At 67.5% G+C, this 56,646-nt stretch carries 49 protein-coding genes (2 of these 49 running past the window's edge); 24 read left to right on the top strand and 25 right to left on the bottom strand.

The window, feature by feature from the left end:
• The 3 genes from JTE92_RS00480 to JTE92_RS00470 all read left to right on the top strand — a co-directional run.
• Positions 1 to 1,225 carry the 3' end of a response regulator gene (locus JTE92_RS00480; protein ID WP_371136892.1) on the top strand. 3,140 nt of this gene lie to the left of the window's left edge, so only the last 1,225 of its 4,365 coding nucleotides appear in the window; its start codon lies beyond the left edge, outside the window; the stop codon is at positions 1,223 to 1,225.
• Positions 1,226 to 1,769: 544 nt separating this feature from the next.
• Entirely contained in the window at positions 1,770 to 2,243 is a 474-nt protein-coding gene (fur, locus tag JTE92_RS00475; protein WP_232353397.1) for a ferric iron uptake transcriptional regulator, read from the top strand.
• Between the two features lie 55 nt (positions 2,244 to 2,298).
• Entirely contained in the window at positions 2,299 to 2,586 is a 288-nt protein-coding gene (locus JTE92_RS00470; protein ID WP_063237737.1) for a hypothetical protein, read from the top strand.
• A gap of 4 nt (positions 2,587 to 2,590) precedes the next feature.
• On the opposite strand, the gene JTE92_RS00465 is transcribed toward JTE92_RS00470, so the two are convergent.
• Positions 2,591 to 3,517, bottom strand: coding sequence for a DMT family transporter (locus JTE92_RS00465; protein WP_063237736.1), 927 nt, complete (start codon positions 3,515 to 3,517; stop codon positions 2,591 to 2,593).
• Between the two features lie 532 nt (positions 3,518 to 4,049).
• Between JTE92_RS00465 and JTE92_RS00460 the strand changes: the two genes are divergently transcribed.
• Positions 4,050 to 4,370, top strand: coding sequence for a PadR family transcriptional regulator (locus JTE92_RS00460; protein ID WP_063237734.1), 321 nt, complete (start codon positions 4,050 to 4,052; stop codon positions 4,368 to 4,370).
• A gap of 81 nt (positions 4,371 to 4,451) precedes the next feature.
• Here the strand turns inward: JTE92_RS00460 and JTE92_RS00455 are convergent, their stop codons facing one another.
• On the bottom strand, positions 4,452 to 4,838 hold the full coding sequence (locus JTE92_RS00455) for a hypothetical protein (RefSeq protein WP_063237733.1): 387 nt from the start codon (positions 4,836 to 4,838) through the stop codon (positions 4,452 to 4,454).
• A 437-nt stretch (positions 4,839 to 5,275) separates the two neighbouring features.
• Between JTE92_RS00455 and JTE92_RS00450 the strand changes: the two genes are divergently transcribed.
• A complete protein-coding gene (locus JTE92_RS00450) occupies positions 5,276 to 5,626 on the top strand; it encodes a four-helix bundle copper-binding protein (RefSeq protein ID WP_063237732.1) in 351 nt (116 codons plus the stop codon).
• Positions 5,627 to 5,868: 242 nt separating this feature from the next.
• Positions 5,869 to 7,275 carry a class II fumarate hydratase gene (fumC, locus tag JTE92_RS00445; RefSeq protein WP_063237730.1) on the top strand — a complete coding sequence of 469 codons (1,407 nt, stop codon included), beginning with the start codon at positions 5,869 to 5,871 and terminating at the stop codon, positions 7,273 to 7,275.
• A gap of 49 nt (positions 7,276 to 7,324) precedes the next feature.
• Here the strand turns inward: fumC and JTE92_RS00440 are convergent, their stop codons facing one another.
• Complete coding sequence (locus JTE92_RS00440) at positions 7,325 to 7,660, bottom strand: hypothetical protein (protein ID WP_063237729.1); 336 nt, start codon at positions 7,658 to 7,660, stop codon at positions 7,325 to 7,327.
• A 169-nt stretch (positions 7,661 to 7,829) separates the two neighbouring features.
• Here JTE92_RS00440 and JTE92_RS00435 point away from each other — a divergent pair, with 169 nt between their 5' ends.
• Positions 7,830 to 8,753, top strand: coding sequence for a LysR family transcriptional regulator (locus tag JTE92_RS00435; protein WP_063237728.1), 924 nt, complete (start codon positions 7,830 to 7,832; stop codon positions 8,751 to 8,753).
• A gap of 98 nt (positions 8,754 to 8,851) precedes the next feature.
• Positions 8,852 to 9,325, top strand: coding sequence for an aminoacyl-tRNA deacylase (locus tag JTE92_RS00430; protein ID WP_063237727.1), 474 nt, complete (start codon positions 8,852 to 8,854; stop codon positions 9,323 to 9,325).
• A gap of 52 nt (positions 9,326 to 9,377) precedes the next feature.
• On the opposite strand, the gene eutC is transcribed toward JTE92_RS00430, so the two are convergent.
• From eutC to tssH, 11 genes are all read right to left on the bottom strand, one after another.
• Positions 9,378 to 10,199, bottom strand: coding sequence for an ethanolamine ammonia-lyase subunit EutC (gene eutC, locus JTE92_RS00425; protein WP_063237725.1), 822 nt, complete (start codon positions 10,197 to 10,199; stop codon positions 9,378 to 9,380).
• Positions 10,200 to 10,230: 31 nt separating this feature from the next.
• Positions 10,231 to 11,613 (bottom strand): ethanolamine ammonia-lyase subunit EutB, encoded by a 1,383-nt coding sequence (locus JTE92_RS00420; RefSeq protein WP_063237724.1) that lies wholly within the window; start codon positions 11,611 to 11,613, stop codon positions 10,231 to 10,233.
• 126 nt (positions 11,614 to 11,739) lie between these two features.
• Positions 11,740 to 12,948: a DotU family type IV/VI secretion system protein gene (locus tag JTE92_RS00415; RefSeq protein WP_063237723.1), complete on the bottom strand. Its 1,209-nt coding sequence runs from the start codon at positions 12,946 to 12,948 to the stop codon at positions 11,740 to 11,742.
• Positions 12,927 to 16,793 carry a type VI secretion system membrane subunit TssM gene (gene tssM / locus JTE92_RS00410; protein WP_063237722.1) on the bottom strand — a complete coding sequence of 1,289 codons (3,867 nt, stop codon included), beginning with the start codon at positions 16,791 to 16,793 and terminating at the stop codon, positions 12,927 to 12,929. The genes JTE92_RS00415 and tssM overlap by 22 nt, the downstream gene beginning before the upstream one ends.
• Positions 16,794 to 16,806: 13 nt before the next feature.
• Entirely contained in the window at positions 16,807 to 18,129 is a 1,323-nt protein-coding gene (tssL, locus tag JTE92_RS00405; protein ID WP_063237721.1) for a type VI secretion system protein TssL, long form, read from the bottom strand.
• The gene (gene tssK, locus JTE92_RS00400; protein WP_063237720.1) at positions 18,129 to 19,472 is read right to left on the bottom strand and encodes a type VI secretion system baseplate subunit TssK; all 1,344 of its coding nucleotides are present in this window, start codon (positions 19,470 to 19,472) and stop codon (positions 18,129 to 18,131) included. Before tssK ends, tssL begins: the two co-directional genes overlap by 1 nt.
• 3 nt (positions 19,473 to 19,475) lie before the next feature.
• Positions 19,476 to 20,003: a type VI secretion system lipoprotein TssJ gene (gene tssJ, locus JTE92_RS00395; RefSeq protein ID WP_306431061.1), complete on the bottom strand. Its 528-nt coding sequence runs from the start codon at positions 20,001 to 20,003 to the stop codon at positions 19,476 to 19,478.
• A gap of 127 nt (positions 20,004 to 20,130) precedes the next feature.
• Entirely contained in the window at positions 20,131 to 20,616 is a 486-nt protein-coding gene (locus JTE92_RS00390) for an Hcp family type VI secretion system effector (RefSeq protein WP_063237719.1), read from the bottom strand.
• Positions 20,617 to 20,739: 123 nt separating this feature from the next.
• Positions 20,740 to 22,257 (bottom strand): type VI secretion system contractile sheath large subunit, encoded by a 1,518-nt coding sequence (tssC, locus tag JTE92_RS00385; RefSeq protein ID WP_063237718.1) that lies wholly within the window; start codon positions 22,255 to 22,257, stop codon positions 20,740 to 20,742.
• 49 nt (positions 22,258 to 22,306) lie between these two features.
• The gene (gene tssB / locus JTE92_RS00380) at positions 22,307 to 22,864 is read right to left on the bottom strand and encodes a type VI secretion system contractile sheath small subunit (RefSeq protein WP_063237717.1); all 558 of its coding nucleotides are present in this window, start codon (positions 22,862 to 22,864) and stop codon (positions 22,307 to 22,309) included.
• Positions 22,865 to 22,882: 18 nt separating this feature from the next.
• Complete coding sequence (tssH, locus tag JTE92_RS00375; RefSeq protein WP_063237716.1) at positions 22,883 to 25,654, bottom strand: type VI secretion system ATPase TssH; 2,772 nt, start codon at positions 25,652 to 25,654, stop codon at positions 22,883 to 22,885.
• 446 nt (positions 25,655 to 26,100) lie between these two features.
• Between tssH and JTE92_RS00370 the strand changes: the two genes are divergently transcribed.
• From JTE92_RS00370 to JTE92_RS00345, 6 genes are all read left to right on the top strand, one after another.
• Positions 26,101 to 26,658 carry a TagK domain-containing protein gene (locus JTE92_RS00370; protein ID WP_116386887.1) on the top strand — a complete coding sequence of 186 codons (558 nt, stop codon included), beginning with the start codon at positions 26,101 to 26,103 and terminating at the stop codon, positions 26,656 to 26,658.
• Positions 26,642 to 27,181, top strand: coding sequence for a type VI secretion system baseplate subunit TssE (gene tssE / locus JTE92_RS00365; RefSeq protein WP_063237714.1), 540 nt, complete (start codon positions 26,642 to 26,644; stop codon positions 27,179 to 27,181). The genes JTE92_RS00370 and tssE overlap by 17 nt, the downstream gene beginning before the upstream one ends.
• A 15-nt stretch (positions 27,182 to 27,196) precedes the next feature.
• The gene (gene tssF, locus JTE92_RS00360) at positions 27,197 to 29,077 is read left to right on the top strand and encodes a type VI secretion system baseplate subunit TssF (protein ID WP_063237713.1); all 1,881 of its coding nucleotides are present in this window, start codon (positions 27,197 to 27,199) and stop codon (positions 29,075 to 29,077) included.
• 2 nt (positions 29,078 to 29,079) lie between these two features.
• Positions 29,080 to 30,114: a type VI secretion system baseplate subunit TssG gene (gene tssG, locus JTE92_RS00355; protein WP_063237712.1), complete on the top strand. Its 1,035-nt coding sequence runs from the start codon at positions 29,080 to 29,082 to the stop codon at positions 30,112 to 30,114.
• Between the two features lie 7 nt (positions 30,115 to 30,121).
• Positions 30,122 to 31,180, top strand: coding sequence for a type VI secretion system protein TssA (tssA, locus tag JTE92_RS00350; RefSeq protein WP_063237711.1), 1,059 nt, complete (start codon positions 30,122 to 30,124; stop codon positions 31,178 to 31,180).
• A gap of 1,100 nt (positions 31,181 to 32,280) precedes the next feature.
• Positions 32,281 to 33,318, top strand: a complete 1,038-nt coding sequence (locus tag JTE92_RS00345; RefSeq protein ID WP_063237710.1) for an AI-2E family transporter — start codon at positions 32,281 to 32,283, stop codon at positions 33,316 to 33,318.
• 50 nt (positions 33,319 to 33,368) lie between these two features.
• On the opposite strand, the gene JTE92_RS00340 is transcribed toward JTE92_RS00345, so the two are convergent.
• The gene (locus JTE92_RS00340; protein ID WP_232353398.1) at positions 33,369 to 34,094 is read right to left on the bottom strand and encodes a FadR/GntR family transcriptional regulator; all 726 of its coding nucleotides are present in this window, start codon (positions 34,092 to 34,094) and stop codon (positions 33,369 to 33,371) included.
• A gap of 131 nt (positions 34,095 to 34,225) precedes the next feature.
• Here JTE92_RS00340 and JTE92_RS00335 point away from each other — a divergent pair, with 131 nt between their 5' ends.
• The 4 genes from JTE92_RS00335 (at position 34,226) to JTE92_RS00320 (ending at position 39,129) form a co-directional block, all read left to right on the top strand.
• Complete coding sequence (locus JTE92_RS00335; protein WP_063237709.1) at positions 34,226 to 35,008, top strand: (Fe-S)-binding protein; 783 nt, start codon at positions 34,226 to 34,228, stop codon at positions 35,006 to 35,008.
• Positions 35,005 to 35,742 carry a LutC/YkgG family protein gene (locus JTE92_RS00330; RefSeq protein WP_063237708.1) on the top strand — a complete coding sequence of 246 codons (738 nt, stop codon included), beginning with the start codon at positions 35,005 to 35,007 and terminating at the stop codon, positions 35,740 to 35,742. The genes JTE92_RS00335 and JTE92_RS00330 overlap by 4 nt, the downstream gene beginning before the upstream one ends.
• A complete protein-coding gene (locus JTE92_RS00325) occupies positions 35,739 to 37,184 on the top strand; it encodes a LutB/LldF family L-lactate oxidation iron-sulfur protein (protein ID WP_063237707.1) in 1,446 nt (481 codons plus the stop codon). Before JTE92_RS00330 ends, JTE92_RS00325 begins: the two co-directional genes overlap by 4 nt.
• 244 nt (positions 37,185 to 37,428) lie before the next feature.
• A complete protein-coding gene (locus JTE92_RS00320; RefSeq protein ID WP_063237706.1) occupies positions 37,429 to 39,129 on the top strand; it encodes a lactate permease LctP family transporter in 1,701 nt (566 codons plus the stop codon).
• A gap of 97 nt (positions 39,130 to 39,226) precedes the next feature.
• Here the strand turns inward: JTE92_RS00320 and JTE92_RS00315 are convergent, their stop codons facing one another.
• The 3 genes from JTE92_RS00315 to JTE92_RS00305 form a co-directional block, all read right to left on the bottom strand.
• Positions 39,227 to 40,366: a CaiB/BaiF CoA transferase family protein gene (locus tag JTE92_RS00315; RefSeq protein ID WP_063237705.1), complete on the bottom strand. Its 1,140-nt coding sequence runs from the start codon at positions 40,364 to 40,366 to the stop codon at positions 39,227 to 39,229.
• 17 nt (positions 40,367 to 40,383) lie between these two features.
• Entirely contained in the window at positions 40,384 to 41,358 is a 975-nt protein-coding gene (locus JTE92_RS00310) for a Bug family tripartite tricarboxylate transporter substrate binding protein (protein ID WP_063237704.1), read from the bottom strand.
• 219 nt (positions 41,359 to 41,577) lie between these two features.
• Positions 41,578 to 43,377, bottom strand: coding sequence for an acyl-CoA dehydrogenase family protein (locus JTE92_RS00305; RefSeq protein WP_063237703.1), 1,800 nt, complete (start codon positions 43,375 to 43,377; stop codon positions 41,578 to 41,580).
• Between the two features lie 132 nt (positions 43,378 to 43,509).
• Here JTE92_RS00305 and JTE92_RS00300 point away from each other — a divergent pair, with 132 nt between their 5' ends.
• From JTE92_RS00300 to JTE92_RS00285, 4 genes are all read left to right on the top strand, one after another.
• Entirely contained in the window at positions 43,510 to 44,445 is a 936-nt protein-coding gene (locus JTE92_RS00300) for a LysR family transcriptional regulator (RefSeq protein ID WP_063237702.1), read from the top strand.
• Positions 44,446 to 44,864: 419 nt separating this feature from the next.
• Complete coding sequence (locus JTE92_RS00295) at positions 44,865 to 45,194, top strand: FeoA family protein (RefSeq protein ID WP_063237701.1); 330 nt, start codon at positions 44,865 to 44,867, stop codon at positions 45,192 to 45,194.
• A 13-nt stretch (positions 45,195 to 45,207) separates the two neighbouring features.
• Positions 45,208 to 47,067, top strand: coding sequence for a ferrous iron transport protein B (feoB, locus tag JTE92_RS00290; protein ID WP_063237700.1), 1,860 nt, complete (start codon positions 45,208 to 45,210; stop codon positions 47,065 to 47,067).
• A 13-nt stretch (positions 47,068 to 47,080) separates the two neighbouring features.
• On the top strand, positions 47,081 to 47,395 hold the full coding sequence (locus JTE92_RS00285; protein ID WP_063237699.1) for a DUF6587 family protein: 315 nt from the start codon (positions 47,081 to 47,083) through the stop codon (positions 47,393 to 47,395).
• A gap of 433 nt (positions 47,396 to 47,828) precedes the next feature.
• Here JTE92_RS00285 and JTE92_RS00280 read toward each other — a convergent pair whose 3' ends face one another.
• Positions 47,829 to 49,133: a hypothetical protein gene (locus JTE92_RS00280; RefSeq protein WP_084254479.1), complete on the bottom strand. Its 1,305-nt coding sequence runs from the start codon at positions 49,131 to 49,133 to the stop codon at positions 47,829 to 47,831.
• 782 nt (positions 49,134 to 49,915) lie between these two features.
• On the opposite strand from JTE92_RS00280, the gene JTE92_RS00275 reads away from it, so the two are divergent.
• Positions 49,916 to 50,560, top strand: coding sequence for an OmpW/AlkL family protein (locus tag JTE92_RS00275; RefSeq protein ID WP_063237697.1), 645 nt, complete (start codon positions 49,916 to 49,918; stop codon positions 50,558 to 50,560).
• Between the two features lie 79 nt (positions 50,561 to 50,639).
• Here JTE92_RS00275 and JTE92_RS00270 read toward each other — a convergent pair whose 3' ends face one another.
• Positions 50,640 to 52,139 carry an AMP nucleosidase gene (locus JTE92_RS00270; RefSeq protein WP_063237696.1) on the bottom strand — a complete coding sequence of 500 codons (1,500 nt, stop codon included), beginning with the start codon at positions 52,137 to 52,139 and terminating at the stop codon, positions 50,640 to 50,642.
• Positions 52,140 to 52,327: 188 nt separating this feature from the next.
• Here JTE92_RS00270 and JTE92_RS00265 point away from each other — a divergent pair, with 188 nt between their 5' ends.
• On the top strand, positions 52,328 to 52,717 hold the full coding sequence (locus tag JTE92_RS00265; protein ID WP_063237695.1) for a GNAT family N-acetyltransferase: 390 nt from the start codon (positions 52,328 to 52,330) through the stop codon (positions 52,715 to 52,717).
• A gap of 65 nt (positions 52,718 to 52,782) precedes the next feature.
• Here the strand turns inward: JTE92_RS00265 and JTE92_RS00260 are convergent, their stop codons facing one another.
• From JTE92_RS00260 to JTE92_RS00240, 5 genes are all read right to left on the bottom strand, one after another.
• Entirely contained in the window at positions 52,783 to 53,535 is a 753-nt protein-coding gene (locus JTE92_RS00260) for an NADPH-dependent F420 reductase (protein ID WP_063237694.1), read from the bottom strand.
• Between the two features lie 126 nt (positions 53,536 to 53,661).
• Positions 53,662 to 54,705 (bottom strand): MBL fold metallo-hydrolase, encoded by a 1,044-nt coding sequence (locus JTE92_RS00255; RefSeq protein ID WP_063237693.1) that lies wholly within the window; start codon positions 54,703 to 54,705, stop codon positions 53,662 to 53,664.
• 237 nt (positions 54,706 to 54,942) lie between these two features.
• Positions 54,943 to 55,911 carry a Bug family tripartite tricarboxylate transporter substrate binding protein gene (locus tag JTE92_RS00250; RefSeq protein WP_063237692.1) on the bottom strand — a complete coding sequence of 323 codons (969 nt, stop codon included), beginning with the start codon at positions 55,909 to 55,911 and terminating at the stop codon, positions 54,943 to 54,945.
• Positions 55,912 to 55,972: 61 nt separating this feature from the next.
• Positions 55,973 to 56,320: an AtuA-related protein gene (locus JTE92_RS00245; RefSeq protein WP_063237788.1), complete on the bottom strand. Its 348-nt coding sequence runs from the start codon at positions 56,318 to 56,320 to the stop codon at positions 55,973 to 55,975.
• A gap of 28 nt (positions 56,321 to 56,348) precedes the next feature.
• Positions 56,349 to 56,646 carry the 3' portion of an acyclic terpene utilization AtuA family protein gene (locus JTE92_RS00240; RefSeq protein ID WP_063237691.1) on the bottom strand. Its footprint extends 1,064 nt past the window's final position, so 298 of the gene's 1,362 nt are visible here — the last part of the coding sequence; its start codon lies beyond the right edge, outside the window; it ends in the stop codon at positions 56,349 to 56,351.

The following is a 56,646-nucleotide window of genomic DNA, read 5'->3' as shown; positions in this document are numbered from 1 at the left end:
GGTCGAGAACGCGCTGCTGAACCTGGCGATCAACGCGCGCGACGCCATGCATGGCCAGGGCCGCCTGACCATCGAGGCGCGCAACACGTGGCTCGACGAGGCGCTGGAAGAGCCGCCGCACGGACGCGCGCCGCGGCCGGCGGCGCAGTATGTGCTGCTGGCGGTCACCGACACCGGCACCGGCATGACACCCGAGGTGCAGGAACATGTGTTCGAGCCGTTCTTCACCACCAAGCCCGAAGGCCAGGGCACGGGCCTGGGCCTGAGCATGGTGTATGGCTTTATCCGCCAGTCGGACGGCCATGTGAAGATCGTGAGCAAGCCCGGCCGCGGCACCACGGTGAAGCTCTACCTGCCGCGCGTGAACATGGCCGAGGATCCCGATGCCGAACCCGATACGGACCGCGCGCGCGGCGGCGGCGAAACGGTGCTGGTGGTCGAAGACGACGAGGACGTGCGCGCCACGGTGGTCGAGATGCTGGCCAGCCTGGGCTACCACGTGCTGCGCGCGCGCGATGCGCAGGGTGCGCTGGCCATTGTCGAGCGGGGCGTGCACATCGACCTGCTGTTCAGCGACGTGGTGATGCCAGGGCCGTTGCGCAGCACCGAACTGGCCGACAAGGTGCGCGAGCTGCTGCCGGGCATCGCGGTGCTGTTCACCTCGGGCTACACCGACAGCATCATCGTGCATGGCGGCAGGCTGGATCCCGGCGTGGAACTGCTCAGCAAGCCCTATAGGCATGAAGCGCTGGCGCGCAAGGTCCGCCATGTGCTGGCCAACCGGGAACAGCGTGCCGCGGCGGCGGCGGGTGTGGCGGCCGCCCGCCGTGCGCCGAGTGATCAGGGCACGCGCGTGCTGTGCGTCGACGACGACGCGCTGGTGCGCGCCAGCACGGCGGAACTGCTGCGCGCCTGCGGCGCCGAGGTGACCGAGGCGCAGAGCGACATCGAGGCGCTGGCCCTGCTTGCCGCCGGCAGGTTCGACCTGCTGCTGACCGATGTCGCGCTGCACGGCGGCGCCGGCGGCTCGGGTGTGGACCTGGCGCTGGCCGCACGCCAGCGCCAGCCGCGGCTGCGGGTGGTGTTTGCCACCGGCTATCCGCTGGCGCTGACACCGGCCCAGCACCAGGCACTGGGCGACGCGGCGGTGCTGCGCAAGCCGTATGCGCCGCAGGCGCTGCTGGATCTGCTGCAAGGCGCCGGCCCCGGAAGCCCGGGGCGATAGGCCGCTTCGATGCCTAGGCAACCGCAATCCAAAAAAAATACATCCGCCTGCTAAAATTTTCCTTGTAATGAGATCGATTCCCATTTAACATTCGATCACTGCCTGACGCACGGTGCTTCACCAGCCAGGCAGCCCGGCCAGCACCGAGGCCGCCGCGGCAGGCGGCAGTGCCCCGAAATACTGGCAGGCACAGAAATTTCCGGACGCCGCAACGTGGCCATCCCACGCGGCATCCGACACCGACTTTTGTGGGGACCGCTCCGTCACGCGGAGCGTTTGGCAGTAGCCAGTCTTCGGAAGATCGGGAAAGCAACCAGACCCCGCTTTCCCGATCGCGTCTTCCGGAGGCAAGCCAGGCCGCCTTTTTATTCAGCGCGTCGTGCAGGCACGGCGCGCCGCCAGGAATGCCGGCGCTGCGCGCGGCCGGGTCCTGGCGCTCCAGCCTGACTATCCGCCAAGCCATCGACGCCGCCCGTGCGCGGCGCCGGGCACGGTGCCGTCCTGCCCGACGCGGGGCAACAGCAGCATCCCAATGTCATCCGCCATGTCATCCGAACGGTCCAGCCCGATCCACCTCAAACGCGCCGGCCTGAAGGCCACCTCGCCGCGAATGCGGATCCTTGAAGTGTTCCGCACCAGCGCACAGCGCCATCTCAGTGCGGAAGATGTCTATCGCATCCTGCTGACCCAGGACGAGGATGCGGGTTTGTCGACCGTGTACCGGGTGCTTAACCAGCTGGTGCAGGCCGACATCCTGCTGCGCCACACCTTCGAGTCCGACCATGCCGTGTTCGAACTCAACGAAGGCGGCCACCATGATCACCTGATCTGCGTTGCCTGCGGCCGCGTGGAAGAGTTCCGCGACGAAAGCATCGAGCAGCGCCAGCGCCAGGTAGCCGCCGACAACGCCTTTATATTGCGCGAGCACATGCTGGTGCTGTACGGCGTCTGCCCCGGGTGCCGTGCCAGTGAACCGGACGAGACGCTCATGTCCGCGGCTCGGCCCACGCAAGCCTGAGCACGCCCGAGGTCCGCATTTGGAGCATCGATGCCGCGCCCTGACGGAGCCATTCATGGAGCGCCTGACCAAGCCGCTATCCGAACTGAAACGCCTGCTCAGCGTGTACCTGAGACAGGAACCCGGCTGCCATGACTGCCAGCTGCGGGCGGTATGCGTGCACCGGCCCGACCACACCGGCTGCAACTGGAGTGCCGAGGTCGATTTCCCCGAACGCACCGAAGCCGACGCCATCCGTCATTGGCGCCAGGCGCGCCGCGTCGTGATGATGGTGCGGGAGCAGTACAACGTCGCCGCGGGAGCGGGAGCCGGAGCGGCGGCGCCCTCAAGGGCGGCTTGCTGACCGCTCAGCGCTTCGCGGCCGCCCGCGCCGCCGCAGCCGCTGGCACGTCGGCCGCCACTGGCCGCAACACCAGCCACACCGCCAGGCCGATCAGCGCGCCGCCCACGGCGTGGGCCCACGACAGCGCTTCGCTCAGGAACAGCGCGCCCCAGACAATGCCGAACGGCGGAATCAGGAAGGTCACGGTCAGCGAGCGCACCGGGCCAAGGTCGGCAATCAGCCGGTAGTAGAGGATGTAGGCCAGCGCCGTGCAGAGCACGCCAACGCCCGCCATGGCCCACCACACCCCGGCGCCGGCATCGGGCAGCGTGTTATGGCGCCACAGCGCAGCCGCGCAAAACGGCAGCAGGAACAGCGTCGCGCCGACCATGCTGCCGGCCGCGACCAGGCGGCTGTCCAGGCCGCCGCGCTCGGTGATCCAGCGCCGCGCCAGGAAGCCGGACAGGCCGTAGCAGGCGGTCGCCGCCAGGCAAGCCAGCGCGCCTAGCAGCAACTCGGTCGAGAACGTGACCGGGCCGGTACGCGTCAGCACCGCCACGCCGGCCACCCCCAGCATCACGCCCAGCACCTTGGCGAGGGTGAGCCGTTCGGAAAAGGCCAGCGCGCCAATCACGACGCCCATCAGCGGCGTTATGGCATTGAACACCGCTGAATAGCCCGCCGGCAGCCACAGCGCCGCCACCGCGTACATGGTGAACGGAATGCCCGAATTGATGACGCCCAGCATAAGGACCGCCGGCCATTTGCCGCGCATGTCCCAGCGCAGGCCCAGCAAAGGCAGGCACGCAGCCAGCGTGACGGCGGCGATGAGCACGCGCAGGAAGGCCGCCGGCATCGGACCGAGCACCGGCGCGCCGATACGGATAAACAGGAAGCTGGCGCCCCAGATGGCGGCCAGCGCAAGCAGGCGTACAAGATCGGCGGGTTTCATGGAAGGCGTGGCGTGCTGCGTCACTGCAGCAAGATGGGGTATCGCGATTGGACGTCGGTGGCAGGACGGATGCAAGCCGGATCCGGACGTCTGCATTTTTTCATATGCGATGCATGCCACACCTGCGTCGTCGCTTTTTCGCTGCAGTTGACGGATCTACCTCACCTTGATACGCCATTTTGGGCACAATGACGAACAATTTCCCCGCGTTCCTTTCGAACTGCCTGCACCCATACCCCACCGTAGGAGGGGGGCTGAAACAGACAGATGACAATCAGTATTCAATTAAATTAAACTCTGGTCTGCGCCAGAGTTAATTGACCCCTCCGACGCATTCCCGACAAGCCGCCAGGAACCCTGGCGGCTTCTTTTTTTTGCTCGCGCCGATAAAGCGGACGATCAGTCGTATCTGACGCGATAAAATCCCGGCACCGGCACCGCTGCTGCGTTTGCCGGCACAACGTCTGCAAACCCGAACATCCAGCACGCCACCGCGTCAACCGCCGGGACGGCTGCCGCGTTGCCAGATTTCATGAAACGACAGTTCCTGGGCCTGCTTGCCCGCGTCTACGTCCTGCAATTTGCCCTGGAAGTCCCCGCCACGGTGGCCATGCTCGCCGACATGCTGCTGCAGTATGGCTTCCAGGTCGACATCGGCACCGTGCGCCCCCTGCTGCGCACCCTTCAGATGGAGGGCTATCTCGAAAGCGTGTTGCGCGACGGCATCGGCCGGGTCTACCAGCTGACCGAGCGTGGCCGCGAGGAACTGGCGGCCAGCCGCCAGCACATCGACGAACTGCACCGCCGCCTGCACGCCGAGCTGCCCACCCCCGACACGCCGCGCGAAGCCTGATCGGTCCGCACGCTCCCTGCGCCCCAACCGAGACTGAGCGTACCCGTTTCTGCGGGGGCGACCACGCGGGCCGGCGGTCCGTCAATGCAGCGTGCCGCCGGGCTTGCCGGGCACGGCGCCGGCAGTTTCCGCAGCGCTGCCCTCCGGCTCGAACGGGACATGGCGCCCGTCGCTGGACTGGTAGCCAAGCTGGGCGTCGGCGCCCAGCATTTTTTCCCAGGCGATCATGGCCTGCGCCACGGCTTCCGGCGCGCCCTTGAACACCACCACGTCGTTGCCGCAGCTGGGGCATTCCCCGCCGAACACGGCGTCGATGCCGGGCAGGCCCGGCACGTCGAGGGTGTCGAACTGCTTGAACGCAGTCTTGCAGTGCCCGCAGACCAGCTGCGCGGGGCGCAAGGCCTCGATCTTCGCGCGCGCCTGTGCCGCACGCTCTTCGGGGGTGCCCCGTCTCTTTGCCTCGCCCATGATGTCCTTCCTTCCCTTGCTGCCGGTGTGCTTGCCCCGGCGCGGCCACGGCGGCCGCGCGGGTGCGGTGTGTTATTGGGTGGCCGCCTGGCGGCCTGTCGCATGCCCGGCCGGAGCCTGGGCGCGCGGCATTTTTTCTGCGGTTTCCTGTTAGATGCGGTTCGGGGGACGGTGGTGCCCGACGACCGCACCGGGTGCCGGGCACGATACCCGCGCCCTCTCATCCGGAACGCCTCGCGCAGGCGGCATTGTAACCAGCACGGCGCTGCAAGTACCGGGCCCGCAGGATCGACTTTCGCCTGCTATTGTGGATAACGATGCCCCGTGACGGCGCCTTTGCGGCGCCCGCATCACCGCGGGCATGCACGGGACCGCGCCCGCCGGCCACACGCCGGCATTCACGGTTCCATCCACCTACCCCCGAAGGAGGATGCTCGATGATCCGACCCACCGTGCAGGAAAACGCCGCCCGCTACGCCGACTGTATCGCCGCGTGCAACGCCTGTGCCGCCGCTGCGCTGAAATGCGCCGCGGCCTGCCTGGAAGAGCAGGAGGTGCGCAAGATGGCGCGCTGCATCGCGCTGGACATGGACGTCGCCGGCATCGCGCAGCTTGCCGCCTCCTACATGCTGCGCAACAGCGAGTTCGCGCCGCTGGTCTGCGAGGACTGCGCCGAAGTCTGCAAGTGGTGCAAGGAAGAATGCGAGCGCCATGACGCCGAGCACTGCCAGGAGTGCGCGCGGGCCTGCGCGGTCTGCATGGAGCAGTGCCTCAAGATGACGGCATAGCCGCGCCCCCCGGCCCGCCGCGCCGGCCGCATTGCGCTCATTGCGGCTATCCCGGCGGACAGCATGGACTTGCCCGCGCGCTGCGCGCCTGCGGCGTAATCTGGCGGACTGCACGCACGGTCGGTGCGCGGGCCTGGCTTCAGACAGCGTGACTTGCCGGCGCCCGCGCTTCGCCACGTTCCTTCCATCCGGCAATACGGGCGCCCGCAGCGGCGTCCCTTGCCCTGCAAAGGAGTCTGTCCATGTCCAAGCCTTCCGCCAGCAACACCCGCATCGAGAAAGACAGCCTGGGCGATGTGCCGGTGCCCGCCGACCACCTTTGGGGTGCGCAGACCGAACGCTCGCGCCAGAACTTCCGCATCGGCGACGAGAAGATGCCGCCGGCGCTGGTCGAGGCCTTTGCCATCCTGAAGCTGTGCGCGGCCCGCGCCAACCGCGAACTGGGCGTGCTCGAGCCCGAGCTGGCGCACGCCATCGAACAGGCGGCCACGGAAGTGATCGAAGGCCGCTGGCCGCAGGAATTCCCGCTGTCGGTCTGGCAGACCGGATCGGGCACGCAGACCAACATGAACCTCAACGAGGTCATCGCCAATCGCGCGATCCAGCTGCTCGGCGGCGAAGTCGGCAGCAAGAAGCCGGTGCATCCGAACGACCATGTCAATGCCAGCCAGTCAAGCAACGACAGCTTCCCGACCGCGATGCACATCGCCGCCACGCGCGCGATCCAGCAACAGCTGCTGCCCGCGCTGGAGCAGTTGCAGCAGACCTTCGCGCGCAAGGTGGAAGCCTTTGCCGAGATCGTCAAGGTGGGCCGCACGCACCTGCAGGACGCGGTGCCGCTGACGCTGGGCCAGGAGTTCTCGGGCTACATGACGCAGGTCGCGGATGCGCAATCGCGGCTGCAGCAGGCCATGCTGCGTGCCATGCCGGTGGCGCAGGGCGGCACCGCGGTCGGCACCGGGCTGAACGCGCCACACGGCTTTGCCGCGGCCTTTGCGCGCGCGCTGGCCGACTACACCGGCCTGCCGTTCGAACCCGCGCCCAACCGCTACGCGCTGCAGGCCTCGCATGACGCGCTGGCCGACCTGTCGGGCGCGCTCAACACCACCGCCTCGTCATTCCTGAAGATCGCGCGCGATTTCATGCTACTGGGCTCGGGGCCGCGCGCCGGCTTCGCCGAGCTGATCCTGCCGGCCAACGAGCCGGGCTCGTCGATCATGCCGGGCAAGGTCAATCCGACCCAGGCGGAGGCGCTGGCCATGGTGTGCTGCCGCGTGATCGGCAACCACACCACGGTGACGCTCGCTAACGGCCTGGGCACGCTCGAGCTGAATGCGTACAAGCCGGTGATCATCTACAGCCTGCTGCAGTCGGTCAGCCTGCTGGCGGGGGCAGCGTCGAGCTTTGCCGAGCATATGGTCGAGGGCGTCGAGGCCGACCGCGAGCGCATTGCCGAGCTGCTGGAACGCTCGCTGATGCCGGTCACGGCGCTCAACCCGCATATCGGCTACGACAAGGCCGCCGAGATCGCCAAGCTGGCGGTGCAGCGCAACCTGTCGCTGCGGGAAGCCGCGATCGCGTCCGGACATGTGACCGAGGAGCAGTTCCGCGAGTGGATCGACCTGGCCGGCATGACGCGGGAAGTGTGAGCCGCGTCAGGGCGACGGCGCAGCGGCGTGTTGATGGCTGCTGCGTGGCTCAGCCAGGCGCACCGGCCGGCGCAAGGCAGCGCTGGCGCGCCAGCGCCTCGCGCGAATAGCCATGGCGTACGCGCAACTGGTGTTCGACCGCGTCCGCCTGGTCCAGGCAAGCGAACATCAGGTCATCCTTGAAGCGCTGCGATACGCCTTTGAGGCGTGGCGCTTCGTAGGCCACCTGGCGCGCGCGGCAGCGCAGGAACAGCAGCGTTTCCTGGGTGGCGGCAATCAGCTGGTCATGCTCGATCCGCTTGCATTCGACCAGGTCCTGGGCGGAGGCGCTGGCGCCGGCAACGAACAAAAGCAGGCACAGCCAGCGGCGCATCAAGCGGTGCATGGAAAACGGGGCGCATGGGGCCGGTTGATAGTGTGGATCGCATCATTGCCCAGAGCCGCGTTCAGTGCAAGCGATGCGCAGCGTGGACAGCCGTCGCAGGCGGTCGAAATGGGGGGCACACCGCCCGGCATGGCAATATACGGCCGGCCCTTTTTCTTTCCTTCCCGCCATGGACCTCAACGCCTTGCGCCTGTTCGTCGACATCGTCGATGCCGGCAACCTGAGCGCAGCCGCCCGCAAGCTCAAGATGACGCGCGCCAATGTCAGCTACCGGCTGAAGGCGCTGGAAGAAGAGCTGGGCGTGCAGCTGCTGCGGCGGACCACCCGCCATGTCGAGCCCACGCCGGTGGGTGCCGGGCTGTACGAGCACGGGCGCAATATCCTCGGCGAGGTGGCGGCCGCGAATGCGCTGATCAGCAACATGGGCAAGAGCCTGCAGGGCCATGTGCGGCTTTCGGTCCCTACCGGCCTCGGCCATACGCTGCTGTCGCCGCTGCTGGTGCAGTTCAAGCAGCGCTATCCCGACATCACGCTCGATGTCGTCTTCGACAACCGCGTGCACAACCTGGTGTCCGAGGATGTGGACGTGGCGCTGCGCATCATTTCCACGCCGCCCGATTCGGTCATCGCCACCGAGATCGGCGCGGTGGACTGGGTCATCTGCGCCTCGCCCGCTTACCTGGCAAACCACCCCGCGCCCCAGGCGCTCGCCGATTTGCAGGGGCAGGCGATCGTATGCGCCTCGCCGGTGGGGCAAAAGCTGAAGGTCGCGGGAACGCGCCCCGGCAGCGACGCGCAGGAAACCCGCGAACAGGTAGTGCTGGAGCCGACGCTCAGTTCCGATAACTTCGGCTTCCTGAAGGAAGCGGTGGTAGCCGGCCTGGGCATCGGCATCACGCCGATCTATGCGATCGGCGAGGAACTGGCAAGCGGCGGGCTGGTGCAGCTGCTGCCGGATTACCGCATCAGCGTGTTCGGCAGCCGGCTGTACATGCTGACCATGCCAAACCGCTACCAGACGCTGGCGACGCGCTACCTGCTGAACTTCCTGAAGACGGAGCTGCAGGCGGTGTGGCCGCGGCTGCACCGCTAGCGCTGCAAGGCGGAGCGGGGGCCGTTGGGCACGGCGCCAGGCACTATATTAAGAGCACAAGGATAACCGTAGGCGTATCCCTGTCCTGAGGAGCAACCATGGCCCTGTCTAGCACGCTCGCAAACTGCCTGAGCAGCAAGAATACCCAGTACGACATTATCCGCCACCCCTACACCCTCAGCAGCATGGCCACTGCCGAGGCGGCGCACGTTCCCGGAGACCGTCTGGCCAAGACCCTGTTGCTCGAAGACGAGCGCGGCTATGTTGCCGCCGTGATCCCTTCGAGCCATCACCTGCAGCTGGCTGCCATCTGCGAACAGACCGGCCGCGACCTGGTGCTCGCGCATGAGGACGAAATCCGCGAGATCTTCAAGGATTGCGACCTTGGCGCGATCCCGCCGGTCGCCATGGCGTATGGCATGCAAACCTATGTCGACGACAGCCTGATGCAGCAGCCCGAAGTGTATTTCGAGGGCGGCGACCACCAGGAGCTGGTGCACATGACACGGGACCAGTTCATGGACCTGATGTCGGATGCCATGCCCGGGCACTTCTCACGCCGCATGATGTAGCGCGGCTACGTTGCGCTGCGGCCACCGCGGATTCGTCCCCGGTGGCCGTTTTTCATGGACGGTTCTGCAATGGTGCGGCCTGCGGCGTCCCTGCGGTCAATGCATGCTCGCTGTCGTCCTTCAGGTCCACGCCCGAGCGCCCAAGCGCCACGGCGCCACGCAGCAGGAACGCGAGCCGTTGCGCGGCCTGCTCATAGGACAGTCCTTCGGGCCGCACATTGGAGATGCAGTTGCGCTCGGCATCGGTACGGCCGGGTTGCGGAGCGTAGGTCAGGTAGATGCCGAGGCTGTCGGGCGAACTCAGCCCGGGCCGTTCGCCGATCAGCATCACCACCTGGCGCGCGCCCAGCGCGGCGCCAATGTCGTCGCCGAGCGCGACGCGCGATTGTTCCGCCACCACCACCGGTCCGATACGCCATGCCTGCGGCAACCGCTGGCGCGTCGCTTCCAGCACCGCCACCGCATGCGTTTGCGCGGCCAGGGCCGAAAGTCCGTCGGCGATCACGAACACGACATCGGGTGCCTGCTGCGGTCGCGCCGCGGCCAGGCGCTCCCTGCTCGCGTCATCCAGGCCCCGGCCGAGGTCGGGGCGCCGCAGGTAATGGATGCGGTCGGGCGCTGCACTGTGGACCACCACGTGGCCGAGCCCGGCCTGCCGCAGTGCGCCGGCGACGGCATCGGTGTCCAGCGGCAGGTGCACGGCATCACGCGCCTGGGCATGGGCCAGCCCGAACGCCAGCACGGCATCGGTGGTCTGGCTGTGGCCGGTGCGGCCCAGCGCGATGCGCGCGCGCGTGAACTGGCGCAGGCGCTGCCATGGATCGGCGTCGCGCGTATCGGAGGCATGGGCGGAGGGTGAAGGAGGCTCGGACATGGCGTGTCGTGACGAATGCTTCGGGACTGGCTTACAGGCTGTCCGCCATCTGCAGCAGCGGCTGGCGCCCGGACGGCTCCAGCAACCGGCCGGCGCCATCGGCGATGCCCATGCGCTGCAGCCATTGCTCGAACTCCGGCGCGGGGCGCAGGCCCAGCACTTCGCGCAGGTACAGCGCATCGTGGAACGACGTGCTCTGGTAGTTCAGCATGATGTCGTCGGCACCGGGCACGCCCATGATGAAGTTGATGCCGGCCACGCCGAACAGTGTCAGCAGCGTATCCATGTCGTCCTGGTCGGCCTCGGCATGGTTGGTGTAGCAGACGTCGCAGCCCATCGGCACGCCCATCAGCTTGCCGCAGAAGTGGTCCTCGAGCCCGGCGCGGATGATCTGCTTGCCGTCGTACAGGTATTCCGGTCCGATAAAGCCCACCACGGTATTGACCAGCAGCGGGGAGAACGCGCGCGCCACGGCGTAGGCGCGCGCCTCCATGGTCTGCTGGTCGACGCCATGGTGGGCGTTGGCCGACAGCGCGCTGCCCTGCCCGGTTTCGAAATACATGAGGTTGCTGCCGACCGTGCCGCGCGCCAGGCCCTGCGCGGCGTCGTGGGCCTCGGCCAGCAGCGCCAGGCTGATGCCGAAGGCCGTATTGGCGCGTTCGCTGCCCGCGACCGACTGGAACACCAGGTCGACCGGCGCGCCCTGCGCGATCGCGCGCAGCGTGTTGGTGACGTGGGTCAGCACGCACGACTGCGTCGGGATCTCGAAGCGGCTGCGCAGCGCATCGAGCATATGCAGCAGCGAGACAATGGCGCCCAGGTTGTCCGAGGCCGGATTGATGCCGATGGTGGCGTCACCGCAGCCATACAGCAGGCCATCGATGACGGAAGCGGCGATGCCCTTGGGATCGTCGGTCGGATGGTTCGGCTGCAGCCGCACCGCCAGCCGCCCCGGCAGGCCGACCGTATTGCGAAAGCGCGTCACCACCCGGCATTTGCGCGCCACCGCCACCAGGTCCTGGTTGCGCATCAGCTTGCTGACCGCGGCCGCGATCTCGGGGGTGATGCCGGGCGCCACGCGCGCCAGCGTGGCGGTGTCGGTCTCGTGCCGCAGCAGCCAGTTGCGCAGGTCGCCGACCGTCGTGGCGGCGATCGCGGCAAACGCGGCGGCATCGTGCCGGTCGACGATCAGGCGCGTGACCTCATCCTCTTCATAGGGCACCAGCGCCTCGTGGAGGAACCGGGCCAGCGGCACGTCGGCCAGCGCCAGGCGCGCGGCCATCCGTTCCTGCTCGCTGGCGGCGGCGACGCCGGCCAGGGCATCGCCGGTGCGCGCCGGGCTGGCCTTGGCCAGCAGCGTGCGCAGGTCGTCGAAGACATGGCGCTGGCTGCCGATGGTGTGGGTATATGCCATGGGGATTGCCGTTCCGATATCGAGGCCGATGCCCCTAATATAGTCACCGTTGGAGCACCTGGCTGGCGTGGCGATTCAAGAAGCGCTGCAATGCCCCTGCCGGCTGGCGGGCAGCCGGCGTCGCGCCTAGCGGATGCCGGCGAAGACCTCTACCCGGCGGTTCCGCATCCGGCCCTCGGCAGTCCGGTTGTCCGCCACCGGTTGCGCGGCACCCCGCCCAACGGCTTCGGCCCGCACCTGCGCCGGACTGATTGACCGCAGGTAGCTGGCCACCGCCTCGGCACGCGCTTCCGACAAGGCCTGGTTCGACCGGTACGCGCCGCGGGCCACCGGCGAATCGTCGGCGTGCCCCACCACCGTGATCCAGTCGGCCCGGCCGTCCAGCAGGTCAGCCAGCTTGTCGAGCTGCTCGGCCAGCGCCGGCGGCAGGTTCGCCTGCCCGGGCGGAAACGACAGGCCGTCCCGGAAGACGAGGTGCAGGCGGCCGCCGCGCACATCGGCATGGACGGATGCGCTGGCGAGCTGCTGTGCAAAAGCCAGTTCGATGTCGCGCGCCAGCGAGTCCGCCGCCGGAAAGAGGGCTTGTGCCAGCCGCTCTACCCTCGCTACCCGCTCTACCTGCCTTGCCAGCGCATCGGCCGCGGCGTCGCGGCGCGCCGCCAGCACCATCGCAGCGATGCCAACGATGGCAAGGACCGCTGCCATGGCGGCAAGCAGCAGTGGCCAGGCGCCTGCGGGTGCAGTCACTCGCGGCGGCACTTCGGGCGGCACTTCTAGCTGCACTTCGGGCTGCACTTCCCGGCGCGATGCCGCTTGCAGCGCCATGATTTCGCGGGCAGCCGATCGAAGCCGGGGCACCAGTTCGGCCGGTGGCCGCCCGTTCCCATCCGCGAGCCCGCGTCCGACCAGGTATGCAATGACTTCCAGCGCGTCAGCATGAGCGCCGGCTCGCTGCTGCAGCCGGGCGACCAGTGCGCGGCTGCGGCTGCCGCGATCCGCCTCGCCGTAGTGCGCCGCAAGCAGGCCACGGCGCAGCCAGGCCCCGCGGCAGGCACCGGAGCGTCCGCGCACGCGGCGGCCCGCCTGATCCAGCGCCGCGCACAGGCAATAGTGGACCGCCTCCACATCCTCCGCCGGCAACGCCGCCGCGCGACAGGCCTGCCGGAAGTTCGCCAGGCGCGTGTGCGCGGCTTGCTGCAGCGTCTCCAGGCGCGCCGCGGAATCGAGCTCCGGCGTCAGCTCGTCGAGCACCCAGATCACCGGCTGCGCCAGCCGGAGCAGGTGGTTGCCATGACCCATCGCGGCGTGCGTCATCATCCCGAACGCCCCGGGCATTCAAAGCCCTGCAGCAAGCCCGTCGTCCACGGATTGGCGAGGCTGCCGGTATTGATATCCAGTCGCGCCTTGCGGCCGTCGAAGTCGTACTCCGCCACGAAATGGCTGGCGCTGGCCGATCCGGCCAGCTTGCCCCGGGCGACTACCCGCATCAGCGCCCACGGGCCGCTGGCGGCCAGCGTCGAAGTCTCCGGGCGGATGCGCGGGCTGGCGCTGATCTGCGCGCCCTGGCCGCCGCGCGGACCGGGCCAGGTGATCTTCAGCGGCACCACCGGGCCATGCATGTAGCGCTGCCCTTGCCCGTCGAAGTCCAGGTTCAGCTCGACGATCTCCGGATCGAGCCCGACGACCTTCAGGTCGACCTTCCACGCCATCGTCTTCGCGCCCGGATCGCGGAAGAACACCTCGCGGATGTCCCTTGCGCGCTGGAACGGCACCAGGCTCGGCCCGGCCACCGGCGGCACGTCCGGCGCGGTCAGCTTGTAGCGCCAGGGGGAGATGGTGGTATCGACGTGCGGCGCCAGCACCTTCTGGAAAAAATCATCGAGCACGCCGCCGGCAGCAAAGATCCGCGCGAAGTCTTCCGGATCGACGTCCTGTGCCGACGCGGGCGCGAAAGGGTACTTGCCCTCGATGCCGCTGCGGCACCCTTCGCCGATCACCGCATCCATCTGCGCCACCAGGATCTCGCCGATTCCCTTGTTGACATCGCGCGTGCCCTGCACCACCAGGTCGGCCAGCACTGCGGCGAACGGCGCGGGCAGCCTGGCCGCTTCCATGCGCAATTGCGCGCCGGTGTCCGCTGGCGGCGGCAGGTTGCGGGTATTCAGGGCGTTATGGGCCACCACCAGGGTGGTGTAGTAGGCGTTGACCATGCCGGCAAGCGCATCCAGCCGCGGCTTGGCGCCTGCTGCCTGCGCGTCGGGCGCCGTGGCATCGGCCTGTCCGGTCACGACCTCGCGCAGCGCGGCAAAGCGGTTGTCGACCAGTTCGCGCTCCTGGAGCGCTTCGGCGCGCGCACTCAGCGCCTGTACCGGTCGGGGTATCTTGTCGAGCACGGACAGCGCCTTCTGCGCCAGCGACGGATCCTGGGGCGCGAGCAGCCGGGAGGGCATGGAAAGCGTGGTCTCCTGCACCGCGGCGCGGCCGAGCCGGGCCAGCGGCGAGTCCGGCGCGGCGAAATTGCGCAGGACCTCCAGGTCGAAGGCAAGGTTGTTGCCGGTCACCGGGCGAATGTCGCCAAGGAACGCGCTCCAGCGGCGCGCGTATTCCTCCAGGTACAGGCGACGGATCTCGCGCGTCAGCGAATCGTTATCGCTCGGCTTGCCGGCAGCCGCCTCAAGCGTTTTTTTTTGCGCCCCGCCATCGTGGCCCGTGCGCACCATCACCCAGGCGTCGACCGCCTGTGCCTTGCCCACGAATTCCGGCAAGCGCGCATTGAAGACATCGTGATAACCGGCATAGGTAAAGAGCCCGGGGATGCCCCGCTCCAGCGGCTCGCCGCTGGCCCGCGCAAATACCGTTCCGGCCTGCGGCCCGACCGCCCGCACCAGCGTGAAGTCCTGTGGCGCAGCTTCCAGCATGGCCGCCCTGGCGCGGTCGTAGAGCCGCTCGATCGAGGTGTTGCCGTCGAGGAAATCCCGCGCCGAGCGGATCAGCGCTTCGTTTCTGGCATAGGGCGACTGCAACGGCCGGCTGCCGTCCAGCAGGCCATCCAGGTGTTCCAGCACGGCGACCCTGCCGCCAAAGGCGACCGAGCCGTTGCCGGTGGCCCAGTCGCTCTGCACCCATGCCCGTAGCTCCGGCGCGCTGAACCTGCCCTTCTCGTGCAGCATCAGGTAGACGCGCAGCGTGTCGTAGGCCTGCCTGGCATCGCGCGCGGCGATCGCGCTTTCGAGCACCGCCTCGACCCGGCGCACCAGGTACGGCACCAGCAAGTTGTCCTGCAGCCTGACGTGGGTCTGGGTCGCGGCATCGAGGACCGGTGGCGCGCTGTAGAGGCCATAGCGCCATTCCAGCGGCGGATCGGCCAGCGCCAGGCCGGCATAGGCAGGCAGGTCGCGCGCGGCCGACAGCACCTCGGACATCGCGCCCGGCTGCGGCGCCTTGTAGAAAGCGGTGACGGTAGCGGCCAGCGCCCCGGCCTTCTGCCGCACCGCCTGCAGGTAAGCGCGATTGTGGCCATCGCTGGCATGGAGCGCACCGGCCAGCCACAGGAAGATCACCACCGCCAGCGTGTGGCCGAGCAGCCGCAGCAGGCGGAAGCGGAATTCCCAGCGCAGGTTCGGCTGCACCAGATGGGCTTCGGGCACGATCACGCGCTTGAATACGTCCTGCAGGAAATAGCTGCGATGGCCTGTCAGTTGCGCCGCCGCGGAATCGGCAACGCCCTGGACCGTTTCCATGGTGTCGGCCTGATTTCGCTCGAGACGCCTGAGCACGGTTTCATGGTCCGCCACCACGGTCGACGACGTCTGGGCCGCGCTGGTGAAATACACGCCACGCAGCATGTGGGTGCTCTCGGTATCGTCAAAGCGGGAACCGAGGAACACCTGCGCCAGCATGTCGACGATCGGCTCGGCCAGGCCGGCAAACTCCTGCGGCAGCGCGAACAGGTCCTTGCGGCGCTGCGGGTCGTACTCTTCATAGAGCCGCGCATCGAGCCCCGCCTGCAGCCGGTCGACCAGCAGCGCCATCTCCGCGCGGCAGCGTTGCGCGAAGGCGTCCGGCGCTTCGGCGCGCCCGGCCTTGCGAGCGTCATGCGGGAAGGTAAAGCCCCAGGGCTGCGCACGGCCCTCGCTGCTCAGGTACTGGAAGAACGCGCCGAAGCCCGCCAGCTGGTCGAGCTTGGTGACGATCACATAGACCGGGAACCGGATGCCGAGGTCCGTGCGCAGGTCGGCCAGCCGGGCACGCAGGCTGGCCGCCTGGCGCACGCGTGCTTCGGGCGACTGCGTCAGCAGGTCCTCGACGCTGATGGCAAGCACCGCGCCATTGATCGGGGCCCGGCTGCGATACCTGCGCAGCATCGCGAGCATGCCGGTCCACTCGGCCTGGTCGACCCTCGGGTTCTGGCCATGGCTGGTATAGCGGCCGGCCGTGTCGATCAGCACAGCCTCATTCGCGAGCCACCAGCTGGCCTTGCCGGTGCCCCGTTCCGTGCCGGCCATCGCGGCGGCGCCCATCTGCTCCGGCAACGGGAACTGCAGGCCGGCATTGAGCAGCGCGGTGGTCTTGCCCGCGCCCGCGACGCCGACCACCATGTACCACGGCAGTTCGTACAGGTAGCGCCGGCCTTCCAGGACGCGAAGGACGCGCCCGATCCCACCGCCGCGCCGCATCCCCTTGAGCTGCCTCAGCGCCGTCTGCAGCGTTTCGTGCACGATGGCGAGCTCGTCCCTGGCAACGACCTCCGGACGCCTGCCGCCAAGGTTCAGCAGCTTCTGCAGCAATGAATCGTTCGCCTGCGAGCGGCGCAGGAAACAAAACACTTCATAGGCCGCGAGGAGAAGGACGAGCACGGCGATGACCACGACCCGCACGACATCCGAAGCAAGCGGATGCGCGGCGCCGACAGCAAGCAGCGGCCCGGCATGCCAGATCGCCAGGCACAGCACGGCAACGCCGATCACCGCCACCGACCAGCGCAGCACCAGCAGCAATGCCAGCGCCAGCAGCAGCACGATCGCAGTCACCCGCATGCCGATTCCCGCCAATGGCCGCAAACCATTGAACGCCAGCAGCGGGCCGATGAACCAGATCGCGGCCGCTGCCAGCGCCAGCGCCACGTACACCAGCATCTGGCGCGAGCACAGCACGGCCAGGCAACGTCTCAGGAATTCCATACAGCACTCTCTCTCAATGCGTCACCACGATTTCCACGCGGCGGTTCTGCGCGCGCGCCGCGGCCGATGCATTGCCCGCAACCGGTTCGCTGTCGCCCTTGCCCACCGCCAGGAGCCGTCCCCTGGCAACCCCCTTGCCGGCGAGGTATTCCGCGACGACGGCCGCGCGCTCTTCGGACAACACCTGGTTGGAAGGAAAACGTGCGGTCCTGATCGGAACGTTGTCGGTATGGCCGATCACCGTAACCTGTCCCGCGACCTTGCCGATCTCTGCGGCCACCTTGTCGAGCACCGGCAGGACCTTGTTGCCGACATCCACCTGGCCGGCGGCGAACATGTCGTCGCCGCGGAACGTGACTGCACTGCGCTTGTCGTCCTCGCTGACGCTCACCACGCCGCGGGCGATCTCCGCCTGCAGCAGCGCCGCCAGCCGCAGCGCCTTGGGCGGATCCGGCGGCGCGGCGTGGCCAATGGCGACGATCTGCTGCGCCAGCGCATGGGCGCCGGCAAGCAGCTGATATTTGTACCAGCCGAACAATGCCGCAACGCCGAGCGACAGCACGCAGGCCGTGATCCACACCGGCACCGAACGCAGCCGCCGCAGCTTGCCGGGCGCCGCGCCGAGTCCGTGCGGCGACAGCTCGCGCGGCACGCTTTCGCGCGCGCCGGCGATCAGGTTCAACAGCTGCTGGCGGATCGCGTCGAGTTCGCGCGGTCCTTCGGCACGCTTGCCGTAGCGGCCGCGAAAGCCCAGCGACAGCACCTGGTAGACCAGCTCGATGACGTGCATGTGCTCCTGCGGCGAGGCCACCAGCCGGCCCAGCAGCTGGAACACTTTCTCGCCGCCGTCTCCCTCCTGGTGGCACTGGATCAGCAGGCTGTGCGTGGCCCAGTCGCCGGCTTCGCCCCAGCGGGTCGCGTTGGCGGCCTCGTCCAGCGCGGTGCAGAGCGTGTAGCGCGCGGCGAGCACGTGCTCGCGGCGCAGGTTGGCGCGCTCGCAGACCGCCTGGAACTGCTGGATCTCGTGCATCAGCATCTGCTTCAGCGCTTGCGCCGCGCCGACACCGGCCAAGTCTGCGGGCAAGTCCGCCGGCATGTCGGCCAGCGCGCGCAGCAGCGGTTGCGCCGCGGCAAGCACGGGATTGGCGCTGGCCGCGATGCGCGCGGCGCGCTGCTCCGGCGTTTCGAGTGTGTTCCAGCGCCATGCGGCCCGCCCTGGCGCGGTGGTGTCCGCGGATGCCGAGGCGGCGCCGTTGACTGCGTCCGCGATGGCCGACAACGGCACGGTGCCGTCGTCCGGCACGCCGGGATCGGTGTTTTCGACTGCGTCTGACATCAGCTGCGCACTCCCCACAACTCAAGGCGAATTTCCGGAAAATGGCCGGCCACATGCAACGCCAGGCCGCCGTAACGCTGGACCTGCTCCCACAGCGGATGGTCCTGGGACAACTCGAAGTAGACCTGCCCGGCGTTGAACGGAATCTGGCGCGGCGGCACGGGCAGCGGCCGCAGCGGGATGCCGGGAAGGTGCGCGCGGATCAGATCGGCAAGGCGCTCCGAAGGTCCCGCCTTGGCCTGGGCCGGGAATTGCTGCTGCAGCACGTCGGCCGGCATCTGCGCGCCAACGGCCAGCACGAAGGTATGGAAGCGCCCGATCTCGTTCGGCTCCATCACAGCGAGCCGGATGCCGTGGGCCTGGTCGCGCAATTCGATGCGCTGGGCGCTGCGCTCCAGCACCACATTGAGCAGGAAGCGCAGGTCATCGACCACCGGCTTCAGGCAGGTGTGCGGCTCGTCGTGGCGATAGGCGCCAAACAATTTCGGGCGCCGGGTTGTGGTGCGGACAAAGGTAGACAGCTCGCCGGCCAGTGCGGTCAGCAAGACATAGAGTTCCTCGGGCGACGCGGACTTGGCCTCGAGCATATGCGTCAGCACCGGCTCATGGCGGTTCAGCAGCTGGAGGATGAGGTACTCCGACACTTCGGCGGCGTCTGCGCCGCGGGTGCCGGCCGCGGCAAGCCGTTCGGCCATCGCACTGGCACGCAGGCGCAGCAGGCCGTGGAGTTCGCCCAGCCATGTCGTCAGCAAGGCGCTGGCGGTGTACACGTTGACGGGCGGGATCAGCGCCGGATCGAGCACGGCACTGCCGTCGGCGCGGATCTCGGCCACCCTGGCAAGCGGCAGCCCGATCCAGGATTCGGTCAGCTCTTTTTCCGGCAGCAGGCGCAGGCGCAAGTCGGCCAGTTGCACCAGCTTCGGACCCTGCCCGATCGAGTTGGCGTCCAGCAGTTCTTCTTCGAAGCTGCGGTACCGCGCCAGCGAATCCGCGCCATTGTCGAACGTGGTCTCTTCCGTATTGGGGGTGCGAATCGGTGCCGACAGGCAGATGCGCTGGTTCAGGTGCTCATGGCGCAATGCCAGGGGCGCCGGCAACCGCGCATGTGCCGGCGCGTCGAATGGCGTGCCGTCCTGCAGGATGCCGGCGGCGCCGGCAACCACCAGCTTGCCCAGCGCCAGCGCCTCGGTGTCGATGGCCAGATGCGCAAAGCCCCAGAAGAACGGGCTCAGCGCCGCGGCGCGCTTATGCGCGAAATGCTCCAGGTAGCGCTCCTGCTGCTGGAACAGCTGCGGGCGCAAGAACAGCCCCTCGCTCCAGACGACCTTGTTGTACCAGCTCATAAATCAGTCGGGTTTCAGAACGGTGATGGTTTGCTGGTCGAGCAAGACCTGCAGCTTGACCTTGCGCGCCGGCACGACGGCGCGGTACCAGGCCGTTTCGGGTGCGGGCGGCAATGGGTAGACCGTGCGCCAGGACGCCTTGCCCAGGTCGCGGTATCCGACCAGGAACCCCAGCGCTGTCGTTTGGGGGTTGAGCCTGCGCTCGATCGAGCGAGACTCGCCGGGACGCAGCACGAACGCATCGCGGGCCAGCAGGTCCTGCGCCAGGACGGTCTTGTCGTTGTGATCGAGCGAGAAGTAGTCGGCGCTCTCGAACGCCGCTTCCGTCTTGAGTTCATAGACGCGAACGAAGACGGGCGCAGCACGGCCTTGCTCGTCCGGATTGACGGTCGGCCTGGCATCGACAGCCAGCACGAGCCGGATCTGTTCCCTGGAGGCGTCCGGCTGCGGCGCCGAGCAGGCGCACAGCAATGCGGCGGCCGATGCGAAGGACGATGCGACGGCCAATACGGCCATGATGCGTGGATTCACTGCAATCTCCTGGTGCCGCACGACAAGACGCCCGCGTCATGCCGCAGCCGCCTCGCGTGCCAGGCAGGGGGCCCTGCCGATCCTCGCTTCACGGATCGCGGCAGGGCCCTCTCTCGCCGGGCGCGGGTCAAGCTTCCTTGTTACCCTTGATGTCGTAGCCCGCCGTCACGGCGCCACCGCTGCCGCCCTGGGCGTTCTGCACCACGTACTCCTGCTTGACCCGGGAGAACGACAGCGCCACCTGCTCGCGCATGCGCACTTCATCGTTTACCGAGCCCCTCGGGCTGACCCTGGTGACAATCACGTCGGTCATGGTGAGCTTCAGGTACTCGAGCGGGTTGCCGCCGGCCTTGCGCACGACCAGCACCGCTTCGTTGATGTGCTTGCCCGTCAGGCAGTACTTCATCAGGTTGGGGGAAGCGCGGTCGATGTAGTGCTCGAAGGTCAGGTCCGACACCGTCGCCTTGCCGGCGCCGCCGCCACTGCCGGCATGCATGGTCGACTGCTGCTCGATGCTCCAGTCCCACGCAAGCACCTCGATCTCGTTCTTGTGGGACGAATCCAGCGATTCGCCATCGATGCCATTGATCTTCAGGAAAATGTCCTGTGCCATTGCGTCACTCCTTTATGTAAGTCAGAAACTGCGGACAAGGGCCACGGCGGCATCGCATCCTTGCGACGGATGCACGGCCTTGCCGTGGGCATCTCCGGCCCGGGTCGGTGCCCCCGACGTTGGCTATGCGGCGTCCTTGACCGACGGCAACCGGGCTACCAGCCGCAGCGAGACCGTCAGGCCTTCGAGCTGGAAATGCGGACGCAGGAAAAACTTGGCGCTGTAGTAGCCGGGATTGCCGTCGATGTCTTCCACGAGCACTTCGGCGGCCGCCAGCGGGCGCCTGGCCTTGGTCTCTTGCGAGGAGTTGGCAGGATCGGCATCGACGTAGTTCATGATCCATTCGTTGAGCCAGCGCTGCATGTCCTCGCGCTCCTTGAACGCGCCGATCTTGTCGCGCACGATGCACTTCAGGTAATGGGCGAAGCGCGAGCAGGCAAACAGGTACGGCAGCCGGGCAGAGAGGTTGGCATTGGCGGTGGCATCAGCGTCGTAGTACTCCGCAGGCTTCTGCAGCGACTGCGCGCCGATAAAGGCCGCGTAGTCGGTGTTCTTGCGATGCACCAGCGAGATGAACCCATTCTTCGACAGCTCGGCTTCGCGGCGATCCGAGATCGCGATCTCGGTCGGGCATTTCGTGTCGATGCCGCCGTCGTCGGTCGGGAAGGCGTGGCAGGGCAGGTTCTCCACCACGCCACCGCTCTCGACGCCGCGGATCAGCGTGCACCAGCCATAGAGCTTGAAGGAGCGGTTGATATTGACCGCCATCGCATAGGCCGCGTTGCTCCACACATAGTTGCGATGATCGGCGCCGTCGGTGTCTTCCTCGAAGCCAAAGGCATCGACCGGATTGGTATGGATGCCATACGGCAGGCGCGCCAGGAAGCGCGGCATGGCCAGGCCCACGTAGCGCGCGTCTTCCGAGCTGCGCAGGCCATTCCATGGCGCGTATTCCAGGTTCTGGAAGATCTTGGACAGGTCGCGCGGGTTGGCCAGCTCCTGCCACGAATCCATTTGCAGCACCGAGGGCGAGGCGCCGGCGATAAACGGCGCATGGGCAGCGGCCGAGATCCTGGCCATCGAACCGAGCAACTCCACGTCCGGCGGCGTGTGGTCGAAGTAGTAGTCGGCCACCAGGCAGCCATAGGGCTCGCCACCGAGCTGCCCGTACTCTTCTTCATAGATGCGCTTGAAGAACGGGCTCTGGTCCCAGCCGATGCCCTTGTAGCGGCGCAGCGTGCGGCGCAGTTCTTCCTTGGACACGTCCATCACGCGAATCCGCAGCCTGTCGTCGGTTTCGGTGTTGGCGACCAGGTGATGCAGGCCGCGCCACGCGGACTCCAGCTTCTGGAAATCCGCGTGGTGCAGGATCAGGTTGATCTGTTCCGAAAGCTTCTTGTCGATGGCGGCAATGATGGCCTCGATGCTCTTGTAGGCATCGTCGCTCAGGGTGCAGGCGCTGGCGAGTGCCTGCTCGGCCAGCGTCCTGACGGCGAGGTCGACAGCCTCGCGTGCCTGCTCCGTCTTGGGGGAAAACTCGCGGCTGATCAGCGCGGCGAACTCGGCGTGGCCAGCAGCGTGGCCAGCGGCATGCTCAGCGGCCGCTGCCGCTTGTATCTGCGTTTGTTGGGCGGGAGCCATGGATTCCTTGCTCGATGAAGTGGTTCAGGTAGGAAAGCAGCCGGGCGATTCAGGAGGGTTCGGATTCGGGTTCGGGTTCGGGTTCGGCTTCGCCTTTGTCTTCGCTGGCCTGTGTCCGGGGTGCGCTGGCAAGCGACTGCAGCAGCGCGGGATCCTGGAGCAGCTGGTTGATCAGCGCTTCGGCGCCCGACTTGCCGTCCATATAGGTCTGCAGGTTGGCAAGCTGCGTGCGGGCTTCGAGCAGCCGTTTGAGCGCATCGACCTTGCCGGCCACGGCGGCCGGCGAGAAGTCCTCGATGCTCTCGAAGGTCATGTCGACCAGCAGCTGGCCTTCGCCCGACAGCGTGTTGGGCACCGCAAACGCCACGCGCGGCTGCATTGCCTTCATGCGCTCGTCGAAGTTGTCGACGTCGACCTCAAGGAACTTGCGGTCGGCCACCGGCAGCAGCGGCTCGGCGGGCTTGCCCGAGAGGTCCGCCAGGACGCCCATCACGAACGGCAGCTCGATGCGCTTCTCCGAGCCGTAGACTTCGACGTCGTACTCGATCTGGACGCGCGGCGTACGATTGCGCGCGATAAATTTCTGCGAACTGTTCACAACGGACATGGCTCTCCCCAAGGGGTTTCAAGGATGTGCCGGAGGCATCAGCGCCGGTCCGGCTTCGGCATTGCCCGGCTCGGCATCACCCTGGCCGGAGCGGTATTCGATGTCATAGGTCAGCTCGCCCGGCTCTGTGCCGGACCGGCCGATGGCGATGGCCGCCACCTCCTGTTTGCCGGCCAGCGCCGTCAGCCAGAGCCGCGCGAGTTGCGGCTGGATGACCTGCTCGATGAAGCCGGTCAGCCGGCGCGCGCCGGTCTCCCCCGGCGGGCACCGTGCCACGATGAGATCGACCACGGCTTCCACGTACTTCAATGCAATGCCGTGCTGGGTCTGCAGGCGTGCAGCGACCCGGTCCAGGTGCAGGCGGGCGATGCGGCCAAGGTCGCCCGCCGCCAGCGGCAGGTAGGGAACGACCACGAGGCGACCGAGGAAGGCCGCAGGGAACCGCTTGCGCAATTCGGGCATGATGGCGTCGCACAATGCGGCAAGGTCAGGTGGCGACGCATCGCCCTCGCACAGGTCCGGCAGCAGGTCCGGCAACAGGTCCGGCAGCAGGTCGGAACCCACATTGCTGGTGAGCAGCAGGAGGGTGTTGCGGAAGTCGATGTGGCGGCCTTCGCCGTCTTCCATGCAGCCCTTGTCGAAGACCTGGTAGAAGACTTCGTGCACGTCGGGATGCGCCTTCTCGACTTCATCGAGCAGTACCACGCTGTGCGGGCGGCGGCGCACCGCTTCCGTGAGCACGCCGCCGTCGCCATAGCCGACATAGCCTGGCGGCGCACCCTTGAGCGTCGAGACGGTATGCGCCTCCTGGAATTCGGAGAGATTGATCGAGATGAGGTTCTGCTCGCCGCCGTACAGCGCATCGGCCAGCGCCAGCGCCGTTTCGGTCTTGCCGATGCCGGACGGCCCCACCAGCAGGAACACTCCGACCGGCTTGCCGGGATCGGCCAGCTGCGCCCTGGCGGTCTGAATACGCTCTCCCAGCAGCGCAAGCGCGTGGTCTTGCCCGATCACCCTGGCGGCGAGCGTCTGCGGCAGCCGCATCACCGTCGCCAACTCGTCCGCCACCATCCGGCCGACAGGGATGCCGGTCCAGTCTGAAACGATCTCGGCCACGACCGCCTCGTTCACTTCGGTGTGGACCAGTGGCCCGCTGGCACGGACCGCGCTCAGTTCGGCTTCGATTGCCTCGAGCTGGCGGCGGGCCTCGTCCGTGGCCAACGGCGCTTGCTCCGGCGCCTGGCTCATCAGCCGCCGGCGGGCAAGCAGGTCGTTGGCCAGGCCAAGTTCCCGCTTCCACCGGCCGTCGGCCAGCGCCAGCTCGGCCTTGATCCGCTCGCAGCGCGTATTGAGGTCGGCCATCCGCAGCGTCAGCCGCTTGCCGGGGGCGGCGCCGAGAGCCGCCTCTTTGGCCAGCAGCGCATGCTCGGTATCGCATGCCTGCAATTGCTGCCGCAGGAATTCGACTTCCTTCGGCGGCGCGTACAACGACAGCGCAACGCGCGCGCAGGCGGTGTCGAGCAGGCTGATCGCCTTGTCAGGCAACTGCCGGGACGGGATGTAGCGATGCGACAGCCTGACCGCGGCGCGCACGGCCTCATCGCGCACGAGCACCTGGTGATGCGTCTCGAACGTGGCAACCAGCCCGCGCAGCATGGCCATTGCCATGGCCTCTTCCGGCTCCATGATTTGCAGCACCTGGAACCGTCGCACGAGCGCGGGATCCTTTTCGATATGACGCTTGTACTCGGTCCAGGTGGTGGCGCCGATCGTGCGCAACGCGCCCCGCGCCAGCGCCGGCTTGAGCAGGTTGGCGGCGTCGCCGGTGCCCGCCTGCCCGCCGGCACCGACCAGCGTGTGGACTTCGTCGATAAACAGGATCACCGGCCTGGGCGAGCTGTCGGCCTCATCCAGCACAGCCTTCAGGCGCGCCTCGAATTCGCCCTTCATGCTGGCGCCGGCGAGCAATGCGCCGACGTCGAGGCTCAGGAGCCGGACATCTTCCAGGCTCGGCGGCACCTGCCCCGCCGCGATGGCTCGGGCAAATCCCTCGATCACGGCCGTCTTGCCTACGCCCGCATCGCCGGTCAGCAGCGGGTTGTTCTGGCGGCGGCGCAGCAGGATGTCCGTCATGGTGCGGATTTCCTGCTCTCGGCCGATCACGGGATCGAGCTTGCCGGCGCGGGCGGCCTCGGTCAGGTCAAGGCAGTACTGGCGCAGCGCTGAGCGGCCTGCGGGCGCACCGCCCATGGCGCCGCTCGCCTCTCCCGGCGCAGTCGGCGCCAGGCCGCTGCCGTCATACGCGGCCTCCGCCGCTTCCGGCGACTGGGCAACCTGTGCCGGCAGGCTGGCGACGAGGTCATCGGCCTGCACCTTCCCGAACTGCCTGGACACGCCAAGGACGGTGCGGCGCAGCTCGGGCGTCTTCAGCAGCGCGGTCAGCAGGTAGGCCCCGCGCACGCGGCCGTCGCCGAATGCCAGCGTTGCGTAGACCCAGGCTCGCTCCACCGCCGTCTCGATCTGGAACGAGAAATCGTTGATCGAGGTAGCGCCGGCCGGCAGCGCCGCCAATGCCCGCGTCAGGTCGGCCTCCAGCAGTGCGCGGTCCGCGCCCGCGTGCCGCAGCATGCGCTGCATGTCGCCATCGGGCGCCTGCAGCAACTGGTGCAGCCAATGAACCAGCTCCACGTACGGGTTGCCGCGAAGCTTGCAGAAAGCGGTCGCGCTTTCCAGCGCCTTGAACAGGGTGGGAGTGAGTCGGCCGAACAGGGCCTGGCGCGAAATATCCATTCGAATGCCTTGCGTCTTCCGACCCTGGCTGCATGAATGCGGGCAGTTGGCCGGTTGTCTTTGCGTTTTTTTCAGGCTATTGACAAATCTTCATGCTCGCAATTGCACCGACAATCTGAATATTCCTATCGCAAGGCAAGAAATTACGAATCGCTAAATTTATGGAATGGTTCGCACTGTCTCGTGCGCAATTACCATCGACCGACTCATGCCACAATGACTGAAATCCTCCACATTTCAGACTTTCATTGGAACCCGCAATCGCTGTAACCGACTACACATACACCCATATCAAACAATAGGATTATTCATATTTTTGATGAAATTAAATTCAATCTAATATTAAAAATATATAGAACAAAAATAACGTATTGCTGCATTCATTTCCGCAACCTTTGTGATTATCATCGGCGCCATTTCCTGAAACCGAATCGAACGGGGGAGACATGAGCGAATGGCCAGGCGATCCAGCAAGGTCGTTTTCCGGCGCGGGGCGCGGCGCGAATGGTTTGCTCGACCTGGTCGGCCAGGGTCGCATTCCAGCGCCGGGCAACAGCCAGGCCGGCATCACAGAGGGCTCGGATGCGCTGGCGCGGCTCATGCTCGAAGCCGAGGCCGTCTTGCGCGATCCCGACTATGTCAGCGGCTACGATGCCCTCCACGGTGCAGGCACCGACGCGCACGCCCCGCTTGCCGGGTACGATCCCAATCCGCTGCAGACGCTCGCCCGCGAAACCGCCAGTACGGACAGGTTGATGGACATGCTGGACGTGGCCGGTCATATCGATGCCTGCATCGGCGCAGCAGACGCCGCGGATGACTGCAAGCTCCTTGCGCTAGCGCGGGAGCCGGACGTGCTGAGGCTCTTTGCCGGCGACATCGGTTGCGCGCAAGGCCGCGCCGCCACCGCCGGCCTTACCCGGCGCGAACACCATCTGGTTTCCATGGACAGCGCCTATTGCCCTGAACGCGAGCAGGTTCCGGACCATGAGCAAGACGCCTGACCGGCCGGACCGCGGCACGCCCCGCCGCCCGAACTCGCAACTGCTGCCGACACTGTTCGACCGCTTGCGCGACGACGCACCGCATCGCCACACCGAAGCGCCGCAGGAATACACCGTCACGCGCGCGCAGATGCGCAAGATCATCCAGCGCGATCTCACCTACCTGCTCAACACGACCAACCGCGAGGACGAGATCGATCGCGCGCGCTATCCCCAAGCTGCCAGCTCGACGCTCAACTACGGCGTGCCCGCGCTGGCCGGAAGCTACCTGTGCGGGCGCAAATGGGACGACATCATCCGCATCGTCCAGCGGGCCATCGAGGATTTCGAGCCGCGCCTGATCCCGGGCTCGCTCAGGATCGCGCCGCTGCTGAAGGAGGAGGCGCCGCATCGCTACAACGTACTGCTGTTCGAAATTTCCGGCCTGATCCACATGGACCCCTATCCGATGGCCTTCACCGCACAAAGCTCGCTCGACCTGGAGACCAGCCGCATGCAGGTCAGGTCGATCCACGCCAACTGATGCTTCCCGACATCCATGGACCCGCAGCTGCTTGAGTACTACAACCGCGAACTGGCCTACATGCGCGAGCTGGCGGGAGAGTTCGCGAATCAGCATCCCAAGGTGGCCAGGCGCCTGGGCATGCATGGCATCGAGGTGGCCGATCCCTATGTGGAGCGCCTCATCGAAGCGTTCTGCTTCCTGTCCGCCCGCACGCAGCTGAAGCTCGATGCGGAGTTTCCGCGCTTCACCCAGCGCCTGCTGGAAGTCATCTATCCCAACTACATCGCGCCGACGCCGGCGATCGCGGTCGCGCAGTTCCACCCCAGCCACAAGGAAGGCGACCTGGTCCGCGGCATCCCGGTGCCGCGCGGCACCGCGCTGCTGGCCCGTGCGCCGGCGGGCGAATCGACCCAATGCGAATTTCGCACCACCCAGCCGCTGACGCTGTGGCCGATCGAGATCGCCGACGCCCGGCTTACCGGCATCCCGCCGGACATCCGTCATCTCGAACGCTATGTGCCGGCCCACGTGACCGTACAGGGTGCGCTGCGCCTGCGACTGAGGCTGACGCGCCAAGTCACGTTCGCCAGGCTGTCCGGGCTTGACACGCTGCCCCTTCACTTGTGCGGCAACGACCAGATCGCCTCGCACCTGTTCGAACTGCTGCATGGTGCTGGCGTCACCGTGCTCATCGGCAAGCCCGGCGCGATGGGCGAGCAGCCCTACGCGATCACGCAGCATGCCGTCGGCTATGTCGGCATGGCACCGGAGGAAAGCGCCCTGCCGCTGCCCTGGAACAAGTTCCACGGGCACAACCTCGTACACGAGTATTTCGCGTGCCCGCAGCGGTTCTATTTCGTCGGGCTCAACGGGCTGGCACCCGGACTGGCCGGCATCGACGGCGGCGAGGCCGAGATCGTGATCCTGCTGGCCAGGCCACCGGGAGTGCTCGCGAGCCAGGTCGATGCGAGCCAGTTCGCGCTGTTCTGCACGCCGGTGGTCAACCTGTTCCCGATGCGCACCGACCGGATGGAAATCCATGCCGGGCACACCGAGTTTCACCTCGTGCCGGACCGACGCCGGCCGCTCGACTACGAGATCTTTTCAGTGCAGGAGCTGTCCGGGCAGGTTTCCGAGCGCAGTACGCCGGTGGCGTTCCGGCCACTCTTCGCCACGCTGAACAGCGACGAGGGCAACCATGGTCGCTACTTTTCCATGCGGCGGGAGCGGCGGCTGATTTCCGATCATGCGCGCAAGTACGGTACACGCACCGCCTACACCGGCACCGAGGTGTTCCTGTCGCTGGTCGACCAGCACGAGGCCCCTTACCCTGAAGACTTGCGCTACCTGTCGGTCCGGGCCATGGTCACCAACCGCGACCTGCCGAACCTTGTCCCGCGCAATGGCTACGATGACTTGCGCACACCGGATTCCATTCCCGTCGACGGTGTCGGGCTGATCCGGCCGCCGTCGGCCCCGCGCGCGCCCATTGCCGAGGGAGAGATGGCCTGGCGGCTCATCCGCCAGCTCGGCTTCAACTACCTGTCGCTCACCGATCTCGACCATCGCGAGGGCGGCCAGGGACTGCGCGACCTGCTGCGGCTGTTCGTCGCGGCCGACGACAAGGCCCAGCAGCGGCAGGTCCAGAGCCTGGTCGGCAGCAGGATCCGGCCCGTCACGCGGCGGCTGCCCGGAAACGGACCCATCCTCTATGGCCGCGGCGTCCAGTGCCAGCTGACGGTGGAGGAAGGCGGCTTCTCGGGCACCAGCCCGTACCTGTTCGGCGTGATTCTCGAGCACTTCCTGGCGCGGCACGTATCGGTCAACGCCTTCGCGGAAACGGAGTTGTACGCGATGGAACGGGGCCTGATACACCGGTGGCCGGTACGCATGGGGGGGCGCGGCGCGATATAGCCATGAGCGAGGTTGACAACAATAGCGGCCAGCGCGGCGCCACACGCTCCTTCGCGCACGATGCGCAACGCGCGCCATGGCAGGTCAGCTTTTTCGGCCTCTTGCGCGCGCTGTCGGCGCGGCATGCGCACTTTCCGCCAGCCGGCCGCGCCATCCGCCCGCAAGCGGAATGCTTCCGCATCGGCCAGGCCGCCTCGCTGGTGTTTGCGCCGCGCGAGATCGCCCGGCTGGAGATGCAGGCCGGCCGATTGCGGATCCAGCTGTTCGGGCTCGGCATGCTGGGACCCAATGGCGCCTTGCCGATCCATCACACGGAAATCGTCAGGGAGCGTACAGAGGCCCACCGCGACGGGACGACCGCCGCCTTCCTCGACCTGTTCCACCATCGCGCGCTGACGCAGTTCTACCGGGCCTGGGCCGGCTCGCAGGCGACGGCGGGGCTCGACCGGCCGGACGAGGAAGTCTTTTCGCGCTACGTGGGCTGGCTCTCGGGCCTCGATCCTGAGGAGATCAGACGCGGCCCCTTGCCGGCACACGCCCGGCTGTCCGCGAGCGCCCATCATGTGCGCGAGTCGCGCTGTCCCGACGGCATCGCCGGCACGCTGTCGCACTTCTTTGGCGTGCCGGTGCGGCTGGAGGAGTTCGTGCTGCACTGGATCGCGCTGGATCCTGCCGATCAAAGCCGTCTCGGCCGCCCTGGTGCGCCGGGTGTGATGGGCCAGGGCGCAATGCTGGGAGACATGGTCCCTGATCGGCAGCACAAGTTCCGCCTCGTGCTCGGGCCGCTGCATTTGCCGCAGTACCTGAACTTCACGCCCAACGGGCGCGATCTGCCTGTGCTGGTGGAATGGGTCCGTTCCTTCATCGGCTTCGAATATGAGTGGGAGCTGCAGCTTCAGGTGCAGCCGCATTGCGCACCGCCCGCGGTACTCGGCGCGGAAGAGGGCCTGGGCTGGTCGACCTGGCTGGGTGAGGCCGACCCGCAGCGCGCCATCACCGGCATGGTGTTCGACCCCGAGAAATACGTCACACACTGAGGTTGCCATGAAGACGAAATCCAGAACGGCCAGATCCGACGCGCCCCGGCCACTCCGCCTCGCCGAGCTGGCGCAGCCGATCGATGCCGCACACCCTTGCGGCCCCGATCTCGCGTACGACCCGGAATTTGTCGTCCTGATGGCAAAGGCGTCACCCGGCGCGGACGCGCAATACGGCGATTTCGTTGCGCAGGCCGAGCCACCGAACTGGACCGAGCTCGAACGCGACTGCCGGCGCCTGCTGATGCGCAGCAAGGACATTCGCTTGCTGATCCTGCTGCTTCGCTGCCGCACGCGGCTCGGTCACGCCGAGGGCCTGCGTGATGGCATGGCGCTGCTGCAAGGCCTGCTCGCTGACTATCCGGAAGACATCCATCCCCAGCTGATGGTGGAAGGCGAGCACGACCCGGCGCTGCGCGCCAACGCCTTCGCAGCGCTGATCGACCCCGACGGTCTTCTCTCCGATGTACGCGAGATCGTGCTGGCCGGCAATGGGACAACGCGCCTGCAGGTCAGGGACATCGAACGCGCGTTGGCGTTACCTCATCCTGCCGACGCCCTCGCACCGGAATCCGTGCGCCAGCAGTTGGACGCGTTGCGACGCCAGGGTATGCGCCAGGTTGCCGCCATGGATGAAGCCTGCAAGCTCGCCGGCATCCTGCAGCGCTGGGCCGACGAGACACTGGCGGGCCATGCGCCGGACCTTTCTCAGCTTGGCAAGCTGCTAGGGCTCGCCGGCAACCGGGAGCTCGCGGGCACAACCGGGCCAGTGGCGCCGCCTGATCACCCCGTCAATGCCGAGCCGGAGTCCATGTCGGACGCCTCACACGCCATGGCGCAATCGGCGCCTACGCCAGTCCCGGCCTCTGTCGATGGCCTCGCTGGCCGCGATGCCGCCTTGCGCCAGGTCCGTGCTTTGCGCCAGTGGTTCGAGCAGCATGAACCCAGCAGCCCGGTTGCGCTCCTGCTATGGCAGGCCGAACGCCTTGTCGGCAAGCGCTTCGAGGCGGTCTTCCGGGCCATACCGGAGGATCTTGTCGAACGCTGGGTGCGGGAATCCGCATAGGCAGGGCTTGCCTTGGATCTCCAACAACGGAATTCGACAGATGCTGATCAGCCCTCCATTCCTTGGCAATCCGTCTCTTACCGATCCGGCTCCTGCTCCATTGCAGGAAGGCGCCATCAGCGATGGTGAATGGATCAAGGCGATGATGGACGGAGGGGTCCCAGGTGATGGTGCACCTTGAGGAGATTGACCCCAAGGTAACCAAAGGCTCGGAAATTTCTCGCCAGTCAAAAATCGGGAAGGCCGGTAGTATCTATGATTTTTCCAAAGCGGCGAGAACCGATTCTGTATACGGAGAGGCGCATTTTCGCATACCCGCTGACCCTGTACTACCGCTTCTGGCTTATGGCAACCCTTCTTCCGCCTCCCATCAGCCAACGCCGCCCGTGCATCAGATAAGGTCGCCACGGATTGCCGATCGTAACGATGCGTTCGCCATGACGAAGAGAATTCGTGGTGACACGGCAGCCAGTGCAAGCGATTTACCTTCGGACGCACATCACGGCGAGCGAGTTGCGCTCACGGCCAGAGTGCTCCATTTCTTGTCCGATGCTGTTTACGATGGAGGAAGCTAATGAGTTATTTAATCCTTCTCTTTGTAGCTACATTTTTCTCCCATTCATCCATTGCACTTGGGAAAGAGCCTTCGTTAATCTCAAGAAACGATCTGCATGTAATGGCGACGTGCATCGACGGCATGGAAGGCCCATCAGGAAAAGGTAAATACTTCGCTGTTGTCAATAGCGGCGGAAGCGTGTGGCGGTCACGCTTTCGATTTATCGAAAATAAGATCGAAAGATACGATGTCCTGGAAAAGATGCTGGATGGAATCGTCTGTATCGAAGGATCAGCGAACGTAATAAGCCGCGACACATGTCGACATGGCAGCGCCATGACCGCTCGATTAAATTCCCCTCTTTGTATCAGACATGAAAATAACCATGCAAGGCTGGTGAGCCCACGGCATTGCACTGACTTTCCCTAATCCGCAACTTAGCCGCACTCGCTGCAGCCGGTAACCTCTTGCCCAAACTACCCTACCACGCTGACAATCGAGCGCCGGGCCACCCACAGCAAGCCCGTCAAGCCGGAGACCACAAATGAAAGACCCCGACCCGACCAACGTCCCGCGCCTTCTGCCGGCCGCGTGGTACAGCGTCGGTGCCGTCGCCTATGTCCTGACTGCCCTGGCGCTCTGGACCGCCCTCCAGGCGAACCTGGTGGCGGCCTTGCTGTCCGGGCTGCTGCTGTACTCCCTGGTGGATGTGCTGGCGCCTCGGCTGAAGCGGCTGAACCAGCGGCACGATGCGCTGGCGGTGGCGATCCTGTCGGCGCTGATCCTGCTCGGGCTGTCGCTGGCCGGCTGGTTGCTGGTGCGCTTTGTCAGCGGAGATGGCAATACGCTGGACGGATTGCTGAATCATGTCGCGGACATTATCGACCAGTCGCGCGGGCAGTTGCCACCGTGGCTCAGCGACGCGCTGCCTAACGGGGTGGACGAGCTGGCCACGGCGCTGATCGAAGCGCTGCGCGCGCATGCGGCCATGGCGCAGAAGCTGGGGGCGGAGGTGTTGCGCACGCTGGTGCATATCCTGATCGGCCTGGTGATCGGCGCGATGGTGGCGCTTTACCGCGCAGTGTCGCGGCCGAACCGCCGGCCGCTGGCGGCCGCGCTGGTGGCGCGGGCGCGCACGCTCCAGCAGGCGTTCTCGCAGTTCATCTTTGCCCAGATCCAGATCTCGACGATCAATACCCTGCTGACGGCGCTTTACCTGCTGCTGGTGCTGCCGCTGTTCGGCGTGCACCTGCCCCTGTCGAAGACACTGGTGGTCATCACCTTCGTGGCCGGCTTGCTGCCGGTGCTGGGCAACCTGATTTCCAATACCGCCATCGTGGTGGCATCCCTGTCGATATCGCTGCCGATCGCGGTGGGTTCGCTGGTGTTCCTGGTGGTGATCCACAAGCTGGAGTATTTCCTGAACGCCCGCATCATCGGCGCCCGCATCCAGGCGGCGGCGTGGGAGCTGCTGGTCGTGATGCTGCTGATGGAGACGCTGTTCGGCATCCCCGGCGTGATCGCAGGGCCGATCTTCTATGCCTACCTGAAGCGGGAACTGGCCGGAGCCGGCCTGATATGACCTCGGCGCCATGGCGGGCCGTGGTCGGACCAATTGCCAATTGCGCGCATTCAGCTCCCGTCCTGCCCGACCCGGCTGCGCACGAAGTCGATATGCGTCTGCATGGCAGTGCGCGCTTCTTCCGGCCGGCGCGCGCAGATCGCATCACATAGCGTGCGGTGCTGCAGCAATAACAGTTCCGAGGCGCTGTCGTCCTGCTCGCGCAGTCCGGTGCCGTTGATGGTGATGTGTTCGCGCAGCATGCCGATCACGCTGGTATGCAAGTGCAGGAACATGGTGTTGTGCGAGGCCAGCGCGATGGCGTCATGCAGGCGCGCATCGGCATCGGCCTCGGCTTCCTTGTCGTCGGCGGCGCGGGCGCGTTCGAGTTCGTCCATCAGGGAACGGATGCGCTCGACATCGGCGGCGTCGGCGCGCAGCGCGGCGAAATAGGCGGTCGCGCCTTCCAGCACGCGGCGGAACTCCAGGATGTCGTCGCGCAGCGCGGGATGGTCGGCCACCAGCTGGCCCCAGGGCGACGCGATGCCGGCGCGCAGCTGGTCGGTGGCATAGACGCCCGCGCCGCGCCGGCTTTGCAGCAGGCCGCGCGCGGCCAGGCGCTGGATCGCTTCGCGCACGGTGTTGCGCGCCACCGCGTACTGCTCCGCCAGCACGCGCTCGGCCGGCAGCCGCGTGCCCGGCGGCCAGGTGCCGTCGAGCAGCGCGGTTTCCATCTGGCGCATGACCGCTTCCACCAGCCCGCGGTTGCGCCCGCTCCTTTGTGCCGCAACCGTCATGCCGTCCGCCCCCGCTCCACAGTCGCCCCGCCGACTGGTCCAACCAATTTGAACTGCCGCTCGGAAGCGGGAATTATGCGCCCAAATGTGCGACGCCAAGCAGCGCAACCCCAGCACATCCGGAGCGAGACATGAAGGATCGTCAGTACCCCAGCGGCCCTGCCCCCACGCAGGCCTACCTCTTTGCCACCTGCCTGGTCGACCTGTTCGTGCCGCAGGCGGGGCTCGACGCCGTGCGGCTGCTCGAGCGCGAAGGCCTCACCGTACATTTTCCGCGTGCGCAGAGCTGCTGTGGCCAGCCGGCCTACAGCAGCGGCAATCCCGACGCCGCGCGAGCGGTCGCCCGCGCGCAGCTGGACCTGTTCAGCCAGCCGTGGCCGGTGGTCGTGCCGTCCGGGTCATGCGCCGGCATGATGCGCCACCACTGGCCGCAATTGTTCGCCGACGATCCCGTGGCAGGCCCGAAGGCGCGCGCGCTGGCCGAGCGGATCTACGAGCTGGGCGAATTCCTGCTGCACGTGCTCCATGTCGATTTCCACGACGCCATGCCGCCGGGCCAGGCGCCCGAGCGGATCGTGCTGCATACCTCCTGCGGCGCGCGCCGCGAAATGGGTACGCGCCAGCATGGCGTGGCGCTGGTCGACGCATTGCCGGGCGTGACCCGCGTCGAGCATCAGCGCGAGTCGGAATGCTGCGGCTTCGGCGGCACGTTCTCACTCAAGCATCCCGATATCTCCGGCGCGATGGTGCGCGACAAGGTTGCGTCCGCCTGCGCCACCGGCTGCGGGCGGCTGGTGTCGGCCGACTGCGGCTGCCTGCTCAATATCGGCCACACCGCCGCGCATGACGGCGCGCCGCTGCAGGTCGAGCACCTGGCCAGCTTCCTGTGGCGCCGTACCGGAGGTGCCGCATGAGCACGCCCGGCGCCCGCGAACGCATGCTCGGCCGGCTGCGCGCCGCCGCCCCTGCGCCCGCCTCTTCCACCGCTGAACTGGATCGCCGCATCGATGGCCATTTCGAGGCACGCCGGCACGATGCCCCGAGCGTCGACGAGTTGGTCGATGCAATGCGCACCGCACTGGAAGCCTCGCACGCGGAAGTCTGGTGCGCCGATGAACAAGCATGGCCGGCATTGCTGGCCACGGCGCTGGCCCAGGCCGGCGTCCGGCGCTTGCTGCTCGATCCCGCGAGCCGCGCCGGCGCGGCGCTGGCTGCCGCGCTGCCGCCGCAGGTCAAGGCCATCGGCTATGAGCGCCCCATCGAAGCCTGGAAAGCGGAGCTGTTCGACACCGTCGACGCCGGCTTTACCGTGGCGCGCTCGGGCATTGCCGCCACCGGCACGCTGATCGTTGCGCCGGATGCCGGTTCGCCGCGCACGGTATCGCTGGTGCCGCCGCTGCACGTGGCGCTGGTGCGCGCATCGACGCTGCACCAGGACCTGCACATGGCCGCGCGCGCCGAACGCTGGCGCGACGGCATGCCGACCAACCTGGTAATGATCTCGGGCCCGTCCAAGACCTCCGATATCCAGCAGACGCTGGCCTACGGTGCGCACGGACCGCGCCGGCTGTGGGTCGTCATCGTGGGGGACATCGACAAGCTGGACATCGACAAGCTGGACATCGACAACAAGGAGGCCGTGCAATGAGCCAGAGCACGCTGCATTTCGTCGCGCCGCAAGACTTCAAGGCGCGCGCGCGCGAGGCGCTGGACGATCCCAAACTGCGCCAGAGCTTTCGCGGCGCGATGGACTTCCTGCAGGGCAAGCGGCAGGCGCAGTTTCCCGACGCCGATGAACTGGAGCGGCTGCGCGATCTGGGCGAAGCGGTACGCCAGCATGCGCTCGCCAACCTGCCGGACCTGCTGGTGCAGCTGGAGGAGAAGCTCGGCGCCGCCGGTGTGCAGGTCCACTGGGCCGAGACCGCCGACGAGGCCAACCGCATCATCCACGGCATCGCGGCAGCAAGGCAGGCCAGGCGCGTGATCAAGGGCAAGTCGATGGCCAGCGAGGAGATCGAGCTGAACCATTACCTGGCCGAGCGCGGCGTGGACTGCATCGAGTCGGACATGGGCGAGTACATCGTCCAGCTGGCGGGCGAGAAGCCGTCGCATATCGTGATGCCGGCGATCCACAAGACCAAGGGCGACATCGCCGCGCTGTTCGAGCGGCATATTCCCGACACGCCCTATACCGAGGACGTCGACGCGCTGATCCAGACCGGCCGCCGCGCGCTGCGGCAGGCGTTCGTCGGCGCCGATATCGGCCTGTCCGGCGTCAACTTCGCCGCGGCGGACACCGGCACCCTGTGGCTGGTCGAAAACGAGGGCAACGGCCGGCTTTCCACCACGGTCCCCGATGTGCATATCGCCATCATGGGCATGGAAAAGGTGGTGGCGAAGCTCGAGCACATCGTGCCGCTGTCGAGCCTGCTGACGCGCTCGGCCACCGGGCAGGCGATCACCACGTATTTCAACCTCATCTCCGGCCCGCGCCGCGACGGCGAGCGCGACGGGCCGCACGAGGTGCACCTGGTACTGCTCGACAACGGCCGCACGCAGGCCTATGCCGACGCGCAGCTGCGCGCCACGCTGCAGTGCATCCGGTGCGGCGCATGCATGAACCACTGCCCGGTCTATACGCGCATCGGCGGCCATGCCTATGGCACGACCTATCCCGGTCCGATCGGCAAGATCATCTCGCCCCATTTGCTGGGACTCGAAGCCACTGCGGACCTGCCCACCGCATCGAGCCTGTGCGGCGCCTGCGGCGAGGTCTGCCCGGTGCGCATCCCGATCCCGCAATTGCTGGTGCGCCTGCGTACCGAGGCCAACCGCGATCCGGAGGAACGGGTGGCCAATCCGCTGCGCGGGCAAGGCGCGAAGTACAGCAAGGGCGAGCACCTGGTGTGGCGCTTCTGGAGCGGGGCGTATTCGCACCCGGCCACTTACCGGATGTTCCGCTGGGCGGCCACGCGGCTGCGTGCGCTGGCGCCGTCGAAGCAGATGGGATGGACGCAGCATCGCACGCCGCTGAAGCCGGCGGCGAAGAGCCTGGCGGATCTGCTCAAGGAGAAGGGGCAGCCGGAGTAGGCGCTGCCCTGACCTTGCCAGCTGTCGATTGTGTGCTCCCTCTCCCGCTTGCGGGAGAGGGTTGGGGTGAGGGCGGGTGCATCCACGGAGTTTGGCGCCGTTGCATAGCGAGCGCCTGCCCTCACCCCCTGCCCCTCTCCCGCAAGCGGGAGAGGGGAGCAAACCAGCGAGCATGCCAAGGCTCGCCGCGTTCACCAGAACTACAAAGGTTTTCCCGAAACATCACTGAAGCAGGAGACTAACCGTGCAACCCTGGACCCAACTCTATACGCCGCTAGGCAGCCTGTGGCTGTCGGCGCTGGCGGCGGCCATTCCCATCCTGTTCTTCTTCATCGCGCTGGCCGTGTGGCGCATGAAGGGTCATGTCGCCGCCGCGGTCACGCTGCTGCTGGCGCTCGGCGTGGCGATCTTCGCCTACGGCATGCCGGTGCAGCAGGCGCTGGCCGCGGCCGGCTTCGGCTTTGCCTACGGGCTGTGGCCGATCGCATGGATCATCGTGACCGCGGTGTTCCTCTACAAGATCGTGGTCAAGACCGGCCAGTTCGACATCATCCGCGCCTCGGTGCTGGCGATCACCGACGACCAGCGCCTGCAGATGCTGCTGATCGGCTTTGCCTTCGGCGCTTTCCTGGAAGGCGCGGCAGGCTTCGGCGCGCCGGTGGCGATCACCGCCGCGCTGCTGGTCGGCCTGGGCTTCAATCCGCTGTATGCCGCCGGGCTGTGCCTGATCGCCAATACCGCGCCGGTGGCGTTTGGCGCGATGGGTATTCCCATCATCGTGGCCGGACAGGTCACGGGCATCGATCCCTTCCTGATCGGCGCCATGGCCGGCCGCCAGCTGCCGCTGCTGTCGCTGCTGGTGCCTTTCTGGCTGGTGTTCATGATGGACGGCGCCAAGGGCGTGCGCGAGACCTGGCCGGCGGCGCTGGTGTGCGGCGGCAGCTTTGCCGTGACGCAGTACTTCACTTCCAACCATATCGGGCCGGAACTGCCGGATATCACCTCGGCGCTGGTCAGCCTGGTGTCGCTGGCGGCGTTCCTGAAGGTGTGGCAGCCGCGCAGTGCATCGCAACGCGCGGGCGGTACGGTTAGCGGCGGCACCGTGGCGCTGGGCGGCTTCGGCGGCGGTTTTGGCGCCGCCCCGGTAAGCCGCAAGGCATCGCCCTACACGCTGGCGCAGACACTGCGCGCCTGGGCACCGTTCGGCATCCTGACGGCGATCGTCACGGTATGGAGCCTGCAGCCGTTCAAGGCGCTGTTCGCCGCCAACGGCGCGCTGGCGGGCACGGTGCTGAAGTTCAAGGTGCCGGGGCTGGACCAGATGGTGATCAAGGCCGCGCCGATCGTGGCCACGCCCAAGGCCTATGACGCCGTGCTGAAGCTGGACCTGCTGTCCGCCGTGGGCACCGCGATCCTGCTGACCGCGCTGATCTCGGCCGTGCTGCTGCGCATGAAGCCGCGCGACCTGGTTGTTACCTTCGGCGAGACGCTGGTGGAACTGGCGCGCCCGGTGCTGTCGATCGGGCTGGTGCTGGCCTTTGCCTTCGTCGCGAACTACTCCGGCATGTCCTCGACGCTGGCACTGCTGCTGGCCGGCACCGGGGCCGCGTTCCCGTTCTTCTCGCCGTTCCTCGGCTGGCTGGGCGTGTTCCTGACCGGATCGGATACGTCGTCCAACGCGCTGTTCTGCGCGCTGCAGAACACCACCGCGCACCAGATCGGCGTGTCCGACACCCTGATGGTGGCGGCCAACACCACTGGCGGCGTGACCGCCAAGATGATCTCGCCGCAATCGATCGCGGTGGCGTGCGCGGCGACGGGGCTGGTGGGCAAGGAGTCGGAGCTGTTCCGGTTTACCGTCAAGCACAGCTTGTTGTTTGCGGTGATCATCGGGGTGATCACGATGGTGCAGGCTTACTGGCTGCCGGGGATGATTCCTGGCTGAGTTGGCATCTGCCTGGGTGGGCGGTTCTGCGAGCGCCCGCCCTCTCCCCCAACCCCTCTCCCGCAAGCGGGAGAGGGGCGCCAGCAATCGGCAGCGCTCAGGCTGCGCCGACGTTGCGCGGCAGGAATTCCTCTCCCTCGGTCAACGGCGCATGCCGGTACGTCGCCGGCGTGCGGCTCAGCTTGACCGGCGCGCCCAGCCCCTGGTAGCCGCCTTCCATTTCCACCACCATCTCGCGATGCAACGTGTGCGGATGCTGCAGGGCATCGGCCACCGACAGCACCGGTGCGCACGGCACGCCCGCGGCAACCAGCGTGTCGGCCAGCGTCTTGCCATCGTGCTTGCGCAGGTGCGCCTCCAGCTCGGCCTTCAGCGCCACGCGGTTCACCGACCGCGCGCCGGCGGTGGCATAGCGTTCGTCTTCTGCCAGTGCCGGCACCTCCAGGTGTTCGCACAGGATGCGGAACTGCCGGTCATTGCCGACCGCGAGAAAGATCGGGTCGGTGGCAGTGGCCACGGTATCGTACGGGTAGATGTTCGGATGCGCGTTACCGGTACGCTGCGGGGTCTTGCCGCTCATGAACCAGTTGGCCGCATGCGGATGCAGCAGCGACAGGCCGGAGTCATACAGCGCCGCCTCGACAAACTGCCCGCGCCCGCTGCGCGCGCGTTCCTGCAGCGCCAGCAACACGCCGATCGCGGCATTGAGCCCGGTGACCATGTCGACCACCGGCAAACCCACGCGCAGCGCGTCGCCATCGGCTTCGCCGTTGATGCTCATGATGCCGGACATGGCCTGGATCGCCGCATCGTAACCGGGCAGGCCACCGAGCGGGCCATCCGCGCCGAAGCCCGACACGCGGCAATGCACCAGCCCCGGGAAGCGCTCCGACAGTATGTCATAGCCCAAGCCCCATTTCTCCATCGTGCCGGTCTTGAAGTTCTCGACCAGCACGTCGGCCTCGGCCAGCAGCGCCAGCAGGACTTCGCGCCCGCCTGCCGTGGTCAGGTCCAGCCGCATCACCCGCTTGTTACGGTTCAGGCCAAAGTAGTAGGACGCCACGCCGTCCTTGAACGGCGGCCCCCAGGTACGGGTGTCGTCGCCTTGCGGCGGTTCGATCTTGAGCACGTCGGCACCGTGGTCGCCGAGGATCTGGCCGCAGTACGGGCCGCCCAGGATGCGCGACAGGTCGACCACGCGGATGCCGGCGAGCGCGCCGGGGCTGGATTGCGTCATGGCGGTCTCCTTGCTGCTCAGTCGAGTTGGGCGCCGGATTTCTGCACCACGGCGCGCCACTTGCTGACTTCGGCCTTGACGAAGCCGCCGAGCTGCTCGGGCGTGGTCGACGGCGCGAACTCCAGGCCCTGCGCCAGCAAGGTCTTGCGCACCTCCGGCTGCTTGAGGGCATCGGCGAAGGCGCGGTTGAGCTTGCCGATCACTTCCGGCGGCGTGCCGGCGGGTGCGACCACGCCGAAGAACACCGATACGTCGAAGCCGGGCACGCCCTGCTCGGCCACCGTCGGCACGTCGGGCAGCGCCTGCGAGCGCGCCTTGGTGGTCACGCCCAGCGGACGCACCTTGCCGCTCTTGATGAAGGGCATCGCCGTCAGCACGTCGGTGAAGGTCATGCTCACCTGGCCACCCAGCAGGTCGTTCAGCGCCGGGCCGGTGCCCTTGTAGGGGATGTGCTGGAAGTCGGTGCCGGTGACGTTGTTGAACAGCACGCCGGCCAGGTGCGACGACGCGCCATTGCCGGACGAGGCATAGGTCAGCTTGCCCGGATGCGCCTTGCCATAGGCGATCAGCTCGCTGACGTTCCTGGCCGGCACCGACGGGTTGACCACCAGCACGTTGGGCAGCTGGCCGATCTGGATCACGGGCGCAAAGCTCTTGATCGGGTCGTAGTTGATCTTGCGGTACAGGCTGACATTGATCGCCAGCGGCGCCGAGGTGCCGAACATCAGCGTGTAGCCGTCGGGCTCGGCGCGCGCCACGGCTTCCGCGCCGATGTTGCCGCCGGCGCCGGCGCGGTTTTCCACCACCACCGGCTGGCCCAGGCTGCTCTTGAGCGCGGCCGCGAGCGTGCGCGCCATGGCATCCGTGGGGCCGCCGGGCGGATAGGTGACCACCATCATGATCGGCTTGGTCGGAAATTCCTTCTGGGCGAAGGCGGGGGCAATGCAAAGGGAGCAGGCGGCGATGGCCGCTACGCGGTGCCAGAGTTTCATGGCGTTGTCTCCTGGTGTAGGACGTCTCCCGCGGGGTAAACGGGATGGTTGGGGCGTCTTGGGTTGGGGGTGCTCCCTCTCCCGCTTGCGGGAGAGGGTTGGGGTGAGGGCGGGAGCATCAACGAAGCGAGGCGTCTCGGTATGCCACCGCCTGCCCTCACCCCCGGCCCCTCTCCCGCTGGCGGGAGAGGGGAGCAAACAATCGGGATGGATACGGCGTCAGAACACGTTCACGTCGGCGACCGCGCCTGCTGCGCGCACCACGCCGTCAGCAGGGGGCGCCACCGTTTCGGCCAGCCATTCCGGCTCGGTGCTTGCCGCCAGCGGATCCTGCGGCAGCACGCGGTGGCGCAGCACCAGTTGCGCCAGGCGCATGCGGCGCACCGAGCCGATGCGGCCGGCTTCCCACGCCATCGCCGTGGCAGTGGTGACGTGGTACAGCGCCGAAGCCGCCTGGCGCGCCAGCAGGTCGCCGTCGGCGCCGGCTTCGGCGGCGTGCGCGGCCAGCTTCGCGGCGGCGGCGATGGCGCCTTCGAACGTGGCCCGCGCGCCGGCATGCATCGGCGTATCGGCCAGCAGCCCGGCCAGGTGTGCCTGCAGCACCGGCAGCGCGCCTTCGCGGCGGATCGCGCGCAGCACGTCGAGCGCGACGATATTGCTGGTGCCTTCCCAGATCGAGCCGAGGTGGGCGTCGCGCACCAGGCGCGGGTCGCTCCATTCCTCGATATAGCCGCAGCCGCCGCGGATCTCCATGGCGTCGCCGGTGACCTTGCGCGCGTCGCGGCAGGCGCGGAACTTGATCAGCGGGGTCAGGATGCGCATCAGCGGATAGGCGTCGGCCTCGCCGGCATCGGCGCGGCGCAGCGCCTCGGCGGTCTGGAACACCATGGTGCGCGCCTGCTCGGTGGGCAGCGTCAGCTTGAGCAGCTGGCGGCGCATCAGCGGCATGTCCTCCAGGCGCTTGCCGAAGGCGCGGCGCTCATGCGCAATGAACAGGCCCTCGGTCAGCGCGCGGCGCATCAGGCCGGCGGCGCGCACGCCGTTGGACAGGCGCGAGTTGTTGATCATGTCGGCCATCTGCACGAAGCCGCGGCCCGGTTCGCCGACGAGATAAGCCTGCGCACCTTCCAGCCGGATCTCGCCGCTGGCCATCGAGCGCGTGCCGAGCTTGTCCTTGAGCCGGATGATGCGGTAGTGGTTGTCGCTGCCGTCGGCCAGCTTGCGCGGCAGCAGGAACAGCGACACGCCCTTGTGGCCGGGGACGGCGTTGCCGGCCTCGTCTTCCACGCGCGCCAGCACCATCGCCAGCGCGGCATCGGGGTTGGAGCAGAACCACTTGTCGCCGTGCAGGCGCCAGCCGCCCTCGGCACCGGCATCGCGCACCGCGCGCGTGGCGGTGGCGGCCACGTCGGAGCCGGCGCCCTGCTCGGTCATGAACATCGCGCCCTGGTACAGGTCTTCGAACACCTGCGTGGTCAGGTTGGGCAGGAATTTTTCGACCAGTGCCGGATCGCCGAACTTGCGCAGCGTGCGCGTCAGCGAGTCGGTCATCGACAGCGGGCAACACAGGCCGAACTCGGCTTGCACGAACAGATAGGTAAGCGCGTACTTCGCCGCCGGCGGCATGGGCTTGTCCCAGCCGAGCACGCCGCCGCGGTGCGAGGCGGCGGCCAGCCCGAATTCGGCGAAGGCCACGCGCTCCATTTCCACATAGGCGGGATGCTTGTCGATGCGCTGCGCGTCGACGCCGCTGCGGGTGCGGTAGCTCAGCGTCGGGGGGTTCTGGTCAGCCACGGCGGCCAGTTCGTCGAGCACGCCGCCAGCCAGCGCGCCCATGCGCTCGAGGTGCGGCAGCAGGTGGTTGAACAGGTCCGCCGGCAGGTAGAGCGGCAGCAGTGCACGCAACTCGGGATCGGCGGCGAGCAGGCTGCCGCCCTGGCGGTCGGGTACCGGATGAGCGGCGGCGGGGCTGTCGGGCTGGACGTGAGGTGCGGTATCGCGCACGGCGCTGGTCGGCATGTGTGGTCTCCTTGGCGGGTGGACCGGCGTGGCTGACGAACACGCTGCGGCCCTTTGATCTGCATTATTCAAACCCTAAGGATTTGCGTCTAATTCTAAAATTGGCTCGATCCATATAATTTTTGTATCGCCATGGAATTCCGTCACCTGCGCTATTTCCTTGTGCTGGCCGAGGAACTGCACTTCGGCCGGGCTGCGCGCCGGCTCGCCATTTCGCAGCCGCCGCTGTCGCTGAACATCCAGCAGCTCGAAGCCTCGGTCGGCGCCCGGCTGTTCGACCGCGACAGCCGCGGCGTGCGCCTGACCGCGGCCGGACGCGCCTTTCGCGAATCGGCCACGGCATTGCTGGCGCAGGCCGAGGCGGCGCGGCAGCTGGCGCGCGAGATCGAAGCGGGCGCCATCGGCCGGCTGCGGGTGGGCTTTGTCGGCTCGATGCTGTATCGCGGCCTGCCACAGACCCTGCGGGGCTTCGAGGCGGCTTACCCTGGCATCCAGGTGGCGCTGACCGAACTGAACTCGCAGGAGCAGATCGATGCGCTGCTGCACGACGAGCTCGACGCGGCCTTTATCCACACCGGCCGCGTGCCCGACTCGCTGCAGGCAACGCGCGTGCACGCCGAACCGTTCGTCTGCTGCCTGCCGGCGGACCACCCCCTCGCGGCGCAGCCGGAGCTGGCGCTGGCGGACCTGCGCGGCGAGGCCTTCGTGCTGTTCTCGCGCAAGGCGTCGCCGGATTACTACAGCCGTATCTTCGATATGTGCGCGGCCCAGGGCTTTTACCCGCAGATCCGGCACGAAGTGCGCCACTGGCTCTCGGTGGTGTCGCTGGTCTCGCAGGGCATGGGCGTGGCCGTGGTACCGGCGGCGTTGGCGCGCTCGGGCATGGCAGGCGCGGCGTTCCGGCCGCTGGCGGGCACGGCGGTGCGCTCCGAAGTCTATTGCGTGTGGAAGACGGCACCCGACCATCCCGCCCGCGACAACTTTGTGGCGATGGTGGCCGCGCAGGCGGCGTCGAAAAAGGCGGTTCGACAAGAAAAAGCCACCGGCACCGTGGCCGATGGCTTGTGAAGTACGCGTGGAACGGGGTGTTCAGCGTGCTTGCAGCTTAACTCCGCAGGCTTGCGGCATCCAATAACGCAAATGCAGTAATTGCATGCTGCTGCATGAAACCTGTTGCATTAGGTTTTGGAAAGCCGAACTCCAAATGCCGGCGGCAACCATGTACGAATGCCGCCGGCATATGTGTGCCGCCGCGCTGACATGCGGCCGCCAGCCCCTAATCTTGTCCCTTCGGGGCACGCGCCTTCAACGGTTATGATTCGCCTCCTGCCGCGCTGGCGCGGCGGCTGGCGTGCCCGCCACTTGTAGGGCATCGTCATGCCCTATTTGCGATACAATGAAAACGATTTTCATTTACGTACCCGGCGAGGTCATGCCGGCCGCACCACGGCCGCGTTGGACGACCACGCCAACGGACTGGAAGCATGATGCGGTTGTCTGAACTTCCACGGCGCACCCCCGCCGTAGTGCAATCGGTGGACGATGCCACGCCCGGCGACCCGGTTGCGCGCCGCCTGCGAGAGCTTGGCTTTGTCCCTGGCGAGATCGTCCAGATCATCGCCTATGGGCCTTTCGGCAGGGATCCGCTGGTCGCGCAGGTCGGCTTTACGCGCTTTGCGCTGCGCCGCGTGGAAGCGGCGCGCATCGGGGTCGAGCTTGCCTGCGCCTCGCTGAGCAGCATCGCGCCCGCCGAGACGGGCGAACAGCCCGGCGCCAAGGCGTCCACACCGAACGAGCGGACCAAGCGGTGCGCCTGAGCCCTTCCGGAATATGTCTGCAGCAGCCTCCCCGAATCCTGCCCTGCGCGTCGCGCTGGTCGGCAACCCCAATTGCGGCAAGACCGCACTGTTCAACCGACTGACCGGCAGCCGGCAGAAGGTGGCCAACTACGCCGGCGTGACCGTCGAGCGCAAGGAAGGCCATTTCGTCTCGCCGGCCGGACGCCAGGTGCGCATCCTGGACCTGCCGGGCGCCTACAGCCTGCATGCGGCCAGCCTCGATGAAGCCATCACGCGCGACGTCTGCATGGGCGTGCGCGCCGGCGAGCAACGTCCCGACCTGCTGGTGTCGGTGGTGGACGCAACCAACCTGCGCCTGCACCTGCGCTTTGTGCTGGAGTTGCGCCGGCTGGGCCTGCCGATGGTGGTGGTGCTCAACATGAGCGACGCCGCCGCGCGCCGCGGCATCCGGATCGACCGTGACAAGCTGGCGGCCGCGCTGGGCGTGCCCGTGGTCAGCACCGTGGCGGTCAAGCGCGACGGCGCGGCCGCGCTGCTGGCGCTGCTCGACGGCGCCCTGCCTGCCGCGCCGCCGTCCACGCCCGAGCCGGCCAGCGATGTTGACGTGCACACTGAAGTCAACCGCCTGCTGGCTGCGGCGGTCAGCATGCCGGCGCGCACCGCCGCGCTGGACGACCGGCTCGACCGCATCGTGCTGCACCCGGTGTTCGGCTTGCTGCTGCTGGCGGTGCTGCTGTTCCTGATGTTCCAGGCGGTGTTCTCCTGGGCCGAGCCGCTGATGGACGGCATCGAGGGCGGCGTGCACTGGGCCGGCGAACTGCTCGGCACGCATATGCCCGACGGCCTGCTCAAAAGCCTGCTGGTCGACGGCCTGATCGCGGGCCTGGGCAGCGTGGTGGTGTTTTTGCCGCAGATCCTGATCCTGTTCCTGTTCATCCTCACGCTGGAAGAATCGGGCTACCTGCCGCGCGCGGCATTCCTGCTGGACCGGCTGATGATGGGCGCGGGGCTGTCCGGCCGTTCGTTCATCCCGCTGCTGTCGAGCTTTGCCTGCGCGATCCCCGGCATCATGGCCACGCGCACCATCCAGGACCCGCGCGACCGCCTTACCACCATCCTGGTGGCGCCGCTGATGACCTGTTCGGCACGGCTGCCGGTGTATGCGCTGCTGATCGGCGCCTTCATCCCCGAACGCACGGTGATGGGACTGTTCAACCTGCAGGGGCTGGTGCTGTTCGTGCTGTATGTGGCCGGCATCGTCAGCGCGCTGGCGGTGGCCTATGCGCTCAAGTTCTTCCGCCGCGACCGCACCGACCATCCGCTGCTGATGGAGCTGCCGTCGTACCGCATCCCCAACGTGCGCGACGTGGCCATCGGCCTGTGGGAGCGTGCCCGCATCTTCCTGTCGCGCGTGGGCAAGGTGATCCTGGCGCTGACCGTGCTGCTGTGGTTCCTGTCGACCTTTCCGGCGCCGCCGGAAGGCGCGACCGCGCCGGCCATCGACTACAGCTTTGCCGGCATGATCGGCCACGCGCTGCAGAAGGTGTTCGCGCCGGTGGGCTTCAACTGGCAGATCTGCATCGCGCTGGTGCCGGGCCTGGCCGCGCGCGAGGTGGCAGTGGGCGCGCTGGCGACCGTGTACGCGCTGTCTGGCAGTGAAGACGCCATGGCCGCGCAGCTGGCGCCGATGATCGCCGCGCAGTGGTCGCTGGCCACCGCGCTGGCGCTGCTGGCGTGGTTCGTGTTCGCGCCGCAGTGCATCTCCACGCTGGCGGTGATCCGCCGCGAGACCAACTCGTGGAAGGTCATGGCCGCCTCGGTCGTGTACCTGACCGGGCTGGCCTACCTGGCCGCGTTTGTCACGTATCGCGTCGCGCTGCTGTTCAGCTGACGCCATCGCCGCCATGACGCTCTACCACGCCATCGAAACGCTGCTGGTCCCGCTGATCGTGCTGGCGTGCACGGTTTCGGTGGTGGCGCGCTATGCGCCGCGCACGCGCGAGCGCGTCAAGGCCGCGCTTGCGGCGCGCCTGGGCGGCGGCGCAGCGCGCGGCTGGCGCGGCCGGCTGGTGCGCTGGCTGGCGCCACAGGCCGCCTCCGGCTGCGCCAGCGGCTGCGACGACGGCGGCTGCAACACCTGCGGATCCAACACCGCCAACGCCACTGACGCGCAGGAAAGGCCTGCAGAACAGGTCGTGCGCTTCGTGCGCAAGCGCTGAACGGCGCGTCTTTCCCCTTCTTTTCCCTCCATTCATCCTGCGGGGCTCGTTTTTTCCTTTACGCAGAAATGGGTACGGTCCACGGCTTGCGCGGAACGCGCTGGCGGCGGTTTGCGCGCACGCGTGCCGAGTCCCTGAGCGGGCTGGCGAGCGGGCGTCGCAGGCCGTGCAGGCCTGTTGCGTGGCGCGCAGAAATGGGTACGCTTTGCGTGCGAGGCATGGCTGGCGTGGGCTGCGGTGCCAGTAAAGCGCGCGGTTGCTGGAGCTGTTTGGCGGGCTCTGCTGCGGACGGACGCTGCTTGTCGTTGTCGCGCAGAAATGGGTACGCCTTGGGAGCGAGGTCGTTGCTCCCGGAACCGCTGAGGCTTGCCCCCAACGCAAAACGCCCTCCGGGATCGGAGGGCGTTTCACTTGCGCGCGGGAACGTTGCTGCTTACTTGACGGTACCGACGAAGACCAGCTGCAGCGGCGTGTTGTCGGCGATCGCCGTGCAGGTCGCGGTGATGGTGAAGTCGCCAGCGGCCGTGCCGGTGGCGCGCACCTGGTTCGGCAATGCAAACAGGCTAGGCGTCAGCGACACGGGCCCGGTGCTGTCCCATGCCCAGTCCTTGCACTCGGTGTACTGTGCATCATCGCCCAGATGCTTCATGCGCGCGGTCACCTCGATCGGCAGCGCTTGCAGCAATGTCAGCGGTTGCTGGATATCGCCGACCAGCGCCCAGGTAGGATTCTCCGTCACGGCCAGGTTGGCCGCCGAACTCACGCCCAGCCTGGTGCTCACGGCGGTCACCGTCAGCGTGCTCTGGACCGGGCCGGTGCCCTTGGCCAGGCTGGTGCTGACCGTGGCGTCGTGCGTACCCGCAGCTTCCGAAGCCGACAGCGTCGGCGAGGTGGCGGTGTAGGTCCAGGTGCCATCGAAGTCGGCCGTGACATCCTGGCCGTCGTTGCGCAGCACGCGCGAGGTGAAGTTCGCCGGGCGCGTGCTGAACACCTGCAACGCATCCACCGGCTGGCCGTTGCTCGTGGTCACCACGCGATAGGTAGCCGAGCCGTTCTTCGCGACCGTCACCACGATGACGCCGCCGATCGCGTGGCCATCCGGCGCCGTGACCGACACCGACACGTCGGCCGTCACCGCCGTGGTGGCCGAGCTGTTGCTCGCCTTCAGCGTGGCGCTGTTCTGGCTGGCCGTGACCTGGACCGCGGTGGCGCTGCTCGCCCAAGCCCAGTTGTTGACGCTGGCCGAGACGTCATTGCCATTGCTGTCGATCAGCGACACCTTGACCGGCAGCTCCTGGCCGTCGCTCATCGACAGGCTGGTATTGGGGATCGACAGGCTGTAGCTGACCGCGGAAGCCGGCACCACGGTAATGGTGGCGGTCTGCGCAGGCAGCGTGGTAGTGGTGTTGTCCGCGTTCCTGACGGTCGCGACCACCTGCACGCTGGTGGTACCGGTGGCGACGCCACGGACCACCGCATTGGCCGGCGTGGCTGCGACCGGTTCGATCGTGGCGACGCCAGTGTCGACGCTGCTCCAGGTAAACACCGTATTGCCGCTGACATCGACGCCGTTGCTGTCCACCGCCAGCGCGCTGATGGTGAGCGAACGGCCCACGCCTACCTCGCCCGAGGTCGTGCTCATCTTGACGCTGAAGGTCAGCGGCGTGGTCGCGGCAGGCGTGGCGGGCGAGCTCGAGCCACCGCCACCACCGCCGCAAGCGGCCAGCAAGAATGTCATGGCAGTGCCTGCCAACCAGGTTGCCCACGTTCTCAGTCTCATGATGTTCCCCCGTGTGTTTTTTCCCGCGCTACCAGCCTAGGCGCAACGGTGCCAGCGCAATACCGGCCAGATGACTGAGGGATAACGTACGGAACTGCGCATGACTCATTCTTTCAGCGCACACGCGACCGTCCTTTGGTCGAGGCGGACCGGCGTGACACAGCCGTTTGGCTTGCCATGTGGAAGTGGGGATGGGCGATTCGCCGACGGGCTTCGGCGCGGGCGTCGATGCGATGCCTGGTCACGGCGTCCCTGCGCGGTGGTCTCGGGCGTGAACCGGCACCTGCAGGCAGGCTTTGGCGCGGCACGGCGCCGGCCGGCAGACGACGCCGCCGCGGCCTGATGCGGCGCTCGCCGCGGCCTGATGCGGCGCTCGCCGCGGCCTGATGCGGCGCTCGCCGCGAGGGGATCCGAAGAAAACCGGTGTGCCCCGCCCCCACGGGGCACACCCGGAAAGACGCCCTTGCGGACGCCCACGACATGCCCGGTGCCACGGCGCCCGCCTTCGCGTGGAAGCTTGCGGGCGCTGATCTCCTGCACAGCGTAAGGGCTGGCACGCCGGCGCGCCACGAATGATTCCGCATGTGGTTATTCACGGAGGATTGGCACCGCAACCCCGTTGTCGCGCGATCGCGACGCCCCGCGTGTGGCGGCGGCACGACTTGTTTTGGGTCAAGGTCGGCACGGACCCGCTCGGCCAAACTGGCCGCGGCCTCTCCGCCAGACCAAGACAAAACATCATGAACAAGCTCTCTCTCCGTACCCGGTTCACCTGCTCCGCCATCGCCGCCTGCGCCATGCTCGGCGCCTTTGCCACGCCCGCCCTGGCCGCCGACGACGGCCAGGGCAACTGGATGGTGCGCCTGCGCGGCACCTATCTCGACATGAGCAAAAGCTCCGATCCCGTAGGCGGTGTGGGCGCCTCGAACCGCATCACGGTCAACAACAAGTGGATCCCCGAGCTCGACGTCACCTATTTCTTCACCCCGCACTTCGCCGCGGAGCTGGTGCTGACCGTGCCGCAGAAGCAGAACGTCTATCTCGACGGCAACAAGATCGGCACCTTCAAGCACCTGCCGCCGACGCTGCTGTTCCAGTACCACCTGATTCCGAACGGCACGTTCCGCCCGTATATCGGCGCCGGCCTGAACTTCACCCGCATCTACGGCGAGAACATTGCCAATGACACGCTGCAGCTCGACAGCTGGAGCGTGGGCCCGGCGCTGCAGATCGGCATGGACTACAAGCTGACCAGGAACTGGTTCCTGAACGCCGATATCAAGAAGATGTGGCTGCAGAGCGACGTCAAGGCCGGCAACGTCAAGGTGTCGCACGTCAGCCTGGACCCGTGGGTGTTCAGCATGGGCGTGGGGTATCGCTTCTGAGCCTGACGGCTCGCCATGCAAGAAGGCCGGCGCCATCGGGCGCCGGCCTTCTTCTTTGACGAGACAGGGCCGTTGCGGCCTAGCGGAACGCCGGCTCGTCGAAGCTGCGCAGCTTGCGCGAATGCAGCTGCTCGACGCCGTTCTCGCGCAGGATGCGAATCGCCTCCAGGCCGATGGTCATATGCTGGCTGACGCGCTGCCGGTAGAACGCATTGGCCATGCCGCGCAGCTTGAGCTCGCCGTGCAGCGGCTTGTCCGAGACGCACAGCAGCGTGCCGTAGGGCACGCGCAGCCGGAAGCCGTTGGCGGCCACCGCGGCGCTCTCCATGTCGATGGCAATGGCGCGCGACTGGTTGAAGCGCGCGTACAGCGACTTGGACTTCAGCTCCCAGTTGCGGTCGTCGGTGGAGACCACGGTGCCGGTGCGCATGCGCGTCTTCATTTCATTGCCGGACAGGCCGGTGACGCGCGCCACGGCTTCCTGCAGCGCCACCTGGATTTCGGCGATCGGCGGCACCGGCACCCAGGGCGGCAGGTCGTGGTCGAGCACGTGGTCGTCGCGCACGTAGGCGTGCGCCAGCACGTAGTCGCCCAGCTGCTGCGAGCGGCGCAGGCCGCCGCAGTGGCCGACCATCAGCCAGCAATGCGGGCGCAGCACGGCGAGATGGTCGGTCATGGTCTTGGCGTTGGACGGACCCACGCCGATATTGACCAACGTCACGCCCAGCTTGTCCTCGCGCACCAGGTGGTAGGCCGGCATCTGCGGCAGCGCGCGCGGGCGGGTCGCGTCGTCCGGCTCGGCCCCGCCGAGGTCCTGCACCACGTCGCCGGGCTCGACGAAGCGGGTGTAGCCGCCGCCGTCGCTGCTGCCGTCGCTGCTCCCCATCAGCGCACGGCCCAGCGCGACGAACTCATCGACATAGCGCTGGTAGTTGGTGAACAGCACGAAGCGCTGGAAATGCTGCGGCGCCGTGCCGGTGTAGTGGTACAGCCGCTGCAGCGCCAGGTCCACGCGCTCGGCGGGAAACAGCGATAGCGGCCAGGCCTCGCCCGGGATCGGCTCGTAGGTGCCGTTGGCGATGCCGTCGTCGATGCGGCTCAACTCGGGCAGCACGAACGAGGCCTCCAGCTCGCGCGCCTGGGTGTAGCTGATGTCGGTGGTCGAGGCCTCGATCACGAACGGCAGCGGGATCGGGCGCCGGCTCAGGCCCACGACCACCGGAACGCGGTGGTAGCGCATCAGCCGTTCGATCTGGTCGCGGTAGTAGTCCGCCAGCAGGTCGGGGCGGGTCACCGTGGTGCCGTACACGCCGGGGTAGGCCACCGTGCCCCAGGAAGGGCGGCTGTCGGTGACCATGGTCTCGATGTTGACCGAGATCCCCAGGTACGGATAGCAGGCGTGCGCGGCCGAGGGCAGCGGCTTGCCGCTGGCGAATGCATCGAAGCGCGCGCGCACCGCGCCGACCGACGCGTCGTAGATCTCGCGGATGCGCGCCAGCGCCGCATCCGCGTCAGAAAATTCGGCGAGCTGGTCGGCCGGATGGGCTGAGGAGAAGACGGGGGCATTCATGCAGGCCATGATACCCCGCCCGCGCGCTGGCGTGAGTGGCACCCCCACCCAGCCGGAAGCCAAATTGACGCGCCCGCGCCCGCTCGCTACACTCCGCCAATTGTGCGGCGCGGGTTCCCGTGCCGTTCTCGACTCGCGGCGCCCCTGGTGGCAAGGGGCGGCGAGGGGCCGTACATGCTTGACTGGGAGAGCCGCCAATGGAAATCCGTAACCTGTTGCCTGGGGACATCGAGGCAGCCAGACAACTACTGATCGCCAATGGCTGGTCCAACCGGATCGGCGGTCCCGACAAGTTCGCGCGGCTGGTGGCCAATTCCCAGCGCGTGGCGGTGGCGGTGGAAGGCGGCGAGATCGTCGGCTTCGCCCGGGCCCTGTGCGATGACGTCTCCGACGGCTTCCTGTCGATGGTTGCCGTGGCCCCGAGCCACCGCCGGCGCGGCATCGGCCGCGAGCTGGTGCGCTACGTCATGGGCAACGATCCCGATATCACCTGGGTGCTGCGCGCGGCGCGCTCTTCCGAAGCGGCGTTCTTCGGCCAGCTCGGCTTTACGCCGTCGATGGTGGCGATGGAGCGGCGCCGGCCCTGAGTCGACGTGACAGCCGGCCTGATAGCCGGCCTGCTCCGGCCCCCCTCGACTGATCCTCGCGCGCCTCACTGCGCGCCCATCTTGCGGCGGAATTCCTCGGCCGTACCGACCTGCCTGAACAGCGGCCCGCCCGGCGCAAAGCGGTCGGCGCTGGACAGCGGGCCCACCACCACAGGCTCGAAGCCCGCATCGCGCACCAGTTGCGCCGCCACGTCGAGCGCAGCCTTGTCGTCGCCCGCGATCGGCACCGCAACCAGCCCGCCTTGCCGGTGGTGCTCGCTGGCGAACTGCGCCGCCCCCATGAAGTTGAACGCGCGCACCACGCGCGCGCCGCGCAGGTAGCGCGCCGTGGTCAGGCCGATGCCGTCGCGCCTGGTCTCCTCGGCGATCGGGCCGTCGCGGTGGTCAAAGGCGTTGGTGGCGTCGAGCACGATCTTGCCCCGCCACGCCTCGGCGTGGTCGCGGCTCAGCTGCGGCAAGGCGCCATAGGGCGTGGCCAGGAACAGCACGTCGGAGAAGGCGATGGCCTCGGCCACGGTGCCGGCCCGGGCAAGCGTACCCATTTCTGCGACCATCGGCTTCAGGGCTTCGGGGTGGCGCGAGGAGAACAGCACCGGGTGTCCGGCCTTGACCCACAGCCCGCCGATGGTGCCGCCGATCTGGCCGGCGCCGATCACACCGATGGGCTGCGCCGCGGCCTTGCGGCGCGCGCTTTGCGACCGCGCGGGGCGCGGCAGGCTGGCGGCGAGCGCGGCGCAGGCGGCGGCGCCCAGCAACAGGCGCCGTTTGGGATCGAGCGGGGATGCAGGGGTTGCCATGGCGTGCCTCCGGCAAGGGACGGCGGCCCGTGCCGATCCGGCGCGGGCCCATGGCATGACTCTAGGCGAAAAACGCGGCGTGCGCGGCGTGCGCGGCGTGCGCGGCGTGCGCGGCGTGCGCCCAGGCTATCGATCCGCGCGGACCGGGCCGTACTCGGCCGGCACCCAGGTATAGCCGACGGAATCGCGGCGCACACGGCCCAGCCCGGGGAACGGCAGGTGCGCGCCGCCCACCCACAGCTTGCCCTTGGCTGCATCGGCCAGGATGCGCTTGCGCGTGATCACCACGGCGCGGCTGTCGGTATCGAACTCGATCGCCACCTGCGGACGGCGGAACTGCACCGCATGGCTGTGGATGATGTCGCCCCACAGCAGCAGGCTGTCCTTGCCCGACATGAACAGGTAGCCACTGTGGCCCGGCGTATGCCCGTACGCGGGCAGCGCGCGCACGCCAGGAATCGGCTCGGCGCCATCGCGGCCGTTGAAGGTGCGGAACCGGTTCGCCGCCTGGTATGGCGCGACCGCGGCGCGGGCCATCTCGAACAGCTCCTGTGCTGGCTTCGGCGCCGCGGTGGCATTGGCTTCGTTGAGCCAGTAGTCGGCATCGGCCTTGTCGACATGGACCGTCGCGTTGGGGAAGGCCATCTGCCCGTTCGCGGCGAGGCCGCAGGCGTGGTCGCCGTGCAGGTGGGTCAGCAGCACGGCATCGACCTGTTCGGGCGCATAGCCTGCCGCGCGCAGGTTGTCGCCGATGCGCCCAAGCGTGGGGCCGAAGCATGCCGCCGCGCCGGTATCGACCAGCACCAGGCTGCTGCCGGTATTGACGAGGTAGGCGTTGACCGCGGTCTGCATGCCCGGCGTCGACTCGGCGAACATCCGTGCCAGCAGGCTTTGCACCTCGCGCGCGCTGGTGTACTTGAGGATCTTTGGGTCGAGGTCGATGTAGCCGTCGTACAGCGCGGTGACTTCCAGCTGGCCGATCATCATGCGGTAGTAGCCCGGCGCCTGCGTCTTCTGCTGCGCCGCGGCGGCATGGGCGGTGCCGATCGTGGCCGGCAGCAGCGCGGTTGCCATCGCGGCGGCCAGCACGATGGCAGGCAGGCGCAGAGCCTGGTGCACGGCGTGCCCAGGTCGAGCGATGGCGAAGCGCGCGGCGGACTGCAGCGTCATGTCTGGCTCCTTGTTGTTGATCGTTGTCGAGGAAGACAAAGACGTATGTTAAGCCGGATGTCGACGCACCGGAAAAGCACGCAGGACGCTGAACACCGCGGCAATGCACGACACGAAAGGACACAAGAAAAGCCACGCAGAAATGGGTACGCTCCGCCAAAGCGTACCTACTTCTGCGTAAAAAACGGGGCCATGCGGCCCCGTTCTCCATTCATGCGAGCTTGCAACGGCTCGTCGTCACTCAGGCTGGATATTCGCCGCCTTGATGATGCGACCCCACTTGCCGGACTCCTGCGCCTGGAATTTCACGAGCTCGGCGGGCGTGCTGGTAAACACTTCGGTGCCTGTCGACTGGTAGAAGCTGGCCGCGGTATCGCTGCGCGCGGCCTTCACCATCATCGCGTTGAGTTTGGCCACCACCGGCTGCGGCGTACCGGCCGGCGCATACGCCGCGAACCAGTAGCTCATCTCGTAGCCCTTGACGCCGGCCTCGTCGATGGTCGGCACGTCGGGCGCCAGCGGCGAGCGTGCCTTGCCCGATACGCCCAGCGCGCGCAGCTTGCCGCTCTTGACCTGCGGCAGGCCCGTGGCGGTGTCGGTGATCATCATCTGGATCTGGTTGCCGAGCAGGTCGGTGATCGCCAGCGGATTGCTCTTGTACGGCACGTGCAGCAGCTCGACATGCGCCATCTGCTGGAACAGCTCGCCGGCAATGCGCGACGACGAGCTGCCGCTGCCGAAGCTGAGCTTGCCCGGTTGCTTCTTTGCCAGTGCGATGAACTCGCCCACGGTCCTGGCCGGCACTTGCGGGTTGACCACCATGATCTGGCCGCCGCGGCCGAGCGCGGTCACCGGCGCATAGTCCTTGACCGGGTCGTAGGGCAGCTTCTTGAACAGGTGCTCGTTGGCGGCATGCGTGGTGTTGGTGCTGATCAGCACGGTGTAGCCGTCGGGCGCGGCCTTGGCGACGTCAGACGCGGCGATAAAGCCGTTGGCGCCGGGCTTGTTGTCGACCACCACGGTGACCTTGCTGTCCAGCGTGATGGCCTGGCCGATGGCACGCGCGAGCTGGTCGGTGGCGCTGCCGGCGGCGAACGGCACCACGAATCGGATCGGCTTGTCGGGGAATTCGGCCCACGCCTGCCCGGCGGGCAGGACCAGTGCGCACAGCGCGGCGGCGGCCAGTGGCTTGCGGAATCGGTGCATCGTTGTCTCCTGTCGGAATCGTTGTTGGTGCGCGTTGCTGGCGCGCGTTGTTGGCGCGGATTCAGGGGGTAGCCGGCGCCAGCCGCGGCGGCAGCGGGATCTGCAGCTGCAGCAGGCGGAACGACAGCGCCTTGCCGTGGGTGTCGAGGTTGAGCGCGTCATTGACGCCGCCGTCGAGCACGCCGTCGATGACGAAGTTCATGGCGTGCAGCGACGGCACCAGGTAGCGCGTGACGGCGCCGGGCCGGCGCTCGCTGAACAGCGCGCGCACGGCGTCCTCGGTGACGTGGGCAACCAGGTGCTCGTAGTCGCGCGCATCGTAGGCGATCACGCTGATGTTGGAACGGTCGCCCTTGTCGCCGGTGCGGCCGTGGGCGAACTGGTAGAGCGCGGCGTTGGCATCAGTCATGGCATGGATCGTGGTCATGGCGTCGTCCTCAGGCGATGAAGCGATGTGTGGCGGTGATGGCTTCGCGCGGCACCAGGCACGACACCGCGTTCAGGCGCGCGCGCTGTCCCGTGCGCACGCCGCCGCCGCCGGCGGGGCCGCAGGTGTAGAGCGCGTTGACCTCGCGCAGCAGTGCCTGCGCCACCGCGGCATCGTCATGCGCCAGCGCGGCGCGCAGGCGTACGTCCTGGGCCTCGGCCTCATTCGGCTGGCGCCGGGCGAGCATCGCGCCAGCGTCGTCAGCCAGGACGCTGAGCACGCCGATCAGGTCGAAGCGGATCGGCGTG

Source organism: Cupriavidus oxalaticus, from assembly GCF_016894385.1.
Taxonomy (GTDB): Bacteria; Pseudomonadota; Gammaproteobacteria; order Burkholderiales; family Burkholderiaceae; genus Cupriavidus; species Cupriavidus oxalaticus.
The sequence above is the reverse complement of the archived record's forward strand: the minus strand, read 5'-3'. Positions and strand labels throughout refer to the sequence as shown.

Excerpts from the sequence above, each read along its gene's own strand:
- fur (WP_232353397.1), top strand. The coding sequence starts at position 1,770 with ATGTCATCCGAACGGTCCAGCCCGATCCACCTCAAACGCGCCGGCCTG.
- JTE92_RS00470 (WP_063237737.1), top strand. The coding sequence starts at position 2,299 with ATGGAGCGCCTGACCAAGCCGCTATCCGAACTGAAACGCCTGCTCAGC.
- JTE92_RS00465 (WP_063237736.1), bottom strand. The coding sequence starts at position 3,517 with ATGAAACCCGCCGATCTTGTACGCCTGCTTGCGCTGGCCGCCATCTGG.
- JTE92_RS00460 (WP_063237734.1), top strand. The coding sequence starts at position 4,050 with ATGAAACGACAGTTCCTGGGCCTGCTTGCCCGCGTCTACGTCCTGCAA.
- JTE92_RS00455 (WP_063237733.1), bottom strand. The coding sequence starts at position 4,838 with ATGGGCGAGGCAAAGAGACGGGGCACCCCCGAAGAGCGTGCGGCACAG.
- JTE92_RS00450 (WP_063237732.1), top strand. The coding sequence starts at position 5,276 with ATGATCCGACCCACCGTGCAGGAAAACGCCGCCCGCTACGCCGACTGT.
- fumC (WP_063237730.1), top strand. The coding sequence starts at position 5,869 with ATGTCCAAGCCTTCCGCCAGCAACACCCGCATCGAGAAAGACAGCCTG.
- JTE92_RS00440 (WP_063237729.1), bottom strand. The coding sequence starts at position 7,660 with ATGCACCGCTTGATGCGCCGCTGGCTGTGCCTGCTTTTGTTCGTTGCC.
- JTE92_RS00435 (WP_063237728.1), top strand. The coding sequence starts at position 7,830 with ATGGACCTCAACGCCTTGCGCCTGTTCGTCGACATCGTCGATGCCGGC.
- JTE92_RS00430 (WP_063237727.1), top strand. The coding sequence starts at position 8,852 with ATGGCCCTGTCTAGCACGCTCGCAAACTGCCTGAGCAGCAAGAATACC.
- eutC (WP_063237725.1), bottom strand. The coding sequence starts at position 10,199 with ATGTCCGAGCCTCCTTCACCCTCCGCCCATGCCTCCGATACGCGCGAC.
- JTE92_RS00420 (WP_063237724.1), bottom strand. The coding sequence starts at position 11,613 with ATGGCATATACCCACACCATCGGCAGCCAGCGCCATGTCTTCGACGAC.
- JTE92_RS00415 (WP_063237723.1), bottom strand. The coding sequence starts at position 12,948 with ATGCCCGGGGCGTTCGGGATGATGACGCACGCCGCGATGGGTCATGGC.
- tssM (WP_063237722.1), bottom strand. The coding sequence starts at position 16,793 with ATGGAATTCCTGAGACGTTGCCTGGCCGTGCTGTGCTCGCGCCAGATG.
- tssL (WP_063237721.1), bottom strand. The coding sequence starts at position 18,129 with ATGTCAGACGCAGTCGAAAACACCGATCCCGGCGTGCCGGACGACGGC.
- tssK (WP_063237720.1), bottom strand. The coding sequence starts at position 19,472 with ATGAGCTGGTACAACAAGGTCGTCTGGAGCGAGGGGCTGTTCTTGCGC.
- JTE92_RS00390 (WP_063237719.1), bottom strand. The coding sequence starts at position 20,616 with ATGGCACAGGACATTTTCCTGAAGATCAATGGCATCGATGGCGAATCG.
- tssC (WP_063237718.1), bottom strand. The coding sequence starts at position 22,257 with ATGGCTCCCGCCCAACAAACGCAGATACAAGCGGCAGCGGCCGCTGAG.
- tssB (WP_063237717.1), bottom strand. The coding sequence starts at position 22,864 with ATGTCCGTTGTGAACAGTTCGCAGAAATTTATCGCGCGCAATCGTACG.
- tssH (WP_063237716.1), bottom strand. The coding sequence starts at position 25,654 with ATGGATATTTCGCGCCAGGCCCTGTTCGGCCGACTCACTCCCACCCTG.
- JTE92_RS00370 (WP_116386887.1), top strand. The coding sequence starts at position 26,101 with ATGAGCGAATGGCCAGGCGATCCAGCAAGGTCGTTTTCCGGCGCGGGG.
- tssE (WP_063237714.1), top strand. The coding sequence starts at position 26,642 with ATGAGCAAGACGCCTGACCGGCCGGACCGCGGCACGCCCCGCCGCCCG.
- tssF (WP_063237713.1), top strand. The coding sequence starts at position 27,197 with ATGGACCCGCAGCTGCTTGAGTACTACAACCGCGAACTGGCCTACATG.
- tssG (WP_063237712.1), top strand. The coding sequence starts at position 29,080 with ATGAGCGAGGTTGACAACAATAGCGGCCAGCGCGGCGCCACACGCTCC.
- tssA (WP_063237711.1), top strand. The coding sequence starts at position 30,122 with ATGAAGACGAAATCCAGAACGGCCAGATCCGACGCGCCCCGGCCACTC.
- JTE92_RS00345 (WP_063237710.1), top strand. The coding sequence starts at position 32,281 with ATGAAAGACCCCGACCCGACCAACGTCCCGCGCCTTCTGCCGGCCGCG.
- JTE92_RS00340 (WP_232353398.1), bottom strand. The coding sequence starts at position 34,094 with ATGACGGTTGCGGCACAAAGGAGCGGGCGCAACCGCGGGCTGGTGGAA.
- JTE92_RS00335 (WP_063237709.1), top strand. The coding sequence starts at position 34,226 with ATGAAGGATCGTCAGTACCCCAGCGGCCCTGCCCCCACGCAGGCCTAC.
- JTE92_RS00330 (WP_063237708.1), top strand. The coding sequence starts at position 35,005 with ATGAGCACGCCCGGCGCCCGCGAACGCATGCTCGGCCGGCTGCGCGCC.
- JTE92_RS00325 (WP_063237707.1), top strand. The coding sequence starts at position 35,739 with ATGAGCCAGAGCACGCTGCATTTCGTCGCGCCGCAAGACTTCAAGGCG.
- JTE92_RS00315 (WP_063237705.1), bottom strand. The coding sequence starts at position 40,366 with ATGACGCAATCCAGCCCCGGCGCGCTCGCCGGCATCCGCGTGGTCGAC.
- JTE92_RS00310 (WP_063237704.1), bottom strand. The coding sequence starts at position 41,358 with ATGAAACTCTGGCACCGCGTAGCGGCCATCGCCGCCTGCTCCCTTTGC.
- JTE92_RS00305 (WP_063237703.1), bottom strand. The coding sequence starts at position 43,377 with ATGCCGACCAGCGCCGTGCGCGATACCGCACCTCACGTCCAGCCCGAC.
- JTE92_RS00300 (WP_063237702.1), top strand. The coding sequence starts at position 43,510 with ATGGAATTCCGTCACCTGCGCTATTTCCTTGTGCTGGCCGAGGAACTG.
- JTE92_RS00295 (WP_063237701.1), top strand. The coding sequence starts at position 44,865 with ATGCGGTTGTCTGAACTTCCACGGCGCACCCCCGCCGTAGTGCAATCG.
- feoB (WP_063237700.1), top strand. The coding sequence starts at position 45,208 with ATGTCTGCAGCAGCCTCCCCGAATCCTGCCCTGCGCGTCGCGCTGGTC.
- JTE92_RS00285 (WP_063237699.1), top strand. The coding sequence starts at position 47,081 with ATGACGCTCTACCACGCCATCGAAACGCTGCTGGTCCCGCTGATCGTG.
- JTE92_RS00280 (WP_084254479.1), bottom strand. The coding sequence starts at position 49,133 with ATGACATTCTTGCTGGCCGCTTGCGGCGGTGGTGGCGGTGGCTCGAGC.
- JTE92_RS00275 (WP_063237697.1), top strand. The coding sequence starts at position 49,916 with ATGAACAAGCTCTCTCTCCGTACCCGGTTCACCTGCTCCGCCATCGCC.
- JTE92_RS00270 (WP_063237696.1), bottom strand. The coding sequence starts at position 52,139 with ATGGCCTGCATGAATGCCCCCGTCTTCTCCTCAGCCCATCCGGCCGAC.
- JTE92_RS00265 (WP_063237695.1), top strand. The coding sequence starts at position 52,328 with ATGGAAATCCGTAACCTGTTGCCTGGGGACATCGAGGCAGCCAGACAA.
- JTE92_RS00260 (WP_063237694.1), bottom strand. The coding sequence starts at position 53,535 with ATGGCAACCCCTGCATCCCCGCTCGATCCCAAACGGCGCCTGTTGCTG.
- JTE92_RS00255 (WP_063237693.1), bottom strand. The coding sequence starts at position 54,705 with ATGACGCTGCAGTCCGCCGCGCGCTTCGCCATCGCTCGACCTGGGCAC.
- JTE92_RS00250 (WP_063237692.1), bottom strand. The coding sequence starts at position 55,911 with ATGCACCGATTCCGCAAGCCACTGGCCGCCGCCGCGCTGTGCGCACTG.
- JTE92_RS00245 (WP_063237788.1), bottom strand. The coding sequence starts at position 56,320 with ATGACTGATGCCAACGCCGCGCTCTACCAGTTCGCCCACGGCCGCACC.